The following is a 55945-nucleotide window of genomic DNA, read 5'->3' as shown; positions in this document are numbered from 1 at the left end:
CGCGGAGGACTGGGGCGAGGAGGGCCTGACCGCGGCCGAGCGGCTCTATGCCTGGAACACGCTCGAAGTGTTGGCGATGTCGTCGGGCAATATCGACAAGCCGGCGAACGCGATCCCCGGCAAGGCGAACGCGGTGCTGCAGCTCCGCTTCGTGGTCGGCACCAAGCATCTCGAGGTGATCGACGCGGTGCGCGATTATCTGCACAACAACGGATTCCCGATGGTCGAGGTCTCCGGCACGCAACGTTTCGGCGCCTCGCGCACCGACATGGACAGCCCGTGGATTGACTGGGCGGCGAATTCGATCCGCGCCACCACCGGCAAGGCGCCGGCGGTGCTGCCGAACTTCGGCGGCTCGCTGCCGAACGACGTCTTCTCCGAGGGGCTCGGCCTGCCGACGATCTGGGTGCCGCACTCCTATCCGGGCTGCTCGCAGCACGCTCCCGACGAGCACATCCTGCTGCCGGTGACCGAAGAGGCGCTGACCATCATGGCCGGCCTGTTCTGGGATCTCGGCGAGGCGAAGCGTTAAGGGTTGACGCGCGTCCTATATCGTTATGTCTGGCCTAAGGCGCGAAGCGCGTCTTCGCCACTCTTGCCGGACATCCGCGCCTTACTCCGTCATCCTGAGGAGCGGCGTCAGCCGCGTCTCGAAGGATCGACGGCCACCAGCCGGGCCGTGCATCCTTCGAGGCTCGCAAGAGCTCGCACCTCAGGATGACGGGGAAGAGGTGCGTGCCCGGCGAGCACAAGGCCGGGTATGCTGAGTTGAGAGACTGTGGCCGACGCTGCCAAGGAAATTCAAATGACACTGTCAACTTCGGCCGGCGCTCAGCACGCAACTGTGGTCGACAAGAAGAACATCACCCGCCTGATCGTGGCGACCTCGGTCGGCAATGCGCTCGAGTGGTACGACATCTCGGTCTACGCCTATTTCGCGGTCTACCTCTCCAAGGCGTTCTTTCCGGCCAATGATCCGACCACATCGCTGCTGCTGACCTTCGGCAGTTTCGGCCTGTCGTTCCTGGTCCGTCCGATCGGCGGCATCGTGCTCGGCGCCTATGCCGACCGGCACGGCCGCAAGGCCTCGCTGATGCTGTCGATCGTGCTGATGACGTTTGGCACGCTGGTGCTGGCGTTGATGCCGACCTTCGAGACCATCGGCATCCTGGCGCCTGTTGCGGTGATGCTGGCGCGGCTGGTGCAGGGATTTTCGGCCGGCGGCGAGTTCGGCTCCTCGACCGCGTTCCTGGTCGAGCACATGCCGGAGCGGCGCGGCTTCGTCGCGAGCTGGCAGTTCGCCAGCCAGGGCGTCAGCGGCCTGCTCGGCGCCGGCTTCGGCGCGCTGCTGACGTCGGTGATGAGCCCGGAGGATCTGCAATCCTGGGGCTGGCGGCTGCCGTTCCTGTTCGGCGTGCTGATCGGCCCGGTCGGCATCTACATCCGCAACCATGTCGACGACGCGACGCCGCCGCCCGGGGCCGGCAAGCAGGATTCGCCGGTCCCGGAGGTGCTCGTGCGGCAGAAGCTCGCCACGCTGCTCGCAATCGGCGCGCTCGCGGTGTCGACCGCGGTGAATTATCTGATCGTCTACATGCCGACCTACGTCGTGAAGACGCTGAAGCTGCCGCCGACGGTCGGGTTCATGGCGGCGCTGGTCGCGCAGACCGCGGTCGCGCTGCTGGCGCCGATCGCAGGATACGTCTCCGACAAGATCGGACGCACCACGCACATGATCCTGTTTGCGCTATTGCTATTGGTGTCGATCTTTCCGGCCTTCCTGCTGCTCACCGGCAAGCCGACGCCTGTCATCATCCTGCTCGGCGTGCTCTGGCTCGGCGTGCTCAAGTCGCTGTACTACGGGCCGCTGGCCGCGCTGATGTCGGAGCTGTTTCCGCCGGCGACGCGTGCGACCGGGCTCGGTCTCAGCTACAACATCGGCGTCACATTGTTCGGCGGCATGGGGCCGGCGATCATGACCTGGATGGGTGGCTTTGCGCTGATCGGCCAGCTCGCGCCGGGCTATTATCTCACCGCGGTTTGCATCCTCAGCCTTGGCGCGCTGTTCACCATCCGGAGGATGCGGCTGGCATGATCGGAAAAGTGCGACGCGGCTTTTCCTCGCGACAAACGCGGAGCGCGTTTGCGCGGAGATCATGCTCAAATGGCGCCTGATTTCGCGAAGCGAAATTCGGATACCTTTGTTGCTGCAAAGCAGCGTAGATCATCGAAATCGAAGTTTCATCTGACGAAAGTATACGGTGTCCGGCACGCATCATCCGTCTTAGGATGAGGTGCGCCGGACGCGCCACTCGTCGTGCCCGGTTCAAGGTTTGGAATTGAGGCAAGGAAGGCCAGGGCATGAACGCCTCCACGACTGCGACCGCGCGCACCAGCCGCAAGAGGCCATCACCGGAGCCGGGCCAACCCGACAAGTTCAACGCGATCCAGAAAGTCTGCGCGATCCTGCGGGTGCTGGCGCAGCGCTCGCCGCTGCGGCTGACCGACATCGCCGACACCACCTCGCTGAACAAGGCGACGGCGCTGCGCATCCTCAATTCGCTGATCGAGGAGGGTTTTGTCTCCAGGGTCGCCGGTGCCAAGACCTACGAGCTCGGCCAAGAAGCGCGGGTGATGGCGGTCGGCGCGCGCCGCTCGGTCGACATCGCCGAGCTGGCACAGCCGAGCCTGCTGCGGCTGTCGGAACGTTCGGCCGATACCGCGCTGTTGTCGGTACGATCCGGCGTCGAGGCGCTGTATCTGGCGCGCTCGGTCGGCAACCATCCGCTGCAGCCGAACTATTTGCAGATCGGCAGCCGCCGTCCGCTCGGCGTCGGTGCCGGCGCGCTGGCGCTGCTGGTCTGGCTGCCGGATGCCGAGATCGAGGCCGTGATCGAGGTGATCGTGCCGCGGCTGGCGAAATCGCCGCGCATCACGCCAAAGTTTCTGCGCGAGCGGATCGCGGTGGCGCGCAAGGCCGGTCATACCGTGCTGCTCGACGCCGCATTCCCCGGAATGGGCGGCGTCGGCGTTCCGGTCCGCGACGATGCCGGCGAGGTGGTCGCGGCGCTCTCGATCGGTGCCGCAACCGACCGCATCCGCCGCCGCGAAGCCGAGCTCGCCGACATGCTGAAGAAGGAAGCCCAGGTGCTGGCCCGCGCCTTGGCCCAGGCGCCGAAGCCCGGCCGCAGCGTCAAGTGACTTAAGCCCCCTCGTCCAGTGCCACCAGCTCGCGCTTCCTGCGCAGCGACGGGAGCAGCGGGCCGACCAAGAGCACCAGCGCGAAGGCGAGGCAGATCGCCGAGATCGGCCGCTCCACGAAGGTCATCAGGTCGCCCTGGGAGAGGATCAGCGACTTGCGCAGATTGTTCTCCAGCATCGGCCCGAGCACGAAGGCGAGCACCAGCGGCGCCGGCTCGTAGCCGAGCTTGCGCATGAAATAGCCGATCACGCCGAACGCGATCATGACGTGGACGTCGAACACGTTGTTGCTGGAGCAGTAGACGCCGATGATGGTGAACAGGATGATCAGCGGGAACAGCACGTTGTAGGGCAGCCGCAGCAGCTGCACCCACATGCCGATCATCGGCAGATTGAGCACGAGCAGCATCAGATTGCCGATATACATGCTGGCGACGATGCCCCAGAACAGCGTCGGGTTCTGCGAGATCATCAGCGGTCCCGGCTGCAGGCCGTGGATCACGAAGGCGCCGAGCAGCAGCGCCATCACGACGTTCGGCGGGATGCCAAGCGTCATCAGCGGAATGAAGGCGCCGCCGGCCGCGGAATTGTTGGCCGATTCCGGCCCCGCGACGCCTTCGATCGCGCCATGGCCGAACCGCTCCGGATGCTTCGAGAGCCGCTTCTCCAGCGCATAGGATGCAAACGACGCCACCACGGCGCCGCCGCCGGGCAGGATGCCGAGGAAGAAGCCGAGCACGGTGCCGCGCGCCACCGGACCGCTGCTCGCCTTCCAGTCCTCCTTGCTCGGCAGCAGCTGGGTGATCCTGGTCTTGATGATGTCGCGCTTGATCGCCTGCTCGGTGTTGAGCAGCACCTCGGCGACGCCGAACAGGCCCATCACGACAGGCACGAGGCCGATGCCGTCGATCAGCTCGATACGGCCGAAGGTCAGCCGCGGCTGCGCGGTGATGCTGTCGAGCCCGACCAGGCCGAGCACGACGCCGATGCAGGCCATCAGCAGCGCTTTCGCCATCGAGCCCTGGGTGAGGAAGGTCAACACGACAAGGCCGAGCACCATCAGGCTGAAATATTCGGCCGGGCCGAACGCGATCGCGACGCTGGCGAGCGAGGGCGCCACCAGCATCAAGGCGACCAGCGAGAAGGTGCCGGCGATGAACGAGCCGAACGCGGAGATGCCGAGCGCCGGTCCGGCGCGGCCCTGCTTGGCCATCTGGTGGCCGTCGATGCAGGTGACCACGGAGGCGGCCTCGCCGGGAATGTTGACCAGGATCGAGGTGGTCGAGCCGCCATACATCGAGCCGTAATAGATGCCGGCCATCATGATGATGCCGGATTCCGCCGTGCCGGACAGCGTCACCGGCAGCAGCAGCGACATCGCCGAGATCGGGCCGATGCCGGGCAGCACGCCGACCAGCGTGCCGATGAAGACGCCGATGAAGCAGTAGAGCAAATTGACCGGCAGCAGCGCGATGCCGAGGCCGTGGGCGACGTTGACGAGAGTATCCATGGGCAGCTCAACCGATCTCGAACAGGCCGCTCGGCAACTGGATCGCGAGCAGGTGCTTCAGCACCCACCACATCCCGAGCGGGGCAAGGATGGACAGCGGGATGGCGAGCGACCAGCGCACCGGATCGATCACGCGCAGCAGCAACAGCATCAGCGGGATCGCCGACAGCAGGAAGCCGAGCGGCTCCAGCGCAAAGGCGAATGCGGCGAGGCAGGCGATGACGAGCACCGGCTTGCCCCAGCGCGCATTCTGCCAGCGCGACGCGAAAGTCGGCCCGCCCTCGGTGACCGCCGCGACCATGATCGAGACCGCGAACACGCACATCAGGATGCCGGTGTAGAACAGCACGTAGCCGGAGCCGGGATCGTTGATGGTGCCGAGCTTGAGCTTCAGGCCGGACCAGATCACGAAGAGGCCGAGCCCGAGCCCGATCAGACCGCCCCAGAGCTCGGAGTTGTTGAGGCGGAGTTTCACGTTGGTTTGGTCTGTCATGAGGAATGCTCTCGTCGCGTCGCAAGGGGGCATCGACCTATCCCCGTCATTGCGAGCGAAGCGAAGCAATCCATTTCACCGCGTCTGCGGAAAGATGGATTGCTTCGTCGCTTCGCTCCTCGCAATGACGGATAACGACGGGTGAGGCCTGTCGATTGTGCCTGCTACTTCTTCGCCAGGCCGAGCGTGTCGATCACCTTGCGCTCGGACTCGGTGACCTCGACCACGAATTTCTTGTAGTCCTCGGTGTTCTTGTAGTTCGGCACCATGTCGTATTTGGCAAGCGTTGCGATCACCGCGGGGTCCTCGATCGCCTTCTTGAAGGCGTCGTGCAGCTTGGCGACGATCTTGGGATCCATGCCCTTGGGGCCAGCGATGCCGAACGGCGAGTCGTAGATCATGGGATAGCCGAGCTCCTTCAGCGTCGGCACGTCGGGATAGTTCGGCGAGCGCGTGCCGGTCCACACCATCAACAGGCGGAGCTTGCCGGCGTCGACCAGCGGCCGCCAGCCGGTGGAATCGGCCTGCAGCATGGTGTGCTGGCCGAGCACCGCGGCGTTGGTCTCGGCGCCGCCCTTGAACGGCACCTGGGTCAGCTTGATCCCGGCCATCAACGCGATCTGCTCCATGCCGACATGGAGCGAGGTGCCGGTGCCGGGCGAGGCGTAGGTCACCTTGCCGGGATTCTTCTTGGCGAAATCGACCACGTCCTGCCAGCTCTTGAACTGCGAGTCCGCATTGGTCGTGACGCCGAAGGTGTAGCCGGTGAGGTGCACGATGTAGGAGAAATCCTTCGCCGGATCCCACGACACCTCCTGCATCAGGGGCAGGCGAAACACCGTGATGGGGATCTGCGCGATGGTGTAGCCGTCGGGCTTGGCGCCGGCGGCCATCGTCGCCGGGCCCACGGTGCCGCCGCCACCCGCCTTGTTGTCGACCGCGATCGGTTGGCCCAGCACCTTGGAGGCGCTCTCGGCGATCGCGCGCATCGAGATATCGGTCGAGCCGCCCGCCGGCCACGGCACGATCAGCGTGATCGGCTTGGTCGGATAATCCTGCGCTTGCGCTGCAACCGACACCAGCATGCCGGCGGCGGCGAGCAGGACCATCAAGCGATTGCGCTGCGACATCTCGTTCTCTCCCTGGTGGCCGCGTTCGATCGCGGCCGCGTCTTGTTCGGTGTTGGCAATGATCGTCCCTGTCATTCGCAAGGACACAGGGCGCATAGGACAGAACGCGGCGGACAACGGAAGAGCGAAGGCAGGGGCTGCGACAATTGGCCTGCCGCGCCGTGCGACGCCCTGCCGAGCCGCGGAATTCAATCGGTCTTTGGTCTGAGCTGACTGGCCGTTTCCGGCAGCATGCGCGGTGGGCCGCGCCTGACCGGCAAGCCGGGTTTGGTCAAGCGAATTATCCAGGGAACCCAAGGGCATCCGAGGGCATCGGCGCCTTGCGGGATCGCAGCCTTCCAGTCATCATGGGCGATCCGCCGCAGGAAGCTTCCCCGACTGATGACGCTCTCGCCCGACGCCACCGACGACGCTGTGACGACGGCGTTTGCCGGCCTTCCCGCATTGCTTGACCAGGCTCCCATGCTGGTCGCGCGCGGGCGGCTGCTCGATTGCGACTGCCTGCTCGGGGAGTTGGCGCGGCCGTTTCATGCCACGATCCGCACCGGGCGCATCGTCGAGCTCAAGCCTGCGCCGGTCCTGATGCGCTCGTGGCGCTTTGCCTATCGTGCGACGCCGCAGGCCTGGGCCGCCTATTGGCAGGCCGAGCCGAAGCCCGGCTGGCATGATCTCTTGGCGCTGACCAAGCGCGGCGAGGCGGTGCTGGAAGGCGATCTCCATCCCTTCATGACGCATCTGCAGTACTTCAAGGACCTGCTGGCGCTGCCGCGGCAGCAATTCGCGGCGGGCGCAACATGAGCGGCGCCATCATGAACGGCCACATCGAGCCGATGGTCGGCCGCTACGTTCACGTCGAGATCGGCGGCGAGCTGCACCGGATCTATTTCGAGGAGAACGGCGAGGGCGTGCCGCTGCTCTGCCTGCACACCGCGGGATCGGATGCGCGACAGTGGCGGCATCTGCTCGCTGACGCGCAATTTGCCGAAAATTTCCGCATCATTGCCTTCGATATGCCCTGGCATGGCAAGTCGAATCCGCCGAAGAGCTGGACCGGCGATGAATACCAACTCACCACAGCACGCTACACCGAGACCATCCGCGCCTTCTGCCGTGCGCTGCGGCTGGAGAAGCCGGTCGTGATGGGCTGTTCGATCGGCGGCCGCATCGTGCTGAATCTCGCGATCGAACATGCCGCCGAATTCCGCGCGCTGATCGGGCTCGAGGCCGCCGACTTCCAGGCGCCGTGGTACGACACCGGCTGGCTGAACCGTCCGGACGTTCACGGCGGCGAAGTCTGCGCCGCGCTGGTGTCGGGACTGATTGCGCCGCAGAGCCCGCAAGCCTCGCGGATGGAAACGCTGTGGGCCTACAAGCAGGGCGGCCCGGGCGTGTTCAAGGGCGATCTGTATTTCTACCGTGTCGATGGCGACCTGCGCGGCCAGGTCGCGTCAATCGATACTAAAGTATGCAAGCTGTATCTGCTCACGGGCGAGTATGATTTCTCCTGCACGCCCGAGGACACGAGGCGGACCGCAGCGGCAATAGGGGGCGCCAGCGTCACGATCATGGAGAAGCTCGGTCATTTTCCGATGAGCGAGAATCCGGAGCAGTTTCGCCGCTACATCGCACCCGTCCTCGCCGACATTCTCATGCACTAGATCGACGTTTCCACGAAGGAGTAGACGTATGACATCCAAATATCTCATCGGCTTCGCGCTCGCCGCCGCGCTCGGCGCGAGCCAGGCGCAGGCCCAGGAGCTGACCGGCACGCTGAAGAACATCAAGGACACCGGCGCGATCACGCTCGGCTACCGCGATTCCTCGATCCCGTTCTCCTATCTCGACGACAACCAGAAGCCCATCGGCTACGCCATGGACATCTGCTACAAGATCGTCGACGCGATCAAGAAGGAGCTCAAGCTCGACAAGCTCGAGGTCAAGCTCAACCCGGTGACCTCGGCGACGCGCATCCCGCTGATGGCCAACGGCACCGTCGACCTCGAATGCGGTTCGACCACCAACAATGCCGAGCGCCAGAAGCAGGTCTCCTTCACCAACTCGCACTTCCTGACCGCGAGCCGCTACGTCACCAAGAAGGCGAACAAGATCAATTCGATCGATGACCTGAAGGGCAAGACGGTGGTGTCGACCGCCGGCACCACCAACATCAAGCAGCTCACCGAGGCCAACCTGGCGCGGGGCTTGAGCGTCAACATCATCCCGGCCAAGGATCATGCCGAGGCCTTCCTGATGGTCGAGACCGATCGTGCGGTTGCCTTCGTGATGGACGACATCCTGCTCGCGAGCCTCGTCGCCGGCTCGAAGTCGCCGGACGACTACGTCATCTCCAAGGATGCGTTCTCCAAGCCCGAGCCCTACGGCATCATGCTGCGCAAGGACGATGCGCCGTTCAAGAAGGTCGTCGACGCCGCCACGGCCGCGCTCTACACCAGCGGCGAGGGCCAGAAGATCTACGACAAGTGGTTCACCCAGAAGATCCCGCCGAAGGGCCTCAATCTCAACTCGCCGGCTGGACCGGAGATGAAGAAGCAGTTTGCGAAGCCGTCGGATTCGCCCGATCCCGATGCCTATCTGGTGAACTGATTGCACGGCCGAGTTTGACCCGTCGCCCCTCGGCGGCGGGTCCCGAAAGTGAGTATGTCCGGCCATTTTGGAGGAAGATGGCCGGACATTTGCATAGACGCCGCGCGCCAAGTCGGCGTAATGCGTGATCGCCGCGGCCGCGCGTGGGGGACCTGTGAACTATAATTGGAACTGGCACATCTTTCTTGAGCCGAACCCGATGGGGACCGGCACCTATCTCGACCTGCTGCTGTCGGGACTGGTGGTCACTGTCAAGGTGTCGGTGCTCGCCTGGATCATCGCGCTGGTGACCGGCTCGGTGATCGGCGTGCTGCGCACGCTGCCGTCGAAGACGGCGTCGTGGATCGGCTTCTGCTGGGTCGAGTTCTTCCGCAACATGCCGCTGCTGGTGCAGCTGTTCCTCTGGTTCTTCGTGCTGCCCGAGCTGCTGCCCAAATCCGCCGGGCTGTGGCTGAAGCAGCTGCCGAACGCACCGTTCTGGACCGCCGCGATCGGCGTCGGCCTGTTCATGTCGGCGCGCGTCGCCGTGCAATTGCAGGCCGGCATCACCTCGCTGCCGCGCGGCCAGAAGCAGGCCTCGACCGCGCTCGGCCTCACCACGGTGCAGACCTATCGCTACGTGCTGCTGCCGATGGCCTTCCGCATCATCCTGCCGCCGCTGACCTCCGAATTCCTCAACACCATCAAGAACAGCGCGGTCGCCATCACCATCGGCCTGATCGAATTGACCGGCGAGGCCCGCTCGATGCAGGAATTCTCGTTCCAGGTGTTCGAGGCCTTCACTGCGGCGACCGTGCTCTATCTTCTCCTCAATTTCGTCGTGGTGACCGCGATGCGCTTCCTCGAGCGCTATGTTGCGATCCCCGGCTACATCACGGGCAAATGACGATGCTCGGCAATTTCGATTTCGACGTCATCCGCCGCGCGCTGCCCTATCTGTTCTTCGAGGGCATGCGCTTCACGCTGACCCTGACGGCGCTTGCTGCGTTCGGCGGCCTGGTGTTCGGCACCCTGATCGCCCTGATGCGGTTGTCGAGCTACAAATGGCTCGGGCGCATCGCGGGCCTTTATGTCGACTTCATCCGCTCGCTGCCGCTGGTGCTGGTGATCTTCTGGTTCTACTTCCTGGTGCCCTATATCGGGCAGTGGCTGACCGGAGCGTCGCGGCCGATCACGGTCGGCGCCTTTGCCTCCTCGCTGATCACCTTCATCGCATTCGAGGCGGCCTATTTCTCCGAGATCATGCGCGCCGGCATCCAGTCGATCTCGAAGGGCCAGCCGGCCGCGGCTAGCGCGCTCGGCCTGACCTACGCGCAGTCGATGCGCTACGTCGTGCTGCCGCAGGCGTTCCGCAACATGCTGCCGGTGCTGCTGACGCAGACCATCGTGCTGTTCCAGGACACCTCGCTGGTCTACGTGCTGTCGATCCCGGATTTCCTCGGCGCCGCCAGCAAGGTCGCGCAGCGCGACGGCCGTCTGGTCGAAATGTACCTGTTCGCCGCGCTGGTCTACTTCGTCATTTCCTGTGTCGCATCCTTTGGTGTCCGCCGCCTGCAGGCGCGCATCGCCATCGTTCGCTGATCAAACGAGCTGAGCCATCATGATCGAGATCAATCACGTCAACAAATGGTACGGGCCGGCCTTCCAGGTGCTGAAGGACTGCACCACCAGCGTCGCCAAGGGCGAGGTGGTGGTGGTCTGCGGCCCCTCCGGCTCGGGCAAGTCGACCCTGATCAAATGCGTCAATGCGCTGGAGCCGATCCAGGGCGGCGACATCACGCTCGACGGCGTCAAGGTCAACGATCCCAAGACCGACCTGCCGAAGCTGCGCTCGCGCGTCGGCATGGTGTTCCAGCATTTCGAGCTGTTCCCGCATCTGCGCATCATCGACAATCTCTGCCTCGCGCAGGAGAAGGTGCTGGGCCGCAAGCATGACGGGGCCATGGCCAAGGGCATGAAGCTTTTGGAGCGCGTCGGGCTGAAGGATCACGCCAAAAAGTTTCCCGCCGAATTGTCCGGCGGCCAGCAGCAGCGCGTCGCGATCGCCCGCGCGCTGGCGATGGACCCGATCGCGATGCTGTTCGACGAGCCGACCTCGGCGCTCGACCCGGAAATGATCAGCGAGGTGCTCGACGTCATGGTCGACCTCGCCCGCGAGGGCATGACCATGATGGTGGTGACCCACGAAATGGGCTTCGCCAATAAGGTCGCCGACCGCGTCATCTTCATGGACCGCGGCGAGATCGTCGAGGATGCCAAGAAGGCCGACTTCTTCGGCACGCCGCGCAGCGACCGCGCGCAGAAGTTCCTGTCGAAGATCCTGCAGCATTAGGGGGCGTCGTTCTCTCCACTCCGTCATTCCGGGGCTCGCGAAGCGAGAGCCCGGAGTCCATTGGGCCGCATCTTCTGCTGTGAAATGGATTCCGGGCTCGCGCCTCTGGCGCGCCCCGGAATGACGGTGGGGAGAGGGTTTATCCCCGTTAACAATTTGCGTATACGAAAGCCCAGAACTCCCCCTTCGTCCGCAGGAGAACTCGCGTGGAAAAGATCGCTTACGTCAACGGCTCGTACGTGCCGCATTCCGAGGCCAAGGTCTCGGTGTTCGACCGCGGTTTCCTGTTCGCCGACGGCATCTATGAGGTGGCGGCGGTGCTCGAGGGCAAGCTGATCGACAACGCCTCGCATCTGGCGCGGCTGAAACGTTCGGTCGGCGAGATCCAGCTGGCGCTGCCGGAGACGCTGGAGCGGATCGAGGAGATCCAGAAGGAGCTGGTCAAGCGCAACAACCTCGTCAACGGCATGGTCTATCTCGAGGTAACCCGCGGCGCCGACAAAGGCCGCGATTTCGCGTTCCCGACGGCCGACGTCAAGCCGACGCTGGTCATGTTCACCTCGGAAAAGGACATCATCAACGCGCCCTCGGCCAAGACCGGCATCAAGGTCATCACGGTGCCCGACATCCGCTGGGAACGGCGCGACATCAAGAGCGTGGCGCTGCTCGCGCAGGTGCTGGCCAAGCAGGCCGCGGCCGCGGCCGGCGCCGGCGAAGCCTGGATGATCGAGGACGGCAAGATCACCGAGGGCGGCTCGTCGTCGTCCTTCATCGTCACCCAGGACGACGTCATCGTGACCCGACAGAACGGCAACGAGATCCTGCCCGGCTGCACCCGCAAGGCGGTGGTCAAGCTCGCCGAGGAGCGCCAGCTGCGCATCGAGGAACGCGCCTTCACGGTCGCCGAAGCACTCGCCGCCAAGGAAGCCTTCATCACCAGCGCCTCGGTGTTCGTGCAGGGCGTGGTCGCAATCGACGGCAAGGCGGTCGGCAGCGGCAAGGTCGGCCCGATCACCGACCGCCTGCGCGAGATCTATGTCGAGTTCGCGCGGGCGACCGCGGTTTAATCTGTCCCTATTCACGCTGTCATCGCCCGGCTCGACCGGGCGATCCAGTATTCCAGATGCCGCGGTGCTCGAGCCGAGAAGCCGCGGCGTACTGGATGCCCCGCATGAAGCGGGGCATGACAGCTGAATATTTGGCGATCAGTATCGCCCTCAAGCTGCGACCTTCACTTTCACCGGATGCACTGCGCGGAAGCCGATGGCGATCCGGTTCCAGGCGTTGATCGCGCCGATCAGCGTGGTCAGGTTGACCAGCTCGCCGTCCGAGAACTGCGCACGTACCGCCTCATAGTCGGCATCGGGCGCGTGCGTGTCTGCAACCAGCGTCAGCGCTTCGGTCCAGGCCAGCGCCGCGCGCTCGCGCTCGGAGTAGAGCGGTGACTCGCGCCAGGCATTGAGCAGATAGAGCCGCTGCTCGGTCTCGCCATGCTTGCGGGCGTCCTCGGTGTGCATGTTGATGCAGTAGGCGCAGCCGTTGATCTGCGAGGCGCGGGTCTTCACCAGTTCGATCAGCGATTGCTCGAGGCCGCTCGCGGTGATCTGGCTTTCCACCGCAACCAGCGCTTTGATGGTTTCGGGGGCGGCCTGGTAGAAGTTCATCCGGGGTTTCATGCTCGTTCTCCGTGGTTGTGGGTTCAGTAACAAGGCTAGTGCGCGCCGCCGCCGCCAGCCAGCTGGCCCGGCTTCTTCAGGAACAGGGTTGCGACCAGCGCGATGATCAGCGCCACGCCGAGCAGGTAGAAGGTGTCGCTGAAGGCCAGGATGTAGGCCTGCTTCTGCACGACATTGCCGATCGCGGCGATCGCGCGGTGGGCGGCGGCGGCCTGGTCGGCGATGCCGTGGTTCATGAAATACTGCGTCATCTGCGCGATCCGGGTGCGGGTTGCCTCCTCCAGCAGCGAGACCGACTGCATCAGCACGTTGGAATGATACTGCTCGCGCTTGGTCAGCAGGGTCTGCAGCGCGGCGATGCCGATTGCGCCGCCGAGGTTGCGCATCATGTTGAACAGCGCTGACGCCGATCCGGCATTCTCCGCTTCAATTCCGGCCGTTGCAACCGCCGACAGCGGGGCAAATGCAAGCGCCTGACCGACGGCACGAACGACGTTCGGCCAGAGCAGCTGATCGGCGGCATAGTCGTTGGTCATGTAGATGTTCATGAAGCTGGAGCCGGCGAACAGCGCAAATCCGATACCGATGACGATGCGCGGGTCGAAGCGCTGCATCAGCTTAGGCACCAGCGGGATCAGCACGAGCTGCGGCAGTCCGGTCCATGCCAGCACCATGCCGATCTGCTCGGCATTGTAGCCCTGGATGCGCGACAGGTACTGCGGCAGGATGAACACCGAGCCGTACAGCGCAATGCCCATCAGGAAGTTCGCCAGCATGCCGAAGCCGAAATTGCGGCGGGCGAGCAGGCGCAGATTGAGCAGCGGCTTCTCGACGGTGAATTCGACGATCAGGAAGGCTGTCAGCGCAACCGCTGCGATGACAGACAGGCGGACGATGAAGGGCGAGCCGAACCAGTCGTCCTTGTTGCCTTCTTCGAGCACGGTCTGCAGCGCGGCCAGCCCGATCGCCATGGTGATGATGCCGAGCCAGTCGCCCTGGCGGATCAGCGACAGCTTCATCGGGCTCGGATCGAGCGAGACGTACAGCATCGCGATCATCACGGCGCCGGGCACCAGATTGACATAGAAGATGTACTGCCAGCCCCAGTTCTCGGTGAGATAACCGCCGATGGTCGGGCCGATCGCCGGCGCGAACGTCGCCGACAGCGCGAACAGCGCCAGCCCGATCGGCTGCTTGGCCTTCGGCAGCAGCGTGATGATCAGCGTGAACGCCATCGGGATCAGCACGCCGCCGGTGAAGCCTTGCACGGCGCGCAGCGCGATCATCTGCGGCAGGTCCTGGGCCAGCGCGCAGGCCGCCGAGAACACCAGGAACAGGAACGCATTGGTGAGCAGATAAAGGCGAACCGAGAAGACCCGCGCGAGCCAGCCGGACAGCGGGATCACCACGATCTCGGCAATCAGATAGGAGGTCGAAATCCAGCCACCGTCATCGATGCCGGCGCCGATGCCGCCTTGAATGTCGGCGAGCGAGGCGTTGACGATCTGGATGTTGAGCACCGCCATGAACGCGCCGAGCGTGGCGCCGATCACCGCGATCCAGGTCCGCGTCGAGACCGCAGGCGCGGCGGGTGCTGCGGGTTTCGAAAGATCGGCCGTATTGGCTGCATCGGCTGTGGGCTGGAGTGTGGTCATCGGGGTCGTCCTTGCTGACTCAAACAACATGTATTAGGCGGCCGGTTTCGATAATCCGGGAAAGGGTGGAAGGATTGTCCGGCAGAGCTTGATAATCGGATGCCTAGCTGTTCTGCCGTTCGTAGCGGCTTGCCACAGCAGCTGGTCTATCGCCGGTGTGCGCGGCACGAAGGAGAAGCGATCACGGAGAGGCACACAGCAAAACGCGATCGACCGCCGATGCGGTGATCGATCGCGCTTGGCCAATTGAAGAACCGTTCGTCCCTAGCCGCCGTGCGGCCGCGTCGCCGAGGCAAGCCGGCGCTTCTCGTCGCGTTCGGCCAGCACCGTAGCCTTGGTGTTGACGGTCGGGATCGCCGACATGCCCGGCCGCAGCAGGCCGGTCAGGCTGTGATCGTCGAGCACGATCTTCACTGGCACGCGCTGCACGATCTTGGTGAAATTGCCGGTGGCGTTGTCGGGCGGCAGCAGCGCGAATTCGAGACCGCTGGCCGGCGACAGACTGTCGACATGGCCCTTCAAGGTGGTGCCGTGGAAACTGTCGACGGTGAGCTCGACCGGCTGGCCATTCCGCACATGGGTCAGCTGCGTCTCCTTGAAATTGGCGACCACATACACCGCATCGAGCGGCACCACCGCCATCAGCTGGGTGCCGGCCTGCACGTACTGGCCAACACGGAGCGTGCGGGCGCCGACCGTGCCGTCGACCGGCGCGGTGATCTTCGCATAGGACAGATTGAGCTCGGCCTGCTGCTCGACTGCGCGGGCGCGGTCGACCTGCGCGGCGGCCTGGGCGCGCTGCGTGGTCAACACATCGACCTTGCGCTGCGCTGCCGACAGCGCCGATTTCGCGTGCTGCAATTGCGCGGTGTTGGCGCGCAGCGCCGCATCGGTCTGCTGCGCGCGCTGAATGGTGCCGGAGCCGGACTTCATCAGCCCGTCGTAGCGGCTCTGCTCCTCCTGGGCGAATTTCAGATTGGCTTCGGCGGCTTCGACATCGGCCGTGCTCTGGTCGATGATCGGTTGCTGCAGCTCGAGCTGGGCATCGAGGTTGCGCACCGACGCGCTCGCGGCGTCGACGTCAGCCTTGGCCTGGCCGAGCGCGGTGCGGTAATCGCGGTCGTCGATCTCGGCCAGCAGCTGGCCGGCCTTCACCGGCTGGTTGTCGGTGACCAGCACGCGGGCGATATAGCCCGACACTTTCGGTGCGATGATCGTAGAGTCCGCCTTCACATAGGCGTCGTCCGTCGATTCGAGGTAGCGGCCGGTGGTGAGATAGTCGTAGCCAAAATCGGCGGCGACGGCGATGCCGAGCAGCGCGGCGAGCCCGAGGGCTGCCCGCTTGAACGTCGCGCGCGACGGGCGCAGGCCAATTTTAGCCGATTCGTCAGGGACATAGGTTGTGGTCGACATGGCGTCCTCCGGGTCGAACATTCGCGTCCTTCCAGAAAGGGCGCCGATCTCGACCCGTTAGATGCAATGTCCTCCTCGCTGTGATAATCCCGATAAAACTGGAAGCATTATCAAGCCAGCGCTGATAATCCGGACGTTGCGCACATGGATCGCCTGACCAGCCTGACCGCCTTCGTCCGGGTCGTGGATGCCGGCGGCTTTTCCGCGGCCGGCCGCAAGCTCAACATGTCCACCACGATGGTGAGCAACCATGTGCAGTCGCTGGAGGATCGGCTCGGCGCCCGGCTGCTCAACCGCACCACGCGCAAGGTCAGCCTCACCGAGGTCGGTCAGGCCTATTACGAGCGTTGTGTCCAGATCCTCGCCGATATCGAACAGGCCGACGACATCGCGGGCGCGTTGCAGTCGGTGCCGCGCGGCACGCTGCGCATCTACACCAACACCCACCTAGCGCAGTTCCTGTCGCCCGCGGTGGTCGAGTTCCTGGCGACCTATCCGGAGGTCAAGGTCGACCTCGCGATCGGTGAACGCAATGTCGACCTGATCGACGAGAATTACGATCTCGCCGTGCGCATGCTCCCGCCGCCGGATTCCAGCCTGATCGTGCGCAGCATCGCGACCTGGCGGCACGTGCTGTGTTGTTCGCACGGCTATATCGAACAGCACGGCAAGCCCGCGCAGCTCGCCGACCTCGCGGAACGCAATTGCATCCGTCACGTCAATTATCCCTATGGCGACGAGTGGCATTTCGTCGACCGCAAGGGCACGCCGGCGTCGGTGAAGGTCAGCGGCAATCTGGTCGCCAACAGCGGCGACACGCTGCGGCTCGCCGCATTGGCCGGCGTCGGCGTGTTCCTCGCGGCAGGCTTCCTGGTGCGCGACGAGCTCGAGTCCGGCCAATTGGTCCGCCTGTTGCCCGAGTACCGGCCGGTCGAGTTCACCATGAACGCGGTCTATCCGCACCGCCATCATCTCTCGGCGAAGGTGCGCACCTTCATCGATCTCCTGGTGCATCACGCCACCGAGCAGCAGAAGCTGATCAATCCGTATTCGTGAGGAGCGTGGAAAGAGCCGCGCACGCACATCTATCTCCGTCACCCTGAGGAGCGCGAAGCGCGTCTCGAAGGGTCGACGGCCCGGCTGTGGCCGATTCATCCTTCGGGGCTCGCTGCGCTCGCACCTCAGGATGACGGGACCGGAAGTGGAGCGCTTCCTCCTGCATCATGGCGCCCCGGCCCCCCTCGCATGGCGCTCCCGTGTATCAAGGTCGCGTCACTTGCCGGGGTCCGCCATGCCGCTTCGCTTCCTCGCATCGCTTCTGTTCGCGCTTGCAGCAAACCTGCTGTTGCAGGTGCCGGCGCGCGCCGCCTATCCCGACCATATCGTGAAGATCGTGGTGCCGTTCGCGCCGGGCGGCGGCACCGATGTGGTGGCGCGCACGCTGGCGCAGGAGATGCAGAAGGATCTCGGCGTCACCGTTATCGTCGAGAACAAGCCGGGGGCTGGCACGATCGTCGGCACGCAGAGCGTCGCGGCGAGTCCACCCGACGGCTACACCCTGCTGATGGCGACCTTCGCCAACGCGGTCAATCCGAGCCTCTACCGCAAGCTGCCCTATGACGCGCACAAGGATTTTGCCCCCGTGGCGCTGGTGGCGCGCTCCTTCAACGTCGTGGTGGTCAATCCATCCTCGCCGATCAAGTCGATCGCCGATCTGGTCGCGGCCGCGAAGGCTGATCCGGAAAAGCTGTCCTACGGCACTTATGGCACCGGCACCTCGGCGCATCTCGCCGGTGAATTGTTCAAGCACATGACGCGAGTCAATCTCACCACCGTGCCCTACAAGGGTGCGGCGCCGGCCATCACCGACCTCCTGGGTGGCCAGATCCAGGTGATGTTCACGACGGTGGCGAGCTGCGCGTCGCTGGTCGAAGCCGGGCAGCTGCGCGCGATCGGCGTAACCTCGACTGAGCGCTCGCCCGCGTTCCCGCAACTGCCGACGGTATCGGAAGCCGGCGTGCCGGGCTACGTCGCGGAATCGTGGTACGGCCTTTACGCCCCTGCGAACACGCCGCCCGACGTGATCGACCGGCTCAACACGTCCGCGGCCAAGGCCGTGCAGGCGGAAGCCTTCAAGAAGCTCAGCGTCAACGAGGGCCTCGTGATGGTGGCACAGCCTCCGGCCGAGCTCGACCGCTACTTTTCCGGTGAGGAAGCGCGCTGGCGCAAGGTGATCCAGGACGCCGGCATCAAAGCCGAATAGGCAGCGTGCCCGGTTCGGCGATCACATCTTTTTGCATCGCCATGCCGTAACTGTGATTCTAGACGCAACGAATGGTTCCTGGGGTCGTTGATGACGGGACACCGGCAACCCTGCCGGTATGGATCACGCCCGGGGCTGGGAGAGAGCCATGTGGATTCTGTTGCTGCTGCCGTTCATCGGCTTGCTGTGGGTGCCGTTCTATAATTTCGCCGAGCCGTCGCTGTTCGGCTTTCCGTTCTTCTACTGGTACCAGCTCGCCTGGGTGCCGATCTCGTCACTCTTGATCTGGGTGGTCTATCGCAGCCGCCAGCCAGACGCCGACGAGCGGCGGTGAGGGGAGAGCCATGACCGATCATATCGCCTGGGTGGCGCTCTCCGTCTTCGTCTTCTTCTTCGCGCTCGTCACCGTGATGGGCTTCTTCGCCGCACGCTGGAAATCCGGCCCGGTCAGCGAGCATCTCGACGAATGGGGGCTCGGCGGCCGTCAGTTCGGCACCTGGATCACCTGGTTCCTGGTCGGCGGCGATTTCTACACCGCCTACACCGTGATCGCGGTGCCGGCGCTGGTCTACGCGGTCGGCGCCTATGGCTTCTTCGCGCTGCCCTACACCATCATCGTCTATCCCTTCGTGTTCGCCGTGATGCCGGTGCTGTGGAAGAAGGCGCATGCCAACGGCTATGTCACCGCCGCCGACGTCGTCCACGGCGCCTATGGCTCGCGCGCGCTCGAGCTCGCGGTGGCGCTGACCGGCTTGGTCGCGACCATGCCCTATATCGCGTTGCAGCTGATCGGCATGGAGGTCGTGATCAAGGCGATGGGTCTGACCGGCGAACTGCCGATCATCGCCGCCTTCGTGATCCTCGCGCTTTATACCTATAGCTCCGGCCTGCGTGCCCCGGCGCTGATCGCCTTCGTCAAGGACATCATGATCTACATCGTGGTGCTGACGGCGGTGGTCGTGGTGCCCGCGAAGCTCGGCGGCTACGGCGCGGTGTTCTCCGCGGCCAACGACGCCTTCACCGCGAAGGGCGGTGCCACCGGGCTGACGTTGAAGCCCGCCCAGTATCTGCCTTATGCGACGCTGGCGCTCGGCTCGGCGCTCGCCGCCTTCATGTATCCGCATACGCTGACGGGCATCTTCGCCTCGAAGTCGGCGGATACGATCCGCAAGAACGCGATCCTGCTGCCCGCCTATACGCTGCTGCTCGGCCTGATCGCGCTGCTCGGCTACATGGCCTATGCCGCGGGCATCAAGGTGACGTCGCCGAACGACGTGGTGCCGATGCTGTTCAAGACACTGTTCCCGGAATGGTTCGCGGGATTTGCGTTCTCGGCGATTGCGATCGGCGCGCTGGTGCCGGCGGCGGTGATGAGCATCGGCGCCGCCAATCTGTTCACCCGCAATGTCTGGAAGTCCTACGTCAACCCGGACATCTCGCACGCCGGTGAAGCGTCGGTGGCCAAGATCACCTCGCTGGTGGTGAAGGTCGGCGCGCTTGCCTTCATCCTGTTCCTGCCGACGCAATATGCGCTCGACCTGCAACTGCTCGGCGGCCTCTGGATCGTGCAGACGTTGCCGGCGCTGGTGTTCGGCTTGTTCACGGTCTGGTTCCGCGCCGAAGGCCTGCTGCTCGGCTGGGCCGTCGCCATCGGCTGGGGGACCTATACGGCATGGAGCAACGGGCTGAAGCCGCTGGCCAGCATCTCGCTCGGCGAGAACAGCTACACCTTCTATGTCGGCCTTGGCGCGCTGCTGCTCAACATCGTGGTGGCGGTGCTGGCAACCGTCGTGGTCGGCGTGATCTCACCCGCCAAGCGCGGCGCGGCGGCCTGAGCCGTCGTGTGTACCTGACGGGGCGGAGGTAAGGAGCGCCGTCAGCCGCGCCACCTCCGCCTTGGCCTTTGCGATCGCGGTGTCCTTCACCGGCCCGTAGCCGCGGATCTCCATCGGCGCTTTTGCGATCGCTGTGAGATCGGGCAGGCGTGCCGCATCGAGCTTGCCGAGCAGCGTGTCGATCAGGGCCTCATACCAGCCGATCAGCTCGCGCTCGGCGCGGCGCTCCGCGGGTGGTACCGAACACGTCGAACGGCGTGCCGCGCAGTCCTTTCAGCCCCGCGAGCAGCCGCAGCGGCGTCTGGATCCATTGCCCGAACGCGCGCTTCCTCGGCCGTCCGCGTGCATCCTGCCGCGCCGGGAGGAATGGCGGTGCGAGATGGTACCGGACCGTGAAGTCGCCATCGAACTCGCGCTTGAGCTCATCGAGGAAGCCGGTCTGCATATGCAGGCGCGCCACCTCGTATTCGTCCTTGTAGGCCATCAGCTTGAACAGCGACCGCGCCACGGCGTCGGTCAATGTCTCGCTGCCGAGCGCCGCTTCGGCGCGGCGGACGCGATCGACCGTGGCGCGGTAGCGTGCCGCGTAGGCTGCGTCCTGATAGCCGGTGAGGAAATCGGCGCGGCGCGCGATTATCTGCTCCAGCGTCTCCGGCGCATTGGCCGCAGCACCGTCGGCCTTTGGTAGAAAATCCGGATCGGCAAAAGCGAGCCGGCCCCAGGCCAGCGCCTGCTTGTTGCGCTCGATCTCGACGCCATTCAGCTCGATCGCGCGCAACAAGGCCTCCAGCGACACCGGCACCAGGCCCTGCTGCCAGGCAAAGCCGAGCATCATGATGTTGGCATACACGCTGTCGCCGAGCAGCCGTTCGGCCAGTGCATTGGCATCGATCGTGGTGAGATTGCCCAATCCAATCACCCGCTCGATGGCGCGCAAGCGAACCGGCGAGGCGAGGTCGGCATCGCGGAAGCGCACCACGTCGCCGGTCGGCATCTCCGCGGCGTTGACCGCGGCGCGCATGCCTTTGCGGTAAGTGCCCGACGCCTTCGCCGACGAGCTCACCACCAGATCGCAGCCGATCAGTGCATCGGCCGCGCCCTGGTCGATCCGCACCTGATGCAGTGCGTCGGGCCTAGCCGCCAGTCGCAGGAAGCTCAGCACCGGACCGAACTTCTGCGCAAAGCCGGTGAAGTCGAGCACCGAGACGCCGCGGCCCTCGAGATGCGCCGCCATTGCGATCAGCGCGCCGACGGTGATCACGCCGGTGCCGCCGACGCCGGTGACCAGCAGATCATAGGGCTCGTCGAGTGTCGCAAGCTCCGGCGCCGGCAGCGTTGCCGCGCGCGCCAGCGGATCGATCGCGCTTGCGCTCCTCGCCCGGCGCTTGCCGCCCTCGATGGTGACAAAACTCGGGCAGAAGCCGTTGAGACAGGAGAAATCCTTGTTGCAGGTCGAGAGGTTGATCTTGCGCTTGCGGCCGAATGGCGTCTCTGTCGGCTCGACGCTGAGGCAGTTCGATTCCACCGAGCAGTCGCCGCAGCCCTCGCAGACGAGGTCGTTGATGTAGGCGAAGCGGGCCGGATCTTCGATCGTGCCGCGCTTACGCCGCCGCCGCTTCTCGGTGGCGCAGGTCTGCTGATAGATCAGCACGGTGACGCCTGAAATCTCGCGCAGCTCGCGCTGCACGGCATCTATCTCCTCGCGCGGATGGATGGTGACGCCGACCGGCAAATCCGCCGGCGAGAAATGTGTGGGATCATCGGACACCAGCGCAATGCGCGTTACACCTTCGGCGCGGACCGAGTGGGCGATCGCCTGCACGCTGACCGGGCCGTCGACCGGCTGGCCGCCGGTCATCGCGACCGCGTCATTGAACAGGATCTTGTAGGTGATGTTGGCGTTGGCCGCGATCGCCTGCCGGATCGCCATCGAACCGGAGTGATAATAGGTGCCTTCGCCGAGATTCTGGAACACATGGCGGTTGCCGGTGAATTTCGACGAGGCCGCCCAGTTGACGCCTTCGCCGCCCATCTGGATCAGCGACGAGGTTTCGCGGTCCATCCAGCTCGCCATGAAGTGGCAGCCGATGCCGGCCAATGCCTTGGAGCCGTCGGGCACTTTTGTCGAAATGTTGTGCGGGCAGCCCGAGCAGAAATACGGGGTGCGCGTCGCGCCGGGGACTGCGATGGTGCGGTCCTGCTCGGGCCTGAGCGCAGCGACGCGTTGTGCCAACCGCAGCTCCGGAAACATCGGGTCGAGCCGCCGCGCCAGCACGTCCGCCAGCATGCGCGGCGACAATTCGCCGGTCCAGGAGATCAGCCGTGCGCCGGTTTCGTCATGCTTGCCGACCATGCGTTCCGGCTTGGCGCCGGGATAGTCGTAGAAATATTCCTTGAATTGGCTCTCGATGATGCCGCGCTTCTCCTCGACCACCAGGATCTCGCGCTTGCCCTTCACGAATTCCATCGCGTCGTGCAGCGCGAGCGGCCACACCATGCCGACCTTGTAGATGTCGATGCCGAAGCGGCGGCAGGCGGCTTCATCCAGCCCGACCAGCCGCAGCGCCTCCATCAGGTCGAGATGCGCCTTGCCCGTGGTGACGATGCCGTAGCGCGCGTCCTTGATGTCGTAGATGCGGCGGTCGATCGGGTTGGCCTTGGCGAAGGCGTAGACCGCGTGCTTCTTCGCTTCCAGCCGCTCCTCGATCTGCGGGCCCGGCAGGTCCGGCCAGCGATAATGCAGGCCGCCGGGCGGCGACACGAAATCCGGCTGGATGAAACGGCGTGGGGCGGGCAGCTCGACCGAGGCGCCGGATTCGACGATCTCCGAAATCGCCTTGAAGCCGACCCACATGCCGGAGAATCGACTGAGCGCGTAGCCGTATTCGCCGAACGCGAGATACTCGCCGACATCGGCCGGATGCAGCGTCGGCATGAACCAACTCATGAAGGCGACGTCGGATTGATGCGGCATCGAGGATGACACGCAGCCATGATCGTCGCCGGCGACGACCAGCACGCCGCCATGCGGCGAGGAACCGTAGGCATTGCCGTGCTTCAGCGCATCGCCGGAGCGATCGACGCCGGGGCCCTTGCCGTACCAGAGACCGAACACGCCATCGACCTCACGATCCCTCTGCGTCTCGACCTGCTGCGAGCCGAGCACCGCGGTCGCCGCGAGGTCCTCGTTGACCGCAGGCAGGAATTCGATGCGGCTGTCTTTCAGCTGTTGCTTGATCTTCCACAGTTCGAGATCGACGCCGCCGAGCGGCGAGCCGCGATAGCCGGAGATGAAGCCCGCGGTGTTGAGCCCCGCGGCGCGGTCGCGCCTGATTTGGTCCAGCGCGATGCGGACGATCGCCTGCGTGCCGGTGAGGAAGACGCGACCGCGCTCCCGGCTGTAGCGCGCCGACAGCTGGTAGGCGTCGAGCAGCGGCATCTGGCCCATGACCGGTCCCTCGTGGAATCGCGATGTCTGATTGGACGAGGCTATGCCTGCGGGGCTGGTAGGTCTTACCTATCTATCCGTTTGCGAGGGAGATTTCGGTATAATATTGCCCATCATCGTGCGATTTGGTAAAATCTACCAATCGGAGTTCTGCAATGGTCGAAGAGCAAGACGAACGAATTCTCGCCGAGCTGCAAAGGGATGGCCGCGCCACCAACCAGCAGCTTGCGGAAACCGTGGGGATGTCGACCTCGGCGTGCTGGCGCCGGGTCCGTGCGCTGGAGGAGACCGGCGTCATCTCGGGCTACTCGGCGCTGGTGGCGCGCGAGCGCGCCGGCTTCGCCACCTCGGCGATCCTGCACGTGTCGCTGGAGCGACACGACGTCAAATTCGTCGATGAGTTCGTCGCGCGGGTGATGCAGCGCCGCGAGGTGCTGGAATGCTTCGCGACAACCGGCGACGCCGACTATCATCTGCGCGTCGTCGTGCGCGACATGGACGATTACAATAGATTCCTGGACGAGTTCATGTTCCGCATCCCCGGCATCCGCCATGTCCGCACCAACGTGATCCTGAAGGAAATCAAGACCGGCGTGGCGCTGCCGTTCTAGTTCGTCGTTCGAGGTGCGCGCGTCTCTCTCTCTCGTCGTTCCGGGGCGTGCGCAGCACGAGCCCGGAATCCATTGCTCCATATGCCATGCGGCCCTATGGATTCCGGGCTCTCGCTGCGCGAGCCCCGGAAGGACGAAGGATAGACCTCTACGCCTCAGCCGATTTGGTCTGCATCAGGAGCATGAAGATCATGACATGGCTCACCAGCAGCAGCGGCACGTAGAGCGCCGGGATATAGATGCCGGCGCCGAACAGGCCGGGATCGGCGTTCTTCGTCGCGCCCATGAAGTAGGCGTTGAGAAGATCCAGCGCGCCCCAGATGTTGAACAGCCAGACGATCGGGGTAGCGATCGGCCAGCGCCACGAAAGTGCCGCCATCGCGAGCAGCGCGAGAACTGCGGCGGTCAGATCGCCCCAGCCGACCGCGCCGGCAAACACCGGGTTTACCTCCGGCGACACGAAGCCGGTGACCAGGAAGTTCATCCCGAGAAACCGGAAGGCATGGAACGCTGCAAGCAGCCGCAGCGCCTCGTGGCGCGGCCAGGTGCGGAGCGCCGGCCAGACATAGGTCATGGCCACCACCGCACTGGTCAGGAATGCGCCGGCGACGCTGAGCAGGAATGGGACGTTGAGACTGACTGGCATGGTCGGCTCCCTTCTGATTGTCGATCGGGGTCGAGGAGGTCGAACCCGACGATCGGGCTCGACCTCGGCGAGGCGTTCAGGGCTTGGCCAACAGCAGGCGGAGCGGCAGCAGCGGGCCGACCGCGATGTAGTCGTGGTCCATGATGTCGAGTTTGGACAATGGCAGGCCTTCCATGATCGCGTGGGCCTCGGACGTATCCTTGGCGTCGAGCAGGAAGACGACGCCGCGCCCGTCGGACCGCGAGTACCATTCGCGCACCTTGCCATTGAGATAGAGCTGCACGGTCTGGCGGATTTCGTCCGGCATCACGGCCATCACCTGATCGCGGGTGACGCCGGCCTTGACGGTCAGGATGACCATCACACCGGTGGTTATGGGGGAGACGGCTTGAGCTTGTGTCTGGGCGGAAGATGGAGCGGTCATGATGGTGGCGCCTGTCAAAGTGAGGGTGAGAGCCAGGAGGCAGTGATGGATTGCCTTCATCGGTCGCGTGTCTCCGCTCGCGACACCGTCGTGATGTCGCGTGGATCAGCGCATATCGCGCTGCTTGCGGCTTCGATGTAGGGCTGCTTCCCGTGCGCGACTATTCGCGATAATGTTCACAGGCCATGAAGCAGAGCTTCACAGTCCGGCAGGGCGCGCTCGACGGCGTCGAGGCGTTTCTGGCCGTCGCCCAGCACCGCAGCTTTCGCCGCGCGGCGACCGAGCTCGGGGTGACGCCGTCGGCGATCAGCCAGGCGGTGCGCGCGCTCGAGGCGCGGCTCGGCGCCGTGCTGTTCATCCGCACCACCCGCAGCGTCGGGCTGACCGAGGCCGGCGAGCGATTTCTGGCGCGCGCAAGGCCGGCGTTCGAGGAACTGGTGGCCGCGAGCGGCGCAGCGCGCGCGCTCGGGCAGAAGCCGGCCGGGCTGTTGCGCCTCACCGTGCCGCGCTCGGTGGTGCCGATCCTGCTGGAGCCGTTGATCGCCTCGTTCTGCAAGGCCTATCCCGAGATCGAGGTCGAGCTCGCCGCCAGCGAGGAGCTGGTCGACCTCGCTGCCGGCGGTTTCGATGCCGGCATCCGGATGGGCCAGTTCATCAACCCGGACATGGTCGCAGTGCGCCTGACCAAGCCGTTCCCGTTCGCGATCGTCGGCAGCCCGGATTACCTCGCGCGGCGCGGCCGCCCCAAGCGTCCGGACGATCTGCGCGCGCATGCTTGCCTCAGGCTGCGGCGATCGAATGGCGGGCTCGCGCCGTGGTCTTTGAACGACAATGGCCGGTCGATCGAGCTCGCGGTATCCGGCTCGTTCATCGGCCATGATTTCCCCACGCTGGTCGGCGCGGCGGTCGAAGGCGTGGGTCTGGCGCAAGTGCCGGCACCACTGATCACGGGCGCCGTGAAGGAGAAAAGGCTCGTCCGCGTGCTGGATCAATTCGCGCCGACGACGCCCGGCGTGTTCCTCTATTATCCCGGCCACCGCCAGATCATGCCGAAGCTGCGGGCGTTCATCGATCACGTGAAGCGTCGGCCCGGGGCAAGGCTTCTCTAGACTCTTAGCAAATTGCATAAAATTCGAATGACCCGGAACCGGACGCGAAAAGCGTTGCGCCGTTTGCGCGATGGTTGAGGCGATGTCGTGTTAACCTCGACTGCGTTTGCAACAATTTGTCCTATTTAACGCGATCGCAACACCACGTACCTCATGTGGACCATCGAGAAGTACCTAGAGAAGTACCATCGAGAAGACCGGGAGTTCGGCAGTTCGTCCGGCGGGGAGCGTCGAAAATGAATTCGGTAAGTATGCAGCGCGATATCGTCGTCGATTGGCAGGCTCAACATGAGCGTCTGTTCGGCTTGCACGCCATCAAGCTTCGGCATCGTCTGGCCGAGAGCGAATTGTTCTCACGGGAAAGCATCGGCAAGCTGATCGAGCGCTGCCCGAAATCGCATCTCGGGCTTGAGTCCGTCAGCTTCGATGGCGATACGCCGAAGCGCATCTATGGCGAACTCGGCGGCAGCTCGGGGCTTCAGGCGATTGAAGCGATCGAGAAGGGGCGCATCTGGATGAACATCCGCCGCGTCATGGACTGGGCGCCCGAATACAACGAGCTGCTCAATCAGATATTCTCCGAATTTGAAGCGCGGATGAGCGGCTTCAAAACCTTCAAGCGGACCCTTGGCGTGCTGGTGTCGTCGCCGAATGCGAAGGTGCCCTATCACGCCGACATTCAGGGGCAGTCGCTCTGGCAGATCTCGGGTGTCAAGCGCGTGTTCATTTATCCGCGCTCGGACGTCTTCATGCCGCCGGAAAACGTCGAGAAGATCCTGCTGCGCGAGACCAACGAAGACGTACCTTACCGGAGTTGGTTCGACGAGTTCGCGACCGTGTTCGACCTGCATCCGGGCGAGATGCTGACATGGCCGCTCTACGCACCGCACAAGGTCGAGAACCACGATTGCCTTAACATCTCCGTCACCATGGAGCACTGGACGCGATCGACCTGGAATGCCTATGCGGTGCATTACGGAAACGGCGTGCTGCGCCGGACGCTCGGATTGCGCAACACGTCGACGCGCGATCACGGGTTGCACGTCTATCCAAAGGCCACCGCGGCCATGATCTGGAAGAAGATGGGCCGGCAGATCGAGGGCGACGTCGTCAAAAGCCGGGATTTCCGGATTGCGCCCGAAAGCGAAAATGGAATTCGCGCGCTGTGATGAGCCGTTGCCGGCCGTATCCGAGAGACGCTTCAGATGTTGGCGCCAAACAGAAGCCCGTATCCGATCGACCTGCATATCGGCATCGAACCCGAGTTCGATTTCCGTTCGGCCGAGTATCGCGCCTTTCACAATCTCGAGCGTGCGACGGTGTTTCAGGCGCCGTCATGGCTCGATGCCGTCCACCGAAAGCTGATGCCGCATCTCGCGGCGAAGCAGTACACGCTCACGATCCGCAATCTCGACCGCACGCTGCTTGCGGTCATTCCGCTGGTCCTGCAACGGTCGGCGGGATTGTCGATGCTGCTGCCTGCCGATTTCGGCGTCTGCGACTACAACGCCATCATCGCGGATCCGGCGACCCTGGAGATGCTGGCCGCTGATCCGTCCGTTGTCGACCGGATCGACCGGTTGCTCGACGTTGCCGACGTGCTGATGTTCCGCAAGGTCCGCGATGATGGTTTCGACGCCCGCAGACTGTTCAGGAAAACGGTCGCAAGCCGCAACGAGAACGCGGCCTATCACAGCGAGACCGGCACCGATTTCGAGGTGTGGCAGCGCCAGACGATCAGCAAGAAATACTCCAAGGAGCTGCGACGGCTGGCCAGGCAGATCGAACGCGAGTTCGGTCCGTACGAACATCGCCCGGCGCGGACCGAGGCCGAAATTCGCGACGCGTTCAGGTTTCTCAAATCTGCACGGGACGGCCGGTTTGAAGGCGATTTTCTCGACAATCCCATCTACGAACAATTCTATTGCGACATCGCCGTCGCGGGAATCGAGTCCGGCGAGGCGATCACCTATGTCAGCTATCTCAATGGCGAGCCGGTCGCTGCCCTGTTCGGGCCGGCCTGCGAAGACGAGTTTCATGCCGTCCTGATCGGCTCCGACATTCAGCGGTTCGGCAAATTCTCGATCGGCATGCAGCTGATCTATCGCGTGATCAAGTTGCGGTTCGATCAAGGCCTGCGCCGGCTCGACATGGGTCTCGGAAATACGGGTTACAAGTCGCAGTTTCGTGTCGAGGAAACCGGGTTGCAGAATTTCACATCGTCCCGTTCGCTGGCCGGATCGCTGATTTCGCTCGTGTACCATCGCGCCAAGCCGCTCAAGCGCGTGCTCGGGCGGTTCTCATCCCACGTGCGTTGATCGCAGGGACGACGAACGGAGAGAAACCCGTATTTGGGCTCCATCACCGTCACCCTGAGCAGATCGCGCAGCGGCCGTCTCGAAGAGCCGACGGCCACCAGCTGAGCCGTTCATGCTTCGAGACGCCGCTACGCGGCTCCTCAGGATGACGGGAAGGGGCGGCGCTCACGCCTTCTCCTTCACGAACCTGTTCCGCAATGTCCCGATCCCGGTGATGTCGATCTCGACCACGTCGCCGTCCTTCAGGTCAGGCGAGGCGCCGTCGGTGCCCATCCAGATCACGTCGCCCGGCGACAGGGTGAAATATTTGGTCAGCTCGACCAGGAAGGGCACGATGCCGAAGATCATCTCATTGGTGTGGAAGCGGCCGGTCTCCTTGCCGTTGACGCGGATCGCGGTCTCCATGCCGTCGAGGTCGACATCTGTCTCGATCCACGGGCCCATCGGCTTGAAGGTGTCGGCGTTCTTCGAGCGCCACAGGCTGCGGTCCGCCTTCTGCCAGCTGCGCTCGGAGACGTCGTTGCCGATGGTGTAGCCGAACACGCAGTCCATCGCGTTCGCTTCGGTGAGGTGCTTGACTTTCTTGCCGATCACGACGACGAGCTCGCCCTCGTAGTGGATCTTCTCGGTCGCGCTCGCCGGGATCACGACGTCCTCGTCATGGGCGATCAGTGCGTTCTGGGCGCGGTAGCCGATCTCGGGACGATCGGGGACGTTCGGCACCGTGCCGGCCTTGTCGGCGGCTTCCTTGAGGTGCTTCAGATAATTCAGCCCGACGCAATAGAAGGTGCGCGGGATCAGCGGCAGCTCGATCTTGACGTCCTTCAAGGCGTGGGTCTTCGACGTCCTGCTCCATTCGCCAAAGGGATCGCCGTTGACTGTGATGACGGTGTCGCCTTCGACGAGGCCCCAAGAAGGAGCGCTCGCGGTATTGCCCGCGGCGGTGAATTTCAGCCAGCGCATGATGATGTCCCTCTATTCCGCAGCCTGTGCGCGGGTCTTCCAGGCGCCCGCGGCGGGACGCTTGAGCCCGAGATTTTCCCGCAGCGTCGTGCCGGCGTAATCTTTGTGAAAGAGCCCGCGCTTCTGCAACTCGGGCACCACATGGTCGACGAAGTCGGCGTAGGAGCCCGGCACGTAGCTCGCCGCGACCACAAAACCATCGCAGCCGCGATTGATGAACATTTCCTCCAGCCGGTCGGCGATCTCCTTGGGGCCGCCGACCATCGCGTCCTGCACCTGACCTCGGCCGGAGAAGGTGATGAAGTCGCGGGTCGAGGGATTGGTCTTACCCGAGGTGCGCAGCACGCCGTCCCGGATGCCGAGCATGCCTTGCATGCCCTGCAATTCCTCCGTCGTCAGCGGCTCGTCGATGCCCTTGGCGCCGAAATCGAAGTTGAGGCCTTCGGCGAGCAGCGACAGCGCGTCGATCTCGAGCGGCAGCTTCTGGATCACCGCCATCCGGTCCTCGGCCTCGGTCTTGGTCGCGCCGGTGACCGGCGTGATCAGGTTGCAGAGGAACATCTGGTCGGGATCGCGGCCGGCCTTGGCGGCTTCGCCCCGGATCGCGTCATAGCCCTGCTTGGCATTGGCGAGATTGCGGGCCGCGGTGAAGATCACTTCACCCCAGCGTCCGGCAAAGCGCTGGCCGCGGCCGGACGCGCCGGCCTGGATCACGACGGGATGGCCCTGTGCCGAGCGCGGCACCGTGAACGGGCCGCGCGAGGTGAAGAACGCGCCCTTGTGGTCGAGCCGTTTCACCTTTGTCGGATCGGCGAAGCGCCCGCTTGCCTTGTCGATCACCAGCGAGCCGTCTTCCCAGCTGTCCCAATGGCCGAGCACCACTTCCATGAACTCGTCGGCGCGATCATAGCGGTGATCGTGCTCGAGATGCTGTTCGCGGCCCATGTTGAGCGCTTCGCCGTCATTGACCGAGGTCACCACGTTCCAGGCGGCCCGGCCGCCGGTCATCAGGTCGAGCGTGGCAAAGCGGCGGGCGACGTCGAACGGCTCGAAATAGGTGGTCGACGCGGTCGAGGCGAGGCCGAGCCTGGTGGTGACCATGCCCATCGTGGTCAGCACCACGATCGGGTCCATCTTCACGCAGCGGATGCCGTATTCGACGGTGTGGGCGTGATCGTTGCCGTAGCGGTCGGGCATTGCGAGGCGGTCGTCGAAGAACGCCATGTGGAACTTGCCGCGCTCCAGGATGCGCGCGATCTCCTGGTAGTAATCCGCGGACATCGAGTCATCGCGCGACTCCGGGTGGCGCCAGGAACTCGGCAGGTTGGTGCAGTTCTGCGCCTGCAAGAAGCCAACCAGCGCCATTTGCCGTGTCATGTCGTTCTCCTCCGTGCGGATATGTCAGCGCAGGCCGAGCTGGTCGGTCAGCTTGTAGTCGGCGGCGAGTGCCTTAAGCTTGTCCCAGGTCGCATCCTCGATCTCGATGCCGTTCTTGCGACGCTCGACTTCGCGCAGATGCTCGACCTCGCCGGGGTAGAACACACCGCGGCTCCCTTCCGAGGGCGGCGTCGATTTCAGGTAGCGGGCGAAGTCGGCAACTTCCTTCTTGAAATCCTGCAAGGGGCGGAACGCGGCGACGTTGAACACCGCCATGAAGCAGCCGTCATTATGCCGGCCGGTCGGCTCGACGCCGAAGCCGAGCCCGGTCAGGAGACCGCACAACACCTCGACCATCGCGGCGAGCCCCGAGCCCTTGTAGCCCTCGCTGCCGCCGAGCGGCAGCAGCGCGCCGCCCTTGCGGTAATCCCTGGGATCGGTGGTGTCGCGCCCCTCGGCATCGATGATCCAGCCCTTCGGGATCTGCTCGCCGCGCGCCACCGCGAGCTGGATCTTGCCGGCGGCGACCGCCGAGGTCGCCATGTCGAGATAGAACGGCGCCTCGAGATCGGACGGCACCGCGATCGACAGCGGGTTGGTGCCGAGCCGGGCCTCGCGGCCGCCGAACGGCGCAACATGCTTCGGCGAGCGGCCGGAATCCGCGGCCGCGATCCCGATCATGCCCTCGCGCATCGCCATCATCGGATAGTGCGCGAGACGCCCGACATGGCTCTGGCGGAACACGGTGCAGGCCGCGACGTTGGCGGTCTTCGCCTTGTTGATGGTCATCTCCATCGCCTTGGCGTTGACGTGGAAGCCGAAACCCCAATGGCCGTCGATCACGGTCGTGGTCGGCGTTTCCTGCACGACGGTCCATTTCGCGCCGGGCACGATGTGGCCGGCCTTGATCCGGTCGATATAGGTCGGGATCGCGATCACGCCGTGCGAGTCGTGGCCGGCGAGGTTGGCGTTGACGCAGCCGGAGGCGACGGCGCTTGCCTCCTCCTCCGATGCGCCGGCGCCGCGCAGGAGAGCCGTGCCGATGCGCGTGAGACGGTCGGCCTGGACGATCGGCATGGGATTTTCCTCGCGGTTGGCCCGCGTGATGCGCGGGTCTTGCTTGCGGTTGTCGGGCTCATGCTCTCAAAGCACCGAGAGGCGAGCAAGGGCGGAAAATCCGGTCCGCCATACCGCCAGCAGGGTGCTGGCGGCCCTGGTTTCACCGAGCGGAACGGCCGCGGTCGCGATACGGAATTTCGCGGCTCCGGCGGCGCGGCCAGCAGCGCCGCTCGGCGCTCCGCCTCAGGCTGGCACATCGGCGTCCGTAATATCCCGGAAAATCGCCTTCCGTGTTCGTGAGCCGTTTACTTTGTCGTGCAACTGCCGGATACGCTAACCACCACTTAGGCCTATCGCGGGCAATGTTCCGCTCCAGTGTGAAAGGGGTGGCCCCGGGGCCTTCAGGAATCGTGCAGTCGAGCATCGGGCGTACATTCGCGGCGTTGAATGCCACCAACGAAGCGATCCTGTACGCGAAATCACCAGAAGAGCTGTACGGGAAGGTCTGCGAAGCCGCGTTCTCGAGCGGGAGCTTCCTGGCCACGACCGTGTTCTTGCTGGAGCCGGATACCGGTCTGTTGACCTTCGCCGCTGGTTGCGGCGAGGACGTCGCGCGTCTGCGCAGCATCACCATTTCCGCGATCGCCAATTTGCCGGAAGGCGAAGGCGTCGCAGGGCGCGCGTTTCGCGATCAGAACGCCTGCGTCAGCAATGACTATGTCAACGATCCCCGTTCGGCCGCTTGGCGAAGCGGTGCCGCGGCGGGCGGCGTCGGCGCGGCTGCGGCGATGCCGCTGGTCTGTGGCGGGCGCAGCGTCGGCGTCTTCATGGTGACGCGGCGGGAGGTCAATTCGCTCAGCGAGGAGATCGTCTCGCTGCTGGGGCGCATCGCGGCGAACGTGTCCTACGCGCTCGACAATTTCGACCATGAGGCGTCGCGCAAGAGCGGCGAGCGGGCGATGCGCCGGCTCAACCGCATGTTCGGTGCGATCAGCGCAACCAACGAGGCGATCCTTCGCGCCAAGACCGAGCACGACCTCTATCAGCGGGTTTGCGATGCCGCGGTGTTCAGCGGGAAATCCTTCGCCACGGTGGTGTTGCTGGCCGAGCCCGATACGCACTGGTTTGAGCCCGTCGCCGGCACCGGCGAGGCGCTCGAACTGATCACCCAGACGCGCTTCTCCACCGATCCGGACAGCGTTTACGGCAAGGGCATCTGCGGCGAGGCGTTCCGGACCCAGCGGCCGTGCATCGAGCACGATATTCCCATGTCGGCGGACCCGTCGCAGGCGCCCGCGCGTGGCAGCGGCCTGATGGCCTGCGTCGCGCTGCCGCTCACCCGGTTCGGCCGGAGCGTCGGCGTCCTGATCTTCTTCATCGGCAATTCCTGGGCGCGCGACGAAGAGATCATCGCGCTGCTGGCGGGGATTGCCGAGAATGTCTCGGTCGCGCTCGACAATTTCGGCCGCGCCACCGAGAAAGCCAGGGCCGATGCCGAGCGCGAACGACTGTCACGGATGTTCGCGGCCTTGAGCGCGACCAACGAGGCGATCATGCGCGCACGGTCGCGGCTCGAGATGTTTGAGCTGGTCTGCGCCGCCGCTGCCCATGGCGGCGGGTTCAATTCCACCAGCATCCTGATCGCGAAACCCGGCGACGATTTCCTGGAGATGATGGCGGTCGCCGGTCCGACCGCGGAGAATGCGCGCCGCCTCAACGTCTCGCGCAGCGAGGCGCGCCCCGAGGGGCGCGGGGTCTGCGGCCGGGCGTTCCGCTCCCGGCGCGCCTGCATCAACAATGATTTTTTCGGCGACGTCGTCAACAGCCCGTTCCGCGACGTGATCGACCGCGAGGATGCGCGATCGGGTGCGGCGTTTCCGCTGATCGTCGACGACGAGCCGGTCGGCGTGATGCTGTTCATCTCGGCGAAGCGCAACACTTTCTCGGCCGAATTCGCCGAGCTGCTGCAGCGGCTCGCCGACAACGTCTCCTACGCGCTCGGCAGTTTCGATCGTGCCGACGAGAAGGCGAGGACCGAAGAGCAGAAGGAGCGGCTGCGACGGATGTTCGCGGCGCTGAGCGCCACCAACGAGGCGATCATGCGGGCGAAATCCCGCAGCGAGCTGTTCGATCTGGTCTGCGATGCCGCGGCTGTCGGCGGCCAGTTCATCTCGGCGACGATCAGGCTGGTCCGTCCCGGCCAAGTCTTCCTGGACAATGTGGCAGCCTCGGGTCCCGACCGGGTACGGGCCCGCGAGGTCCAGCTGTCGGCCGATCCGACGCGCCCCGAAGGGCAGACGCTGACCGGCGTTGCGATCCGGACCCGCAGGCCCTGCATCAGCAACGATTATCTCAGCGACTTCGGCCCTGAATCGCATGTCTATCCGGTCGTCCGCGACAGCGGCAGCAAGTCCGGCGCGGCGCTGCCGCTGCTCAAGAACGGCGAGGCGATCGGGGCACTGGTGTTTCTCTCCGCCGAGTTCGGCACATTCAGTCCGGAGATGATGGCGCTGTTGCAGCGGCTCGCCGAAAACGTCTCGTTTGCGCTCGCCAATTTCGACCGCGCCGACGAGAAGGCGCGGGCCGATGAGCAGAAGGAGCGGCTGTCGCGGATGTTCGCGGCGCTGAGCGCGACCAATGAGGCGATCATGCGGGCGAAGTCCCGCACCGAATTGTATCAGCTGGTCTGCGAGGCGGCGGCGACCGGCGGCAGGTTCACCTCGACCACCATCGCGCTGGCGCAGCAGGGAAGCGATTATCTGCGGATCGTCGCGATCGCGGGTCCGGCGGCGGACGGCGCAAGCCAGGTGACGCTCTCGATCAGCGAGGCGCATCCCGAAGGGCGCGGCGCCTGCGGCAGGGCGTTCCGGTCCGGCAAGGCCTGCATCATCAACGATTATTTTGCCGATACCGAGACCGCAGCGTTCCATGAACGCGCGCGTCTCGACGGCACGCAGTCCGGTGCCTCGTTCCCGCTGATCGTCAGCGGATGGGTGGTCGGGGTCATGATCTTCGTCGCGACCGAGAAGGACACCTTCACGCCGGAATTCGCCGAGCTGCTGCAGCGGCTCGCCGACAATCTGGCGTTCGCACTCGAGAGCTTCGACCGCGCCGACGAGAAGCACAAGGCCGACGAGCGGATCGAATATCTTGCCTCGCATGACAGCCTGACCAACCTGCCGAACCGCGAGACGTTCAACGAGATGCTGCGTCACGCGATCTCGGCGGCGGATCGCCATCGACGGCAACTCGCGGTGCTGTTCATCGATCTCGACCGTTTCAAGATCATCAACGACTCGCTCGGTCACGATGCCGGCGACATGCTGCTGGTGGCGATCGCCGAGCGGCTGCGTGGTTCGTTGCGTGCGAGCGACGTGGTGGCGCGGCTCGGTGGCGACGAGTTCGTGGTCATCCTCGAGGAAACCGCCGAACGTGACGACGTCGAGCGGATTGCCGGCGATCTGCTGGTTTCGCTCAGCCAGCCGCTGCAGATCAGTGGACACGAGTGCCACACCACGGCCTCGATCGGGATCGCGATGTATCCTGCCGACGGCTCCGACGTGCAGACGCTGACCAAGAATGCCGACATGGCGATGTATCTCGCCAAGGAGGACGGCAAGAACGGCTTCCGGTTCTTCTCCAATGAGGTGAGGGCGCAGTCGATCGAGCGCCTGACGATGGAGAGCGCGCTGCGCCGCGCGCTGGAGCGCAACCAGTTCTCGCTCGACTATCAGCCCAAGGTCGACATGGCGAGCGGGCAGATCAGCGGTGTCGAGGCGCTGTTGCGCTGGACCCACCCCGAGCTCGGCAAGGTCTCGCCGGGTCAGTTCATTCCGCTCGCCGAGGAAATCGGCCTGATCGTGCCGATCGGCCGCTGGGTGCTGAAGGAAGCCTGCGCGCAGAACATGGCGTGGCAGCATCGCGGCCTCAAGCCGGTGACGATGGCGGTCAACCTGTCGCCGCGGCAGTTCGGCGATCCCAATCTGCTCGACGACATCGACGAGGCGCTGGCGGCGAGCGGCATGTCGCCGGCGTTGCTGCAGCTCGAGGTCACCGAAAGCATGGTGATGCGCAACGTGACGCGCGCGGTCCGTGTGCTCGACGCTATCCAGAACCGCGGCATTCGCCTCGCGATCGACGATTTCGGCACCGGCTATTCGTCGATGTCGCTGATGAAGCAGTTCCCGATCGACACCATCAAGATCGATCGCTCCTTCGTGCGCGACCTGCCCAATGATTCCGAGGACGTCGCGATCGCGCAGGCGATCATCAGCATGGGCAAGGCGCTCGGCATGACCATCGTCGCCGAGGGCGTCGAGACCTCCGAGCAGCAGGAGTTCCTGCGCGCGCATGCCTGCGACGAGATGCAGGGCTTCCTGTTCAGCCGGCCGTTGCCGCCGCGGGACCTCGCCGAGTTGTTGACGACGGCACCGACGTCGCCTCCGTTGCAGCCGGCGCTGGACGATGCGGCGATCGGCGCGGCCGGGCCGGAGCTAGGGCGGAAACGCGCTGTCGTCTGACGGCTGCACCGGCAGGTCGCGGACGTCGGAATCGGTCGATGCCACCTTGCGCGAGAAATCATAGGGCCACGGCAGCACGGTCTGGCCGGCCAGCGTCTGGCGCAGCACACGCGTGCCGTCGGCAAAGCTCGCGCCGTCGGGCAGCTGGAGCTGACGACAGCGATGGGACGACAGCGGGCCGGCGGCATCGCGCAGCTCGAAGGCCGGTCCCCACCACCACGCCGGCGCCGGCGGCCGCTCCGGTTCCGGAATGGCACGCCATCGCGCGAACTCGTCGGCTATGCGGGCGAATTGCAGTTTAGCGGCGGGATGCATCGAAAGCCCTTCCTCAGGGCGATGATAGCATCGCACCCACCTCACGCAATGCGGCTATTGGCGGCCATGCTGCCAATGAGCGGTCACGTCGGAGCCCGATTTGTTGAGGTGGACGTGCTGGTCGACATGGTCGACCCAGGACAGCGGAATGAAATGATGGTGCTGGCCGTCGGGCGAGCTCTGCTTGGTCAGCTTGATCTTGTCGGTACCTTCCATGTGGTCGACCTTGCCGACCGTCTTCTTGTCCGACGAGATCACGTCCATATGTTCCCGAATATCGGCTGCTGTTGCCATGGTTATCTCCTCGTCATGATGATGAGGGGATGAAACGCCGCATGGAGACGAAGGTTGCGATCGGCTTCCGGCTACTTCTCCTCGACGTTGGTGGCGGTGGCCGGGCCTTCGCCCATGATCAGCAGCACGGCATCCTCATCCTTGGCGCCATCCCAGTGCACCTGTTTGCCGAAATGGGTGACGAAGCTTCCGGCCGGCATCGCCACCGTGCCGTGATCGGGATCGAACTTCGGGCCCGATCCGACCCACCAGGTGCCCTTGAGCACGACGATGTAGCGGTCGTTGGGATGGAAGTGCGGATGGCTGAAGTGATTGCCCTTGGTCCATTTGGTGTAGACCATGTAGAAGCCGGGCTTCGAGGGGTCGCCGACCACGACGGCGTTCTGCGCGCCGCGCGCGTCGACCGGGCTCCAGGGAATCTGGTCCGGCAGCTTGTAGGTGACGGCGGCCGGATTGAGCTCGGCCGCGGAGCTGACGCTCAGCATGCCGGCAAAGGCCAGCGGCATCATCAGATATCGCCAGGATCGGTTCGACGCCGTCATCGGATGCTCCCAGATCGGTTTTCTCGGGCAACTGCCGCGCCCGTATGCCGCATGATGCTAATCGCGCCGGCTTGCGCCGGGCAAGACGCCTCCGTGCATGTCTGACCTCAAGATTGCGACAACGGTTCGTGACACAACGCAGTTGCAACATGAAAAACGATTTACGCGGCCGCAGGCGATGATAGGTTGCGCGCCAACCAAAAGACGGGAGGATAACCTTGAAGAAGCAACTGTCGATACTGGCGGCGGGACTCGTGATCGGTGCGGCCGCGCTGCAATTCTCGACCACCGCATCGGGAGACGACGGCTGGGTCACGCTGCTCGACAGCTCCAAGAAGGGCGACTGGGACGAGGTCGGCAAGGCCAATTGGGCGATGAAGGATGGCGCGCTGGTCGCCGACAAGCTCGAGGGCAAGGATCTCTCCTATCTCGTCAGCAAGACCCAATACAAGGACTTCCAGATCCGTGCCGAGTTCTGGACCGACGAGGACGCTAACAGCGGCGTCTTCATCCGCTGCGAAGGCAACAAGATGATCGACTCCAAGGTCTGCTACGAGGTCAACATCTTCGACAAGCGGCCGGACCCGACCTACGGTACCGGCGCCATCGTCGATGTCGGCAAGGTCGATCCGATGCCGAAGGCCGCCGGCAAGTGGAACGTCTATGAGATCACGGCGCAGGGGCCGCATTTCGTCGTGACGTTGAACGGTCAGAAGACCGTCGATGCGCAGGACTCCAAGCACGCGAGCGGCTACATCGCACTCCAATATGGGTCCGGCGTGGTCAAGTTCCGCAAGGTCCAGATCAAGCCGCTCTGACGGTACGCGTTCGAGCGGGGCCCGGTCGCGGCGCGGCCGGGCCTTCTTGCGTCTGGTGCGCTGTCGATCGGTGGCCTTCGGACGCCGCGGTGCATATGCGGTCCGGCGCCGAGGAACAGCGCACCATATCGGCGTGGTTCACTCATTCAGTCCTCTCGGCTCCGGCGGCCGGCTCCGGAAACGTCGCGGTTAGCCATATCGGCCAGACGTTAGCGTTGGTAGCCCCGCGCGCATACGCGGCGGCACCGTTCTTGCCAATCCCTGCCCAAGAGCTGCCCGCTCGTCCCGGAACGGGACATCGGATGAAGCGAAACGGCGCAGCAGCCGGGAACGCGACCATGACGACAGGCAAGATCTTCGCGAATTGGGATGACAACCATTCGAGGCTCTGGAGCCATCAGCCGATCCGGCTCGAGCACACCATGCACCAGCTGCCGGCGTTCTCGATGGACGATCTCGCTAAGCTGATCGAGCATTATCCGCGCGAGCATTACAGCCTGGTCAAGATCGGCGCCAAGGGCTCGAGCCGGGGCTGGCGCGAGGGTGAGATCGGCAGGCTGCGTGGTCACCAGGTGATCGAGGCGATTTCGCGCGGCGGCCTTTGGCTCAACCTGCGCAACGTCACCGCGGTCGATCGCCGCTATCGCGACATGATCGAGCGGATGTTCGGTGAGATCGCAGAAAAGGTCCCCGGCTTCGATGCGCCGACCTATCGGGCCGGCATCCTGATTTCCTCGCCCGATGCGCAGGTCGATTACCACGCCGATCTGCCGGGGCAGGGCCTGGTCCAGATCTCCGGCCGCAAGCGGGTCTACGTCTATCCCAACACGCAGCCGTTCATCCGCCCCGAGCATCTCGAGAACATCGCGCTGTTCGATGTCGAGGTCGCTATCCCCTACGAGCCCTGGTACGACTGGCACGCCCGGGTGATCGATCTCGAGCCCGGTCAGATGCTGAACTGGCCGCTGAATGCGCCGCATCGCGTCGACAATCTCGACACCGTCAATATCTCGATGACGATCTCCTATGTGAACGACGACATCCGCCGCGCCCAGATCCTGCATCTCGCCAACGGCATGCTGCGGCATCGCTTCGGCTATGCGCCGCGCAGCCGCAGCATGCGCGGTCCGACCTTCTTCGCCAAGCAGGTGATGCAGAAGCTGCTGCGCGACAGCAAATGGGTGAAGCGCGAGCGCGCGGTGCGTCGTCCGATCGACTTCCGGCTCGACGAAAGCGATCTCGGCAAGATCGTCGACTTGCCCAAGGCGGCGTTGGAGGCCGCGTGAGCGAGCTGCCGGTTGCAGGTGCTGACATGACGATCTTGACGACAGCGGTTGAGAAATTCGGGGCGCGGGTCGCTAGCTATGCGGTCGGCTATCGCGTCGAACTGGTTTCCGATTGGGCGCAGGCCGCCGCTCGCTGGGGTGCATTCGAACCGCTGACCGCGTTCCAGCATCCGCAATGGTATGCGTCGTGGTACCGGGCCTTCGCGTCGACCGACGGGGTCGAGCCGCTGATCGCCGTCGTCGGCGATGCCGCAACCGGTGAACGCGCTGCGCTGCTGCCGCTGATCCGGCATCGGCAGGGCGGCCTCCGCATCGTCGAATTCGCCGATCTCAACCTCACCGATTTCAACGCGCCGCTGCTCGGCCCGGCCGCACCGCGCGACGACGTCGCTGCTTGGCAGTTCTGGCGCGACCTGCAGGCCGCGCTGCGCCAGGCGCCCGGCGGTGCCGATCTCGTCCGTTTTCGCAAGATGCCGCTCAAGCTCGCGAGCCGTGCCAATCCGCTGGCACGGCTCGACGATGTCGGACCGTCGGTCGTCAACGGCAATTGCCTGACCATCGGCGACGATCACGACGCCTGGCGCGACGGGCTGGACCGCAAGGTTCGCAAGGAGCTGGGACGGACCTGGCGCGTATTCACGCGTGAACCGTCGGCGACGTTCAGGGTTGCCGCGGATACCGAGGAGGCGCTGCGGCTGCTGTCCAGCACGGAAGTGCAGCAGGGCGCGCGGCTGAACGGTCTCGGCCTCAATTACGTGCTCGACAATGCCGACTGCACCGCCTTCTATCGCGACCTCGTGCGCGAAGGCAGCGGCCGCGGCTATGCGGTGATGACCGCGCTCACCACGAGCGACGCGGTGGTGGCGACGCTGCTCGGCATCCGCACCGGTTCGCGCTACGTCATGATCCGCATCAGCAATGCCGGCGAGAAATGGTCGGCGTGCTCGCCGGGCCGGCTGATCATCGACCGCACCATCGCAGCGCTGCACAAGGACGGTGTGCGGGAGTTCGAGTTCTCGATCGGCAATTACAGCTACAAGCGGCGGTTCGGACCGCAGCGCACGCCGCTAGTCGATCTCGGCGCGGCCCTGAGCTGGCGCGGCCAGCCCCATGCGCTGCGCGACCGCGCCGTGCTGGCGCTGCGTCACTATCCTAGACTCTCAGCCCGGCTGAAGCAGGCGCTCGGCAAGGCGACGCCGACGCGCGAAGAGGATTGAGTTCCGGAATTGCTACGGTCGTAGTTGTGGAGGGTGGGCAAAGCGCTGGCATGCCCACCATCGCCAGCACACTTTGAGTGGTGGGCACGGCGCTTCGCGCCTTTGCCCACACTAGGCAGGACGGCATCCTTCAACCGAGCAATGCAGTCCCTCGCACGCTGTATCAGCCGTGCCACTTGGCGCTTGGCTCAGCCATGCAGCTTCTTCGCCGTCTCCGCGATCGCGCGGCCCTGGTAACGGGCGCCGGCGAGTTCGTTTTCGCCGGGCTGGCGGCTGCCGTCGCCGCCGGTGATGGTGGTAGCGCCATAGGGTGCGCCGCCGGTGACCTCCTCGAGCTTCATCTGGCCGGCAAAGCCGTAGTTCAACCCCACTACGGTCATGCCGAAATGCAGCAGGTTGGTGATGATCGAGAACAGCGTAGTCTCCTGGCCGCCATGCTGGGTCGCGCTCGAGGTGAAGGCACCGCCGACCTTGCCGTTCAGCGCGCCCCTGGCCCAGAGGCCGCCGGCCTGGTCGAGGAAGTTGGCCATCTGCGAGGACATCCGGCCGAAGCGGGTGCCGGTACCGACGATAACGGCGTCGTAGTTGGCGAGATCATCAATCTTGGCAATCGGCGCGGCCTGGTCGAGCTTGTAGTGCGAGGCTTTCGCGACTTCGGCCGGCACCAGCTCGGGCACGCGCTTGATGTCGACGGTGGCACCGGCTTCGCGGGCGCCTTCCGCGACGGCATTCGCCATCGCTTCGATGTGACCGTAGGCGGAGTAATAGAGGACGAGAACCTTGGCCATGATGGCCTCCTTGGTTGAGTAGATGGAGAAGCGTTGGGGGAGAGGCATGCGCGGATGTTCTTCCGCGCATGCAAGGTGAGGTGATCAGGCCGCGTCGACCAGGACGAGCTCGGTATCCTCGAGCGCGGTGATCTTCAGCTTGGCCTCGTCGCGGATCGCAGCACCGTCGCGGGCATTGACGCGGACGCCGTTGACCTCGACGCTGCCGGCCGCCGGCACCAGATAGAGGTGACGGGTCTTGTCGGCGGAATATTCCGCGCTCTCGCCGGCCTTCAGCGTGGTGGCGAGCACCCGCGCATTGGCGCGGATCGGCAGCGCATCATTGTCGCCGTCGATCCCGGAAGCGATGGTGACGAGCTTGCCGGAGCGGTCCGCCTTCGGGAACGGCTTGGAGCCCCAGGTCGGGTGACCGCCCTTCGTCGTCGGCTCGATCCAGATCTGGAAGATCTTGGTCTTGGACGGCTCCAGATTGTACTCGGAGTGGCGGATGCCGCTGCCGGCGCTCATCACCTGCACGTCACCGGCTTCGGTGCGTCCCTTGTTGCCGAGCGAGTCCTGATGCGTGATCGCGCCTTCACGGACATAGGTGATGATCTCCATGTTGGCATGCGGATGTGCCGGGAAGCCCGAGTTGGGTGCGATCTCGTCGTCGTTCCACACCCGCAACGCGCCGTGGTTGACATTGGCGGGATCGTAGTAGCTCGCGAACGAGAAGTGGTGCTTGGCCTTCAGCCAGCCGTGGTCGGCGCCGCCAAGTTCTGCGAATGGTTTCAGTTCGATCATGGTCATTCCCCTTGATGTCGGTGTTGAGCGGTAGCCGGGCGTCCACGCTCGGCGTTGGTGTTGCGATCAGGCGCCGAAGCCGCCGTCGACGTTGAGCACGGTGCCGGTCACGAAGGAGGCTTCCGGGCTTGCCAGGAACACGACGCCGGCTGCGACTTCCTCCGGGCGGCCGAAGCGTTGCAGTGCGTGCTGCAAGCGTTGCGTCTCGGCAAACTCGCCGCCGTCCTTCGGGTTCATATCGGTGTCGATCGAGCCGGGCTGCACCACATTCACGGTGATGCCGCGCGGTCCGAGGTCGCGCGCCGCGCCCTTGGTGTAGCCGACGACCGCCGCCTTGCTGGCGACGTAGTCGGCAAGCCCCGGGAACGAGGCGCGATCGGCCAGCATGGAGCCGACGGTGACGATGCGCCCGCCTTCAACCATCAGCTTCGATGCAGCGCGGATCGCGGTGATCACGCCATCGACGTTGATCGCTTCCTGGCGCGCAAGCGTCGCGGTGTCGGCCTTCGGGTCGTCGACCGCGCCGCCGGTTGCGACGCCAGCGTTGTTGACCAGGATGTCGAGCCGGCCAAAATCCTTGGCGACACTTTTCACCAGCTGATCGACGTCGGCTGACGAAGCCTGGTCGGCCTTGTAGGCGCGGGCATTGACGCCCTTGCCCTTCAATTCGGCGACGACGGCTTCCGCCTTCTCGGGAGAGGCGACATAGCTGATCGCGACGTTGGCACCTTCCGCGGCGAGCGCACGGGCGCTGGCGGCCCCGATGCCGCGCGAACCGCCGGTGACGAGAGCAACCTTGCCTGAGAGCTTCTTGGTCATCGGATTTCTCCATCGAGTGGTTTTGATGGCACTTGGATATGCCTCCGGCTGTGGTATAGAAATAGAAACTATCGAAACTCATTGTTTCCAAATTGGATGAGCGGGGACAGCGGCCATGTCGAAACTGCCGGACTTCGAGGCGCTCGCGATCTTCGCAAAAGTCGTGGAACTACGGTCGTTTGCAGCGGCGGCGACCGAGCTCTCGCTGTCCAAGGCTACGGTGTCGAAGGCGGTCAGCCGACTGGAGGAGCGGCTCGGGGCGCGGCTGTTTAACCGCACCTCACGGCGACTGGCGTTGACGGATGCCGGCCAGAAATTGTCGGAGCGCGCCGCGCGGCTGCTGGCCGATGGTGAGGCCGCGGAGAACGAGGCGCTGGCGCAATCGACCACGCCGCGCGGCCTGGTGCGGCTCGCAGTGCCGATGAGCTTCGGCATCAAGACGGTGGCGCCGCTGCTGCCGGAATTCATGGAGGCCTATCCGGAGGTCGCGATCGATCTGCATCTGAGCGACGCCACCGTCGATCTGATCGGCGAAGGCTTTGACGCCGGCCTGCGCATCGCGCGGCTACCGGATTCCTCGCTGATCGCCCGGCGGCTGTGCGGCATGCCGCGCTACACGGTGGCGGCGCCGTCCTACCTGAAGCGCTACGGCCGGCCGACCCATCCGATGCATCTCGCCGAGCACAAATGCTTCGGCTACGCCTACCTCTCCACCCAGGGTGCCTGGCACTACACCAACGCGGCCGGCGAGCAGGCCAGTGTGCGTCCGGCCGGCCAGCTGCGGGTCAACAATGGCGAGGCCGTGATGCCGGCGCTGCTCGCCGGCCTCGGCATCGCCGATCTGCCGGACTTCATCGTCGGCGATGCGATCGCGCGCGGCGAGGTCGAGGTGATCCTGAAAGGCTGGAAGCAGCCCGAGGCCGCCGTCCATCTGGTCACGCCGCCCGGCGGCCCGCGCCCCGCCCGCGTCGAGGTGCTCGCGGATTTCCTCGCCAGCCGTTTCGCCAAGGGGAAGAAGCGCGGATCGTAGTACGTCGTCTCGGATCGATCGAAGACCGGTGCCGGGAACTTGGTTCCGGCGCGATCGGCCTTCACATTTAGTTGTCCGTGCGAACGATCCTTGGCCGCATTCATTTGCGAGGTTGACGCAAATCGCCGTGCGGAACCCGCGCGTGCGTGGACCGAATCAAACAAGGGCATTGGGCATGCAGAGGCAGCGGATTGTGCTGAGCTTGGCGATGGCGATTGGCGGCGCTGGCGCTATGGCGCCTGCGTTGTCGCAGGAGTATCGCGGCACATGGGAACAGCAGATGGCGTGCACGCCCGACGTAATGCGCTTGTGCAGCGATCAGATTCCCGACACCAACCGGATCGTCGCCTGCCTGCGGCAGAACACGGCGCTGCTCGGCAGTTCGTGCCGTGCGGTGTTCGAGTCGAATGCGCAACAACAGGCGCAAACCCAGGGGCGCGCACCCCGGCCGCAGATGCAGCAGCGGCCGCGCGCGCCGCAGCAGATGCAGCCGGCCCCGGTCACTCCGCCGCGGTCGCCCTATGATGACGAAGACTAGAGCATGATCCGGAAAAGTGCGAAGCGGTTTTCCGAAAAGATCATGCTCAAACAAGCAGCTAAAGCGCGATGATGATTCAACCCGATCTCATCGCGCTTTAGGGCGCGGGACTGACTTCCGTCTGGGGCCGGACCTCGCAGACATCGACCCATTCGGCCGATGTCAATTCCGCCATCCGGTCCGGCGTGATGCGCACCGCGCTGTGCGTCGAGCCCGCGGCCGGCACCACGACGTCGAATGCTTTCAGCGACACGTCGCAATAGACCGGCAGCGGCGACTTCAGTCCGAACGGGCAGACCCCGCCGACTTCGTGGCCGGTGATGTCGGCGACCTCCTCGAGGCCGAGCATCTTCGGCTTGCCGCCGAACACGGCCTTCACCTTCTTGTTGTCCATTCGCGACGTGCCGGCGGCGACGATCAGCACCACGCGGTCGCCGACCCGCAGGCTCAGCGTCTTGGCGATCCGCGCCGGCTCGACGCCATAGGCTTCCGCCGCCAGCGCGACGGTCGCGGAACTCACGGCAGATTCGATCACGGTGATATCGGGCGCCTTGTCGGCGAAGAAGGCGCGGACGGACTCAAGACTCATTCTATTCAGGACCTTGCAGATACCAACGCGGGAAGCTCGGCAAGACCGTGGATCCGGTGATCGGGCACGACGCCGAGCTCATCCATCTGGGTACGCAGCGCCTTGAACATCGTCAATGGGGCGATCGTCTCGCTTTCGACGCAGGCCAGCGCCATCGCCTCCGGCGTCACCCGTTCGATCCAGGCGACGGTGAGGCCAAACGCCTTGGCGCCACAGGCGTCCCACGGATTGGAGGAAATGAACAGCACCTCCGCCGGCGGCACCTTCAATACCTCCTCGATCAGCGTGTAGGCTTCGGGCGCCGGCTTGAACACCTTGTGCGCGTCGACGCTGATGGTCGCATCGAGCAGCCGGTCGAGCCCCGAATTGCGCACCAGCGCATTCAGCATGTCAGGGCTGCCGTTGGAGAGGATCGCGAGCTTCTTGTCCTTCATCGCCTCGAGCGCGGCGACGGCATCCGGATACAACGCGAGGTGCTGATACTTGTCGATGATGCGAGCGAAGGTCGCTTCGTCATATTGCAGGCCAAGGCTGCGCAGCGTGTAGGCGAGGGAGGCGCGGGTGACGGCGGCGAAATCCTGGTAGCGCCGCATCAGCGTGCGCAGCCAGGAATATTCGAGCTGCTTGATGCGCCAGACCTGGGTGATGATGTCGCCATAACCGGGGAACGCATCTTCGGTGATTTCGGCCACCGACTGGATGTCATAGAGCGTGCCATAGGCATCGAAGACGATTGCCTTGATGGTCATTGTCATTCCCCTTCGTCCCGACCGCCGCGCGATCGGGACGCCGAGGGCGGTGCAGAGACCGCCTTATATACCCAAAATCTTGCGCGCGTTGGCCTTCAGCACCTTGGGGCGGATCTCCTCGCGGATGTCTAGCTTGGCGAAGTCGGCAAGCCAGCGGTCCGGCGTGATGACAGGCCAGTCGGAGCCGAACAGCATCTTGTCCTGCAGGATCGAGTTGATGTAGCGCACCAGGATCGGCGGGAAATATTTCGGCGACCAGCCGGACAGGTCGATATAGACGTTCGGCTTGTGGGTCGCGACCGACAGCGCCTCTTCCTGCCAGGGGAAGGAGGGATGCGCGAGGATGATCTTGAGGTCGGGAAAATCCGCCGCGACGTCGTCCATGTACATCGGGTTGGAATATTTCAGCCGCATCCCCATGCCGCCGGGCATGCCCGAGCCGACGCCGGTCTGGCCGGTGTGGAACAGCGCTATCGCGCCGCCGTCATTGATCGCCTCATAGAGCGGATAGGCCATGCGGTCGTTGGCATAGAAGCCCTGCATGGTCGGATGGAATTTGAAGCCGCGGACGCCGTAGTCCTCGATCAGCCTGCGCGCCTCGCGGACGCCGAGCTTGCCCTTGTGCGGGTCGATCGAGACGAACGGAATCAGCACGTCGAGATGATCGGAGGCGACTTCGAGCATCTCGTGATTGTTGTAGCGGCGGAAACCGGTTTCGCGTTCGGCATCGACCGGGAAGATCACCGCGGCGATGTTCTTGGAGCGGTAGTAGGCCGCGGTCTCCGGCACGGTCGGCGGATGCTTGTGCGGCGATTTGAAGTAATCAGCCATCTGCACCTGGAAGTCGTCATAGCCGTCGTCGCCATGCATGCCGCACGGCTCCTCGGCATGGGTGTGGATGTCGATCGCTGTGACTTTTTCAATGTCGGGCAGTTTGAGCTTGGGCATTCGGCTTCCCCGCGCGGCGTGTTTGTTGGTGATGGAAAATAATTATACTATATAACGATCTGCGCAAGCGCTCTGGCGCCGACGGCGCGAGCGCGGCCTGAGCCGAATTCGGTCGGCAAGTCCCGATTGGACGGCGGATGGGGCCTGACACAAAGGCCGCGGGACGATTCGCTGCCGGTGAATACCGTCATCCAGCGTGACCGTCTGGCGGGGCATTGGTCTGGATCATTGCCGCGGTCGCCATTTCCGAAGCGATCTCAAGGGCGTGGTCGGGCGATCCGTGCAGGTTCCAGGCTCGGACAGGCCTGAAAGTGGGCCCGTCTCGGTTGACATTTAGCGGTCCGATGGCTTAGAACCCGGCCGTCCCGGGCGGCAGGCCGCTTGTCGGGATAAATCCCATTTTGCCAGCTATTGGCATCGATCAGGTACGGCCTCCAACACGGGCCTTTCGAAGTAACAGGATTGTCCCATGAAGGTCCGTAACTCGCTGAAGTCGCTGCGCGGCCGCCATCGCAACAACCGTCTGGTCCGTCGCAAGGGCCGCGTCTACGTGATCAACAAGGTCCAGCGCCGCTTCAAGGCGCGCCAGGGCTGATTGCGCGCGGATCGGCGGCTGATCCCGATCCATCCTTCACAGGTCTTTGACGCCGCGCTGCTTTGCAGTGCGGCTTTGTGCGTCTAGACTTCGGCCATGGGATATTTCCTCGGGCTTCCCCACCGCCGGTTCGCGATCCTGATCGCAGCCCTTCTGGCCGGACCTGTTTTGACCTTGCCTGTCGCGGCCGCCGCGCAGGACGATCCGCGGGTGGTCCCGCCGCCGAAAGCGCAGAAGAAACTGCCGGAAGCTCCGACCAAGCTGCCGAAGGTACCGGCCGACCGCACCCGTGGGCTGGATTTCCTGTTCGGCGCGCTGAAGGCGGCACCCGACGAGGACAGCGCCCGCCATGTCGAGGCGCGGATCTGGGCGCTGTGGCTGCAAACCCCGAGCGATACCGCGGCGCTGTTGATGGTACGGGCCAAGGCCGCGCTCGACGCCCAGAATATCGATGTCGCGCTGAAGCTGCTGGATGCCGTGATCAAGCTCCGGCCCGACTATGTCGAGGCCTGGAACCGGCGCGCGACGATCTACTACCTCAAGAACGACTACGTTCGTTCTCTGGGAGATCTACAGCAGGTGTTGACCCGTGAGCCCCGCCATTTCGGCGCGCTGGCGGGCGTCGGCATGATCATGCAGGACATGGGTGACGACAAGCGGGCACTGGACGCCTTCCGCAAGGCGCTGGCGGTCGATCCCTACCTCGAGAAGGTGCCACAGATCGTCAAGCAACTGACCGAGAAGGTCGAGGGCCGCGACATCTGATTGCATGCGATTGATCGCGATCGCGGTCGAATTGCCGCGAGGGGGCACGCGGCTCGCGAGCTTGCTCGCGGTACGGCCCGGCGAGGAGACTAGTGCAGGAGCTTGCCGCGGGACGCGCTGTCCTGGGCGATGGCAGCATAGAATTGCTGAAGCTCCGCCTCCAGGTGCTCGTTCACGAGCAACAGGGCTTTCAGGGCGCCGCGCAGGTCGCCGTTACAGCTCGCCACGATCTGGTCGATGGCCGCATCGCTAGGGTCGGAAATCATGGTACTCCTCCGATTACTTCCCGTTGAACTCGTCTTCCCGTTGAACTCGACGTGCGGACGCCGGGTTCCTGTGAATTCCGTGCAAAAGCCAAGGCCTGTTCCGGTCGCGTCGCAGGTTTCGATGAAGCCGCGCGACTGATGGCGAAATTGCCACCAGCAAACGATGGAATTACTAATGACGCAGGGTTGAACCCGCTATCCACAGGCCAAGCGCATTGTGGACAAGTGCGTTCTAAGCCCGGCTGAACCTTATCATTAGGCTAAAGGTTGATTGCCCTCGTCCACAAGTTGCGACACAACGCAGCCGGCTGGGGAAGACATTTTTATGAAATCGATTGTTGCTGCGACGCTTTGCGTCGCATTGGGCGGCTGCGCGTCCGTGACGCGCGGCACCACTGAAACCATTTCCATTGCATCGACACCGGCAGGCGCGACAGCTGATATCGCAGGATTGGATATACCGACCGCCTGCGTCACGCCGTGCGCGATCCAGGCCAAGCGCAACGCCGACATCGTCGTGACGATCAGCAAGGACGGCTATCAATCGCAGATCATTCCCCTGACCAAGGACATCAGCGGATCCGGCGGCGCCGGGTTCGCCGGCAATCTGCTGCTGGGTGGCGTCGTCGGCATGGGCGTCGACGCAGCGACCGGGGCGGCGCTCGATCACAAGCCCAATCCGGTGATTGTGACGTTGCAACCGACGACGCCTCCGCCGCCCCCACCGCGGCCGCCGCGACGTCGGGAGAAGCCCGTCTCGTAAGCGCGAACTTCGCGCGCTGTTGGACTTCGCGCCGCAAAGCGCGCTAGCATTGAAACCGACGCGCATCTCCGCCGTAGCTCCGCGGTGCGCAAGCCCATTCGGATCGTCTTGATGCTCGCTTTGATCGTCGTGCTGGCGGTGGCCGGGCTGGCGCTGGCGACACAGCTCGGCGTTCAGCTGATCCAGCGCGCCTTTCCGCCACACGGCCGCATCATCGAGGTGTCCGGCGCGCGGCTGCATGTGGTCGAGCTCGGGCCGCGCGATGCCGCGGAGCCGCCGATCGTGATGCTGCATGGCGCAAGCTCCAACCTCCGTGCGATGCAGCCGCTCGGCGTCCAGATCGCCAAGACGCGTCGGGTGATCCTGATCGACCGGCCGGGCCATGGCTGGAGCACGCGCAACCGCGTCGCGGATTCGACGCCCGCGATCCAGGGCCGCATGATCGTGGAGGCGCTGACCAAGATCGGCGTCAGCAGGGCGATCGTGGTGGCGCATTCCTGGGCCGGTGCGCTCGCCCTGCGCATCGCGCTCGATCATCCGGACCGCGTCGCGGGCCTCGTGCTGCTCGCCCCCGTCGCCTATCCGTGGCGCGGCGGCGCCGGCCGCTATAATGACGTGATCTCGACGCCGCTGATCGGCCCGTTGCTTGCGCACACGATCACGCTGCCGCTGGGCTGTCTCGTTGTCGATTCGGGTGCGCGCGGCGTATTCGCGCCGCAGCCGATGCCGGTCGATTTCATCAGCGACAGCGCGACATTGCTCTTGCTGCGCCCGCGCGAGTTCACCGCCAACGCGCGCGATCTGGTCACCTTGAAGGCCGCCGTCGTCGAACAGGCCCCGCGCTACGCGGAGCTCAAGATGCCGGTCACGATCATCTCCGGCGACGTCGACAAGACGGTCTCGACCGGCATCCATTCCCGGCCGCTCGCTGCCACCGCGCCGAACGCTGGGCTGATCGTGCTGCCCGATGTCGGCCACATGGTGCAGTACGCCGCGCCCGATCTGGTGGCATCCGAGATCGAGGCGATGGCCGAGCGGATGACGCCGCAGATGGTGACGGCGCAATAGCGGTCAGCCGTCTTCGAGCCGCGCGAATGTGATCCGGCAAGGCTTGCGCCATCAGGTGGCGCCAAACATCATATGGGCGCGCGGTTCTCCGATTTCATCAAAGGACGCCTCCCATGCGGATCGACAACATCGCCGACCTCATCGCCGAAACCCTTGCCCAGGCCGGCGCGAAACGCATCTACGGTGTCGTCGGCGACAGCCTCAATGGCCTGACCGAGGCATTGCGCAGGCGCGGCACGATCGATTGGCTGCATGTGCGCCATGAGGAGGTCGCGGCGTTCGCTGCGGCTGCCGAATCCCAGATCACCGGAGACTTGGCGGTCTGCGCAGGTTCCTGCGGCCCGGGCAATCTGCACCTCATCAACGGCCTGTTCGACGCGCACCGCAGCCGCACGCCGGTGCTGGCGATCGCAGCCCAAATTCCGTCGGCCGAAATCGGCGGCGGCTATTTCCAGGAGACCCATCCGCAGGATCTGTTCCGGGAATGCAGCCATTATTGCGAACTGGTGTCGGATCCGGCGCAGCTGCCCTACATGCTGGAGAACGCGATCCGCTCAGCGGTCGGCAAGCGCGGCGTCGCGGTGCTGGTGCTGCCGGGCGACGTCGCGATGCGGACGGCGCCGAAGCGCGACATCTCGCCGAATGCCGGGCTCTTGCCGCCGGCGCCGGTGGTGCGGCCGGCCGATGCCGAACTGAACGCGCTGGCCGCGCTGCTCAATGGCGCCAGGCGCGTCACGCTGTTCTGCGGCCGTGGCTGCGCCGGCGCGCATGACGGTCTGATCAAGCTCGCCGAGACTCTGAAGAGCCCGATCGTGCACGCGCTCGGCGGCAAGGAATATGTCGAATACGACAATCCCTATGATGTCGGCATGACCGGCTTCATCGGCTTCTCCTCCGGCTACGCCGCGATGCATGGCTGCGACGTGCTGCTGATGCTGGGCACCGATTTCCCCTACAAGCAGTTCTTCCCGACCGGCATCAACATCGCCCAGATCGATATCCGCCCTGAAAATCTCGGTCGCCGCTGCAAGCTCGATCTCGGCCTCGTCGGCGACGTCGGCGAGACCATCGCCGCGCTGTTGCCGAAGCTGACGGTGAAGACCGAGCGCAAGTTTCTCGACGCCAGCATCGCGCATTACAAGGACGCCCGCGCCGGGCTCGACGATCTCGCCCGCGGCAAGCCGGGCTCGAGCCCGATCCATCCGCAATATCTGGCACGGCTACTCAGCGAGCAGGCGACGGAAGATGCCGTGTTCACCGCCGATGTCGGCACGCCGACGATCTGGGCCGCGCGTTATCTGAAAATGAACGGCCGCCGGCGGCTGGTCGGCTCCTGGGTCCACGGCTCAATGGCCAATGCGATGGCGCATGCGATCGGCGCGCAGGCGGCGCAGCCGGGACGGCAGGTGATCTCGATGTCCGGCGACGGCGGCTTTGCCATGTTGATGGGAGATCTGATCACGCTGACCCAGGCCAGGCTGCCGGTGAAGGTCGTGATCTTCAACAATAGCGTGCTCGGCTTCGTCGCGCTGGAGATGAAGGCCGCCGGCTTCATCGAGACCGGGGTCGATCTGAAGAATCCGGATTTCGCGGCGATGGCCCGCGCCATGGGCATTCACGGCGTCAGGGTCCAGGATCCCGGCGAACTCGAAGGCGCGATCCGCGACGTGCTCGCGCATGACGGACCGGCGGTGCTCGACGTCGTGACCGCGACCCAGGAACTGTCGATGCCGCCGACCATTACGCTCGACCAGGTGAAGGGCTTCAGCCTGTGGGTGCTGCGCGCCGTGATGAGCGGCCGCGGCGACGAGGTGGTCGACCTCGCCAAGACCAATCTGTTGCCGCGCTGATCGCTGATGCGGTAACACGTCCGCCCTGCCATCTGCGCAGGGCGGACGACGTCCGATACCGCCGATTACTGCTTCTGCTTGCCGTCCTTGTCGAACGACGACACGTAAGCCCACAGGTTGTTGGCCTCAGTCTCGTTCTTGATGCCGGCGAAGGCCATCTTGGTGCCGGGGATCTTGGCCTTGGGATCCTTGATGTATTCGAGGAAGGTTTCCTTGTTCCAGGTGATGCCGGAGTTCTTGTTGGCATCCGAATAATTGTAGTCCGGCGCGGTACCGGAGTGGCGGCCGTCGAGGCCGTTGAGCTCGGGGCCGACCTTGTTCTTGGCGCCTTCGCCGATCGCATGGCAGGCGAGGCACTTGTTGAACGAGGTCTTGCCGGCAGCGGCATCCTGCGCCAGCGCGGAGGATGCGGTGGCCAGCGATGCGACGACCGCCAGCGCGCTCAAGGTCTTTAGGTTCATGGGGTTCTCTTCGTTTCGTCCCGGGAGGTAGTGTCTGGTTTGTGGCATGTCCGACTTGGACAGGACAAGCCACGAAACTTTGACAGGTTTCATGACCGCCCGCTTGCCCCAGAGAGAACTCGTCCTTGCCGGGTGGGGCAATCCGACCTTCGGCCGGGCCGACTGAAACAGGTGCAGACCTGATTGATTTGTCGTAACAAATCGGCAAAGGGCAAAAGCCCTCCGAGGGAACATTGATGTCCATCATGATGCCGGCGGCCGATCAGGCCGTGCTTGCACGCCGCGCCGAAATCGTGGCCGCCCTGCGCGCAATCGTCTCGGGCGAGGGCGTGATCGACAGCGCCGCCGAGATGCTGGCCTATGAATCCGACGGTCTGACCGCCTATCGGCAGCCACCGATGGTCGTGGTGTTGCCCGATACCACCGAGCAGGTGGCGAAGGTCCTGAAATATTGCCAGCAGCAAGGCATCAAGGTGGTGCCGCGCGGCTCCGGCACCTCGCTGTCCGGCGGGGCGCTGCCGCTTGCGGATGCCGTGCTGCTGGGCCTCGGCAAGTTCAAGCGGATCCGCGAAATTGACTTCGATAACCGTGTGGTTGTCACCGAGCCGGGCGTGACGAATCTGGCGATCAGCCAGGCGGTCGCCCATGCCGGCTTCTATTACGCGCCCGATCCGTCGTCGCAGATCGCCTGCTCGATCGGTGGCAATGTCGCGGAGAATTCCGGCGGCGTGCATTGCCTGAAATACGGCATGACCACCAACAACGTGCTCGGCTGCGAGATCGTGCTGATGAGCGGCGAGATCCTGCGCATCGGCGGCAAATCGGCCGAGAATGCAGGTTACGATGTGATGGGGATCATCACCGGCTCGGAGGGGCTGCTCGGCGTCATCACCGAGATCACGGTGCGCATCCTGCAGAAGCCGGAGACGGCGCGCGCGCTGATGGTCGGCTTCGCCGAGGTAGAGGCGGCCGGCGAATGCGTGGCCGCGATCATCGGTGCCGGCATCATCCCCGGCGGCATGGAGATGATGGACAAGCCCGCGATCCACGCCGCGGAGGCCTTCGTCCATGCAGGCTATCCGCTCGACGTCGAGGCGCTTCTGATCATCGAGCTCGACGGTCCCCAGGTCGAGGTCGACGAGCTGATCAAGCGGGTCGAGGCGATCGCGCAGGGCTGCGGCTCGACCTCATGCCAGATCTCGACCTCGGAAGCCGAGCGCAACCTGTTCTGGGCCGGCCGCAAGGCGGCTTTCCCCGCGGTCGGGCGCATCTCGCCGGATTATCTCTGCATGGACGGCACCATCCCGCGCGGCGCGTTGCCGAAGGCGCTGGCGCGGATCCGCGAGCTCTCGGAGCAATACGGCCTCGGCGTCGCCAATGTGTTCCACGCCGGGGACGGCAATCTGCACCCGTTGATCCTCTATGATGCCAACAAGCCCGGCGAGATCGAGAAGGCGGAGGCGTTTGGCGCCGACATCCTGCGCTGCTGCGTCGAGCTCGGCGGCGTGCTCACCGGCGAGCATGGCGTCGGCATCGAGAAGCGCGATTTGATGCCGGAAATGTTCACCGAGATCGACCTCAACCAGCAGCAGCGGCTGAAGTGCGCCTTCGATGCGCAAGGCCTGCTCAACCCCGGCAAGGTGTTTCCGACGCTCCATCGCTGCGCCGAGCTCGGCCGCGTCCATGTCCACGCCGGCAAGCTGGCGTTTCCCGATATCCCGCGGTTTTAGTACCGCCGTAGCAGTCCGCTCGCGGCGCTCGCATCGCCATATGCAGCACAGGCCCTGTCGGGGTCTGCGATCAGCTCCGCTCGGACTTGCTTGAACGTCTTGCCGGCCGCTGCGGATACTTCGGAGCGGAATTGGCGCGGATCGTAGTCATTGCCGTCGTGGGCCTTGATGGCGGCGTCGAAGGCATTGATCATGGCCATCGCGGCGTTGGGGCTGCCGAGCAGTCTGGCGCCGAGTTGAACGCCCCCGGCACCATCGGCCTCATAGCCGGTGCATCGTTGTTCGAGCACCGCGGCCGCGGTCGCCAGCTGCTCGAGGAACGCCGCCTCGGCGTCGGTGAGCACGGCGGCACGCGCCTGTCCTGCCGCGATCGTCGCGAGCAGCGCGACGGCTGTCAGCCTGATTTTCACGGTGGATCTCCCTGCAGACGTCGAGGCCGGTCGTTACAATTCGACCGATCGTGCTAGCCAGCCGATAACCTTAACCGATGGTTGCGGCGCCATTGGCCAAGCGGCCGCCGCCGCATGCTGCGCAATAGCAGCGCGAACCCGTTTACATGGCCTTCAACTGTTGCTCGGTATTTTCCGGATATGCATGTCTTCGGCGACACCTCGATGCCCAGCATGGCCGATCGGCTGGCGCTTGCGCGCAATCGGCCCGCGGGCTTCGATTACATGCGGATCGTGCTGGCGGTGTCGATCATCGGCCTGCACAGCACCAACGTGACGCTCGGGCTCGGCCGGGCGCTGGAAATCCAGAGCACACTTCGAATCGGCGTCGCGATGATCCTCGCGCTGTTCTTTGCGCTGAGCGGCTTCCTGGTGACGGCGAGCCTGCTCCGGTGCAAGAGCCTGATTTCGTTCCTCGGCCTGCGCCTGCTGCGGATCGCCCCCGCACTCGCGGTCGAGACCACGCTGTCGGCCATCATCATCGGTCCGGCGTTCACCGAACTGCCGTTGGCGCACTATTTCGCCGATCCGAAATTCCACGCCTATTTCCTCAATATCGTCGGCGACATCCATTACGAGCTGCCGGGCCTGTTCCTGCACAATCCGCTGCCGGAGCTGGTGAATTCCCAGCTCTGGACCGTGCCGTACGAATTATGGTGCTACGTCATCCTGGCGCTGCTTGCGGTCACCACGAT

At 64.6% G+C, this 55945-nt stretch carries 54 protein-coding genes and 1 pseudogene (2 of these 55 running past the window's edge); 31 read left to right on the top strand and 24 right to left on the bottom strand.

All coding sequences use genetic code 11. From position 1 onward, the window contains the following. From ACVINW_RS04830 to ACVINW_RS04820, 3 genes are all read left to right on the top strand, one after another. Window positions 1-532, top strand: partial view of a M20 family metallopeptidase gene (locus tag ACVINW_RS04830; protein ID WP_456750251.1) — the 3' end only. Its footprint begins 848 nt before the window's first position; the window shows 532 of its 1380 coding nt (coding positions 849-1380); the start codon falls outside the window, past its left edge; its stop codon occupies window positions 530-532. A gap of 273 nt (window positions 533-805) precedes the next feature. After that, a complete protein-coding gene (locus ACVINW_RS04825; RefSeq protein WP_456750250.1) occupies window positions 806-2095 on the top strand; it encodes an MFS transporter in 1290 nt (429 codons plus the stop codon). Window positions 2096-2361: 266 nt separating this feature from the next. Beyond that, window positions 2362-3201: an IclR family transcriptional regulator gene (locus tag ACVINW_RS04820; RefSeq protein WP_456750249.1), complete on the top strand. Its 840-nt coding sequence runs from the start codon at window positions 2362-2364 to the stop codon at window positions 3199-3201. 1 nt (window position 3202) lies between these two features. Here ACVINW_RS04820 and ACVINW_RS04815 read toward each other — a convergent pair whose 3' ends face one another. From ACVINW_RS04815 to ACVINW_RS04805, 3 genes are all read right to left on the bottom strand, one after another. Next, a complete protein-coding gene (locus tag ACVINW_RS04815) occupies window positions 3203-4711 on the bottom strand; it encodes a tripartite tricarboxylate transporter permease (RefSeq protein ID WP_456750248.1) in 1509 nt (502 codons plus the stop codon). Between the two features lie 7 nt (window positions 4712-4718). Further along, on the bottom strand, window positions 4719-5204 hold the full coding sequence (locus ACVINW_RS04810; protein ID WP_456750247.1) for a tripartite tricarboxylate transporter TctB family protein: 486 nt from the start codon (window positions 5202-5204) through the stop codon (window positions 4719-4721). 164 nt (window positions 5205-5368) lie between these two features. Next, entirely contained in the window at window positions 5369-6334 is a 966-nt protein-coding gene (locus ACVINW_RS04805; RefSeq protein WP_456756298.1) for a Bug family tripartite tricarboxylate transporter substrate binding protein, read from the bottom strand. A 381-nt stretch (window positions 6335-6715) separates the two neighbouring features. On the opposite strand from ACVINW_RS04805, the gene ACVINW_RS04800 reads away from it, so the two are divergent. The 7 genes from ACVINW_RS04800 to ACVINW_RS04770 all read left to right on the top strand — a co-directional run bounded on the left by ACVINW_RS04800 (window position 6716) and on the right by ACVINW_RS04770 (window position 12337). Further along, window positions 6716-7132: a hypothetical protein gene (locus ACVINW_RS04800; RefSeq protein WP_456750246.1), complete on the top strand. Its 417-nt coding sequence runs from the start codon at window positions 6716-6718 to the stop codon at window positions 7130-7132. Then, window positions 7129-7992, top strand: coding sequence for an alpha/beta fold hydrolase (locus ACVINW_RS04795; RefSeq protein WP_456750245.1), 864 nt, complete (start codon window positions 7129-7131; stop codon window positions 7990-7992). Before ACVINW_RS04800 ends, ACVINW_RS04795 begins: the two co-directional genes overlap by 4 nt. Window positions 7993-8020: 28 nt before the next feature. Beyond that, complete coding sequence (locus ACVINW_RS04790; RefSeq protein WP_456750244.1) at window positions 8021-8938, top strand: amino acid ABC transporter substrate-binding protein; 918 nt, start codon at window positions 8021-8023, stop codon at window positions 8936-8938. A 154-nt stretch (window positions 8939-9092) separates the two neighbouring features. Continuing rightward, on the top strand, window positions 9093-9824 hold the full coding sequence (locus ACVINW_RS04785) for an amino acid ABC transporter permease (protein WP_456750243.1): 732 nt from the start codon (window positions 9093-9095) through the stop codon (window positions 9822-9824). Between the two features lie 2 nt (window positions 9825-9826). Beyond that, window positions 9827-10519, top strand: coding sequence for an amino acid ABC transporter permease (locus ACVINW_RS04780; RefSeq protein WP_456750242.1), 693 nt, complete (start codon window positions 9827-9829; stop codon window positions 10517-10519). Between the two features lie 19 nt (window positions 10520-10538). Beyond that, entirely contained in the window at window positions 10539-11270 is a 732-nt protein-coding gene (locus ACVINW_RS04775; protein WP_456750241.1) for an amino acid ABC transporter ATP-binding protein, read from the top strand. 206 nt (window positions 11271-11476) lie between these two features. Next, a complete protein-coding gene (locus tag ACVINW_RS04770; RefSeq protein WP_456750240.1) occupies window positions 11477-12337 on the top strand; it encodes a D-amino-acid transaminase in 861 nt (286 codons plus the stop codon). 150 nt (window positions 12338-12487) lie between these two features. On the opposite strand, the gene ACVINW_RS04765 is transcribed toward ACVINW_RS04770, so the two are convergent. From ACVINW_RS04765 to ACVINW_RS04755, 3 genes are all read right to left on the bottom strand, one after another. Continuing rightward, window positions 12488-12946, bottom strand: coding sequence for a carboxymuconolactone decarboxylase family protein (locus tag ACVINW_RS04765; RefSeq protein WP_456750239.1), 459 nt, complete (start codon window positions 12944-12946; stop codon window positions 12488-12490). A 35-nt stretch (window positions 12947-12981) separates the two neighbouring features. Then, window positions 12982-14601, bottom strand: a complete 1620-nt coding sequence (locus ACVINW_RS04760) for an MDR family MFS transporter (RefSeq protein WP_456750238.1) — start codon at window positions 14599-14601, stop codon at window positions 12982-12984. 264 nt (window positions 14602-14865) lie between these two features. Continuing rightward, window positions 14866-16014 carry an HlyD family secretion protein gene (locus ACVINW_RS04755; protein ID WP_456750237.1) on the bottom strand — a complete coding sequence of 383 codons (1149 nt, stop codon included), beginning with the start codon at window positions 16012-16014 and terminating at the stop codon, window positions 14866-14868. Window positions 16015-16158: 144 nt separating this feature from the next. On the opposite strand from ACVINW_RS04755, the gene ACVINW_RS04750 reads away from it, so the two are divergent. The 4 genes from ACVINW_RS04750 to mctP all read left to right on the top strand — a co-directional run bounded on the left by ACVINW_RS04750 (window position 16159) and on the right by mctP (window position 20112). Further along, window positions 16159-17070 carry a LysR substrate-binding domain-containing protein gene (locus tag ACVINW_RS04750; protein WP_456750236.1) on the top strand — a complete coding sequence of 304 codons (912 nt, stop codon included), beginning with the start codon at window positions 16159-16161 and terminating at the stop codon, window positions 17068-17070. A gap of 235 nt (window positions 17071-17305) precedes the next feature. Beyond that, complete coding sequence (locus tag ACVINW_RS04745; protein WP_456750235.1) at window positions 17306-18277, top strand: Bug family tripartite tricarboxylate transporter substrate binding protein; 972 nt, start codon at window positions 17306-17308, stop codon at window positions 18275-18277. Window positions 18278-18425: 148 nt separating this feature from the next. Next, window positions 18426-18611 carry a DUF3311 domain-containing protein gene (locus ACVINW_RS04740; protein ID WP_456750234.1) on the top strand — a complete coding sequence of 62 codons (186 nt, stop codon included), beginning with the start codon at window positions 18426-18428 and terminating at the stop codon, window positions 18609-18611. A gap of 10 nt (window positions 18612-18621) precedes the next feature. After that, window positions 18622-20112 (top strand): monocarboxylate uptake permease MctP, encoded by a 1491-nt coding sequence (gene mctP, locus ACVINW_RS04735; protein WP_456750233.1) that lies wholly within the window; start codon window positions 18622-18624, stop codon window positions 20110-20112. On the opposite strand, the pseudogene ACVINW_RS04730 reads toward mctP, so the two are convergent. Continuing rightward, window positions 20083-23560: pseudogene (locus ACVINW_RS04730) on the bottom strand (indolepyruvate ferredoxin oxidoreductase family protein). The gene mctP and the pseudogene ACVINW_RS04730 overlap by 30 nt on opposite strands. A 155-nt stretch (window positions 23561-23715) precedes the next feature. Between ACVINW_RS04730 and ACVINW_RS04725 the strand changes: the two are divergent. Beyond that, entirely contained in the window at window positions 23716-24171 is a 456-nt protein-coding gene (locus ACVINW_RS04725) for an Lrp/AsnC family transcriptional regulator (RefSeq protein ID WP_456750232.1), read from the top strand. A 148-nt stretch (window positions 24172-24319) separates the two neighbouring features. Here ACVINW_RS04725 and ACVINW_RS04720 read toward each other — a convergent pair whose 3' ends face one another. Then, window positions 24320-24817: a hypothetical protein gene (locus ACVINW_RS04720; protein ID WP_456750231.1), complete on the bottom strand. Its 498-nt coding sequence runs from the start codon at window positions 24815-24817 to the stop codon at window positions 24320-24322. Window positions 24818-24893: 76 nt separating this feature from the next. Further along, the gene (locus ACVINW_RS04715; protein ID WP_456750230.1) at window positions 24894-25301 is read right to left on the bottom strand and encodes a hypothetical protein; all 408 of its coding nucleotides are present in this window, start codon (window positions 25299-25301) and stop codon (window positions 24894-24896) included. Between the two features lie 125 nt (window positions 25302-25426). Here ACVINW_RS04715 and ACVINW_RS04710 point away from each other — a divergent pair, with 125 nt between their 5' ends. The 3 genes from ACVINW_RS04710 to ACVINW_RS04700 all read left to right on the top strand — a co-directional run bounded on the left by ACVINW_RS04710 (window position 25427) and on the right by ACVINW_RS04700 (window position 28668). Continuing rightward, window positions 25427-26350 (top strand): LysR family transcriptional regulator, encoded by a 924-nt coding sequence (locus ACVINW_RS04710; RefSeq protein ID WP_456750229.1) that lies wholly within the window; start codon window positions 25427-25429, stop codon window positions 26348-26350. Between the two features lie 236 nt (window positions 26351-26586). Next, the gene (locus ACVINW_RS04705; protein ID WP_456750228.1) at window positions 26587-27519 is read left to right on the top strand and encodes a hypothetical protein; all 933 of its coding nucleotides are present in this window, start codon (window positions 26587-26589) and stop codon (window positions 27517-27519) included. Window positions 27520-27555: 36 nt separating this feature from the next. After that, window positions 27556-28668 (top strand): GNAT family N-acetyltransferase, encoded by a 1113-nt coding sequence (locus ACVINW_RS04700; RefSeq protein ID WP_456750227.1) that lies wholly within the window; start codon window positions 27556-27558, stop codon window positions 28666-28668. 165 nt (window positions 28669-28833) lie between these two features. Here ACVINW_RS04700 and ACVINW_RS04695 read toward each other — a convergent pair whose 3' ends face one another. Genes ACVINW_RS04695 through ACVINW_RS04685 form a run of 3 tightly spaced genes read right to left on the bottom strand, consistent with a single transcriptional unit; the run spans window position 28834 to window position 32085 of the window. Then, complete coding sequence (locus tag ACVINW_RS04695) at window positions 28834-29631, bottom strand: fumarylacetoacetate hydrolase family protein (protein WP_456750226.1); 798 nt, start codon at window positions 29629-29631, stop codon at window positions 28834-28836. A gap of 12 nt (window positions 29632-29643) precedes the next feature. After that, complete coding sequence (locus tag ACVINW_RS04690) at window positions 29644-31008, bottom strand: LLM class flavin-dependent oxidoreductase (RefSeq protein ID WP_456750225.1); 1365 nt, start codon at window positions 31006-31008, stop codon at window positions 29644-29646. A 24-nt stretch (window positions 31009-31032) separates the two neighbouring features. Further along, a complete protein-coding gene (locus ACVINW_RS04685; protein ID WP_456750224.1) occupies window positions 31033-32085 on the bottom strand; it encodes an Ldh family oxidoreductase in 1053 nt (350 codons plus the stop codon). A gap of 392 nt (window positions 32086-32477) precedes the next feature. Here ACVINW_RS04685 and ACVINW_RS04680 point away from each other — a divergent pair, with 392 nt between their 5' ends. Beyond that, window positions 32478-36587, top strand: coding sequence for a bifunctional diguanylate cyclase/phosphodiesterase (locus tag ACVINW_RS04680; RefSeq protein WP_456750223.1), 4110 nt, complete (start codon window positions 32478-32480; stop codon window positions 36585-36587). Here ACVINW_RS04680 and ACVINW_RS04675 read toward each other — a convergent pair. From ACVINW_RS04675 to ACVINW_RS04665, 3 genes are all read right to left on the bottom strand, one after another. Next, window positions 36561-36902, bottom strand: coding sequence for a hypothetical protein (locus tag ACVINW_RS04675; protein ID WP_456750222.1), 342 nt, complete (start codon window positions 36900-36902; stop codon window positions 36561-36563). The genes ACVINW_RS04680 and ACVINW_RS04675 overlap by 27 nt on opposite strands. A gap of 54 nt (window positions 36903-36956) precedes the next feature. Then, entirely contained in the window at window positions 36957-37196 is a 240-nt protein-coding gene (locus ACVINW_RS04670) for a DUF2171 domain-containing protein (protein WP_050403738.1), read from the bottom strand. 71 nt (window positions 37197-37267) lie between these two features. After that, entirely contained in the window at window positions 37268-37738 is a 471-nt protein-coding gene (locus ACVINW_RS04665) for a cupin domain-containing protein (protein ID WP_456750221.1), read from the bottom strand. Between the two features lie 218 nt (window positions 37739-37956). On the opposite strand from ACVINW_RS04665, the gene ACVINW_RS04660 reads away from it, so the two are divergent. The 3 genes from ACVINW_RS04660 (at window position 37957) to ACVINW_RS04650 (ending at window position 41059) form a co-directional block, all read left to right on the top strand. Then, a complete protein-coding gene (locus ACVINW_RS04660; RefSeq protein WP_456750220.1) occupies window positions 37957-38556 on the top strand; it encodes a 3-keto-disaccharide hydrolase in 600 nt (199 codons plus the stop codon). A 338-nt stretch (window positions 38557-38894) separates the two neighbouring features. Next, window positions 38895-39842, top strand: a complete 948-nt coding sequence (locus ACVINW_RS04655) for a hypothetical protein (protein WP_456750219.1) — start codon at window positions 38895-38897, stop codon at window positions 39840-39842. A gap of 26 nt (window positions 39843-39868) precedes the next feature. Beyond that, entirely contained in the window at window positions 39869-41059 is a 1191-nt protein-coding gene (locus tag ACVINW_RS04650; RefSeq protein ID WP_456750218.1) for a GNAT family N-acetyltransferase, read from the top strand. A 188-nt stretch (window positions 41060-41247) separates the two neighbouring features. Here ACVINW_RS04650 and wrbA read toward each other — a convergent pair whose 3' ends face one another. From wrbA to ACVINW_RS04635, 3 genes are all read right to left on the bottom strand, one after another. Next, window positions 41248-41847, bottom strand: a complete 600-nt coding sequence (gene wrbA / locus ACVINW_RS04645) for an NAD(P)H:quinone oxidoreductase (RefSeq protein WP_456750217.1) — start codon at window positions 41845-41847, stop codon at window positions 41248-41250. Window positions 41848-41931: 84 nt separating this feature from the next. Continuing rightward, window positions 41932-42630 carry a pirin family protein gene (locus ACVINW_RS04640; protein ID WP_456750216.1) on the bottom strand — a complete coding sequence of 233 codons (699 nt, stop codon included), beginning with the start codon at window positions 42628-42630 and terminating at the stop codon, window positions 41932-41934. Window positions 42631-42696: 66 nt separating this feature from the next. Next, the gene (locus ACVINW_RS04635; protein WP_456750215.1) at window positions 42697-43449 is read right to left on the bottom strand and encodes an SDR family NAD(P)-dependent oxidoreductase; all 753 of its coding nucleotides are present in this window, start codon (window positions 43447-43449) and stop codon (window positions 42697-42699) included. A 115-nt stretch (window positions 43450-43564) separates the two neighbouring features. Between ACVINW_RS04635 and ACVINW_RS04630 the strand changes: the two genes are divergently transcribed. Together ACVINW_RS04630 and ACVINW_RS04625 are read left to right on the top strand one after the other, a co-directional pair. Then, window positions 43565-44479 carry a LysR family transcriptional regulator gene (locus ACVINW_RS04630; RefSeq protein ID WP_456750214.1) on the top strand — a complete coding sequence of 305 codons (915 nt, stop codon included), beginning with the start codon at window positions 43565-43567 and terminating at the stop codon, window positions 44477-44479. Between the two features lie 175 nt (window positions 44480-44654). Continuing rightward, on the top strand, window positions 44655-45017 hold the full coding sequence (locus ACVINW_RS04625) for a hypothetical protein (protein ID WP_456750213.1): 363 nt from the start codon (window positions 44655-44657) through the stop codon (window positions 45015-45017). Window positions 45018-45114: 97 nt separating this feature from the next. Here the strand turns inward: ACVINW_RS04625 and ACVINW_RS04620 are convergent, their stop codons facing one another. The 3 genes from ACVINW_RS04620 to ACVINW_RS04610 all read right to left on the bottom strand — a co-directional run bounded on the left by ACVINW_RS04620 (window position 45115) and on the right by ACVINW_RS04610 (window position 47303). Then, window positions 45115-45606 (bottom strand): YbaK/EbsC family protein, encoded by a 492-nt coding sequence (locus ACVINW_RS04620; RefSeq protein WP_456750212.1) that lies wholly within the window; start codon window positions 45604-45606, stop codon window positions 45115-45117. 5 nt (window positions 45607-45611) lie between these two features. Beyond that, the gene (locus ACVINW_RS04615; protein ID WP_456750211.1) at window positions 45612-46355 is read right to left on the bottom strand and encodes a haloacid dehalogenase type II; all 744 of its coding nucleotides are present in this window, start codon (window positions 46353-46355) and stop codon (window positions 45612-45614) included. A 63-nt stretch (window positions 46356-46418) separates the two neighbouring features. Further along, the gene (locus ACVINW_RS04610; protein WP_456750210.1) at window positions 46419-47303 is read right to left on the bottom strand and encodes an amidohydrolase family protein; all 885 of its coding nucleotides are present in this window, start codon (window positions 47301-47303) and stop codon (window positions 46419-46421) included. Window positions 47304-47772: 469 nt separating this feature from the next. On the opposite strand from ACVINW_RS04610, the gene ykgO reads away from it, so the two are divergent. Next, window positions 47773-47898 carry a type B 50S ribosomal protein L36 gene (ykgO, locus tag ACVINW_RS04605; RefSeq protein ID WP_002718645.1) on the top strand — a complete coding sequence of 42 codons (126 nt, stop codon included), beginning with the start codon at window positions 47773-47775 and terminating at the stop codon, window positions 47896-47898. A gap of 96 nt (window positions 47899-47994) precedes the next feature. Further along, window positions 47995-48663, top strand: coding sequence for a tetratricopeptide repeat protein (locus tag ACVINW_RS04600; RefSeq protein WP_456750209.1), 669 nt, complete (start codon window positions 47995-47997; stop codon window positions 48661-48663). Between the two features lie 89 nt (window positions 48664-48752). On the opposite strand, the gene ACVINW_RS04595 is transcribed toward ACVINW_RS04600, so the two are convergent. Next, window positions 48753-48929 carry a hypothetical protein gene (locus ACVINW_RS04595; protein ID WP_456750208.1) on the bottom strand — a complete coding sequence of 59 codons (177 nt, stop codon included), beginning with the start codon at window positions 48927-48929 and terminating at the stop codon, window positions 48753-48755. Window positions 48930-49254: 325 nt separating this feature from the next. Here ACVINW_RS04595 and ACVINW_RS04590 point away from each other — a divergent pair, with 325 nt between their 5' ends. From ACVINW_RS04590 to poxB, 3 genes are all read left to right on the top strand, one after another. After that, window positions 49255-49692 (top strand): translation initiation factor 2, encoded by a 438-nt coding sequence (locus ACVINW_RS04590; RefSeq protein WP_456750207.1) that lies wholly within the window; start codon window positions 49255-49257, stop codon window positions 49690-49692. A 111-nt stretch (window positions 49693-49803) separates the two neighbouring features. Then, window positions 49804-50760 carry an alpha/beta fold hydrolase gene (locus tag ACVINW_RS04585; RefSeq protein ID WP_456750206.1) on the top strand — a complete coding sequence of 319 codons (957 nt, stop codon included), beginning with the start codon at window positions 49804-49806 and terminating at the stop codon, window positions 50758-50760. Window positions 50761-50873: 113 nt separating this feature from the next. Continuing rightward, entirely contained in the window at window positions 50874-52610 is a 1737-nt protein-coding gene (gene poxB, locus ACVINW_RS04580; protein WP_456750205.1) for a ubiquinone-dependent pyruvate dehydrogenase, read from the top strand. Window positions 52611-52675: 65 nt separating this feature from the next. Here the strand turns inward: poxB and cycA are convergent, their stop codons facing one another. Beyond that, window positions 52676-53071: a cytochrome c-550 CycA gene (gene cycA / locus ACVINW_RS04575; protein WP_456750204.1), complete on the bottom strand. Its 396-nt coding sequence runs from the start codon at window positions 53069-53071 to the stop codon at window positions 52676-52678. A 236-nt stretch (window positions 53072-53307) separates the two neighbouring features. On the opposite strand from cycA, the gene ACVINW_RS04570 reads away from it, so the two are divergent. After that, window positions 53308-54801 carry an FAD-linked oxidase C-terminal domain-containing protein gene (locus tag ACVINW_RS04570; protein ID WP_456750203.1) on the top strand — a complete coding sequence of 498 codons (1494 nt, stop codon included), beginning with the start codon at window positions 53308-53310 and terminating at the stop codon, window positions 54799-54801. Here the strand turns inward: ACVINW_RS04570 and ACVINW_RS04565 are convergent. Beyond that, complete coding sequence (locus ACVINW_RS04565) at window positions 54798-55211, bottom strand: hypothetical protein (RefSeq protein ID WP_456750202.1); 414 nt, start codon at window positions 55209-55211, stop codon at window positions 54798-54800. The two genes, ACVINW_RS04570 and ACVINW_RS04565, sit on opposite strands and share 4 nt — an antisense overlap. Window positions 55212-55424: 213 nt before the next feature. On the opposite strand from ACVINW_RS04565, the gene ACVINW_RS04560 reads away from it, so the two are divergent. Then, window positions 55425-55945, top strand: the 5' end (the start) of a protein-coding gene (locus ACVINW_RS04560) for an acyltransferase family protein (protein WP_456750201.1). Its footprint extends 649 nt past the window's final position; the window shows 521 of its 1170 coding nt (coding positions 1-521); it begins with the start codon at window positions 55425-55427; its stop codon lies beyond the right edge, outside the window.

The organism is Bradyrhizobium sp. USDA 4461, assembly GCF_054055655.1.
This window is presented reverse-complemented; position numbering and strand designations above follow the sequence as displayed.

Excerpts from the sequence above, each read along its gene's own strand:
- ACVINW_RS04825 (WP_456750250.1), top strand. The coding sequence starts at position 806 with ATGACACTGTCAACTTCGGCCGGCGCTCAGCACGCAACTGTGGTCGAC.
- ACVINW_RS04820 (WP_456750249.1), top strand. The coding sequence starts at position 2,362 with ATGAACGCCTCCACGACTGCGACCGCGCGCACCAGCCGCAAGAGGCCA.
- ACVINW_RS04815 (WP_456750248.1), bottom strand. The coding sequence starts at position 4,711 with ATGGATACTCTCGTCAACGTCGCCCACGGCCTCGGCATCGCGCTGCTG.
- ACVINW_RS04810 (WP_456750247.1), bottom strand. The coding sequence starts at position 5,204 with ATGACAGACCAAACCAACGTGAAACTCCGCCTCAACAACTCCGAGCTC.
- ACVINW_RS04805 (WP_456756298.1), bottom strand. The coding sequence starts at position 6,334 with ATGTCGCAGCGCAATCGCTTGATGGTCCTGCTCGCCGCCGCCGGCATG.
- ACVINW_RS04800 (WP_456750246.1), top strand. The coding sequence starts at position 6,716 with ATGACGCTCTCGCCCGACGCCACCGACGACGCTGTGACGACGGCGTTT.
- ACVINW_RS04795 (WP_456750245.1), top strand. The coding sequence starts at position 7,129 with ATGAGCGGCGCCATCATGAACGGCCACATCGAGCCGATGGTCGGCCGC.
- ACVINW_RS04790 (WP_456750244.1), top strand. The coding sequence starts at position 8,021 with ATGACATCCAAATATCTCATCGGCTTCGCGCTCGCCGCCGCGCTCGGC.
- ACVINW_RS04780 (WP_456750242.1), top strand. The coding sequence starts at position 9,827 with ATGCTCGGCAATTTCGATTTCGACGTCATCCGCCGCGCGCTGCCCTAT.
- ACVINW_RS04775 (WP_456750241.1), top strand. The coding sequence starts at position 10,539 with ATGATCGAGATCAATCACGTCAACAAATGGTACGGGCCGGCCTTCCAG.
- ACVINW_RS04765 (WP_456750239.1), bottom strand. The coding sequence starts at position 12,946 with ATGAAACCCCGGATGAACTTCTACCAGGCCGCCCCCGAAACCATCAAA.
- ACVINW_RS04760 (WP_456750238.1), bottom strand. The coding sequence starts at position 14,601 with ATGACCACACTCCAGCCCACAGCCGATGCAGCCAATACGGCCGATCTT.
- ACVINW_RS04755 (WP_456750237.1), bottom strand. The coding sequence starts at position 16,014 with ATGTCGACCACAACCTATGTCCCTGACGAATCGGCTAAAATTGGCCTG.
- ACVINW_RS04750 (WP_456750236.1), top strand. The coding sequence starts at position 16,159 with ATGGATCGCCTGACCAGCCTGACCGCCTTCGTCCGGGTCGTGGATGCC.
- ACVINW_RS04745 (WP_456750235.1), top strand. The coding sequence starts at position 17,306 with ATGCCGCTTCGCTTCCTCGCATCGCTTCTGTTCGCGCTTGCAGCAAAC.
- ACVINW_RS04740 (WP_456750234.1), top strand. The coding sequence starts at position 18,426 with ATGTGGATTCTGTTGCTGCTGCCGTTCATCGGCTTGCTGTGGGTGCCG.
- mctP (WP_456750233.1), top strand. The coding sequence starts at position 18,622 with ATGACCGATCATATCGCCTGGGTGGCGCTCTCCGTCTTCGTCTTCTTC.
- ACVINW_RS04725 (WP_456750232.1), top strand. The coding sequence starts at position 23,716 with ATGGTCGAAGAGCAAGACGAACGAATTCTCGCCGAGCTGCAAAGGGAT.
- ACVINW_RS04720 (WP_456750231.1), bottom strand. The coding sequence starts at position 24,817 with ATGCCAGTCAGTCTCAACGTCCCATTCCTGCTCAGCGTCGCCGGCGCA.
- ACVINW_RS04715 (WP_456750230.1), bottom strand. The coding sequence starts at position 25,301 with ATGAAGGCAATCCATCACTGCCTCCTGGCTCTCACCCTCACTTTGACA.
- ACVINW_RS04710 (WP_456750229.1), top strand. The coding sequence starts at position 25,427 with ATGAAGCAGAGCTTCACAGTCCGGCAGGGCGCGCTCGACGGCGTCGAG.
- ACVINW_RS04705 (WP_456750228.1), top strand. The coding sequence starts at position 26,587 with ATGAATTCGGTAAGTATGCAGCGCGATATCGTCGTCGATTGGCAGGCT.
- ACVINW_RS04700 (WP_456750227.1), top strand. The coding sequence starts at position 27,556 with ATGTTGGCGCCAAACAGAAGCCCGTATCCGATCGACCTGCATATCGGC.
- ACVINW_RS04695 (WP_456750226.1), bottom strand. The coding sequence starts at position 29,631 with ATGCGCTGGCTGAAATTCACCGCCGCGGGCAATACCGCGAGCGCTCCT.
- ACVINW_RS04690 (WP_456750225.1), bottom strand. The coding sequence starts at position 31,008 with ATGACACGGCAAATGGCGCTGGTTGGCTTCTTGCAGGCGCAGAACTGC.
- ACVINW_RS04685 (WP_456750224.1), bottom strand. The coding sequence starts at position 32,085 with ATGCCGATCGTCCAGGCCGACCGTCTCACGCGCATCGGCACGGCTCTC.
- ACVINW_RS04675 (WP_456750222.1), bottom strand. The coding sequence starts at position 36,902 with ATGCATCCCGCCGCTAAACTGCAATTCGCCCGCATAGCCGACGAGTTC.
- ACVINW_RS04670 (WP_050403738.1), bottom strand. The coding sequence starts at position 37,196 with ATGGCAACAGCAGCCGATATTCGGGAACATATGGACGTGATCTCGTCG.
- ACVINW_RS04665 (WP_456750221.1), bottom strand. The coding sequence starts at position 37,738 with ATGACGGCGTCGAACCGATCCTGGCGATATCTGATGATGCCGCTGGCC.
- ACVINW_RS04655 (WP_456750219.1), top strand. The coding sequence starts at position 38,895 with ATGACGACAGGCAAGATCTTCGCGAATTGGGATGACAACCATTCGAGG.
- ACVINW_RS04650 (WP_456750218.1), top strand. The coding sequence starts at position 39,869 with ATGACGATCTTGACGACAGCGGTTGAGAAATTCGGGGCGCGGGTCGCT.
- wrbA (WP_456750217.1), bottom strand. The coding sequence starts at position 41,847 with ATGGCCAAGGTTCTCGTCCTCTATTACTCCGCCTACGGTCACATCGAA.
- ACVINW_RS04640 (WP_456750216.1), bottom strand. The coding sequence starts at position 42,630 with ATGATCGAACTGAAACCATTCGCAGAACTTGGCGGCGCCGACCACGGC.
- ACVINW_RS04635 (WP_456750215.1), bottom strand. The coding sequence starts at position 43,449 with ATGACCAAGAAGCTCTCAGGCAAGGTTGCTCTCGTCACCGGCGGTTCG.
- ACVINW_RS04630 (WP_456750214.1), top strand. The coding sequence starts at position 43,565 with ATGTCGAAACTGCCGGACTTCGAGGCGCTCGCGATCTTCGCAAAAGTC.
- ACVINW_RS04625 (WP_456750213.1), top strand. The coding sequence starts at position 44,655 with ATGCAGAGGCAGCGGATTGTGCTGAGCTTGGCGATGGCGATTGGCGGC.
- ACVINW_RS04620 (WP_456750212.1), bottom strand. The coding sequence starts at position 45,606 with ATGAGTCTTGAGTCCGTCCGCGCCTTCTTCGCCGACAAGGCGCCCGAT.
- ACVINW_RS04615 (WP_456750211.1), bottom strand. The coding sequence starts at position 46,355 with ATGACCATCAAGGCAATCGTCTTCGATGCCTATGGCACGCTCTATGAC.
- ACVINW_RS04610 (WP_456750210.1), bottom strand. The coding sequence starts at position 47,303 with ATGCCCAAGCTCAAACTGCCCGACATTGAAAAAGTCACAGCGATCGAC.
- ykgO (WP_002718645.1), top strand. The coding sequence starts at position 47,773 with ATGAAGGTCCGTAACTCGCTGAAGTCGCTGCGCGGCCGCCATCGCAAC.
- ACVINW_RS04600 (WP_456750209.1), top strand. The coding sequence starts at position 47,995 with ATGGGATATTTCCTCGGGCTTCCCCACCGCCGGTTCGCGATCCTGATC.
- ACVINW_RS04595 (WP_456750208.1), bottom strand. The coding sequence starts at position 48,929 with ATGATTTCCGACCCTAGCGATGCGGCCATCGACCAGATCGTGGCGAGC.
- ACVINW_RS04590 (WP_456750207.1), top strand. The coding sequence starts at position 49,255 with ATGAAATCGATTGTTGCTGCGACGCTTTGCGTCGCATTGGGCGGCTGC.
- ACVINW_RS04585 (WP_456750206.1), top strand. The coding sequence starts at position 49,804 with ATGCTCGCTTTGATCGTCGTGCTGGCGGTGGCCGGGCTGGCGCTGGCG.
- poxB (WP_456750205.1), top strand. The coding sequence starts at position 50,874 with ATGCGGATCGACAACATCGCCGACCTCATCGCCGAAACCCTTGCCCAG.
- cycA (WP_456750204.1), bottom strand. The coding sequence starts at position 53,071 with ATGAACCTAAAGACCTTGAGCGCGCTGGCGGTCGTCGCATCGCTGGCC.
- ACVINW_RS04570 (WP_456750203.1), top strand. The coding sequence starts at position 53,308 with ATGTCCATCATGATGCCGGCGGCCGATCAGGCCGTGCTTGCACGCCGC.